Annotated in this window: 64 protein-coding genes, 1 tRNA gene and 2 pseudogenes (2 of these 67 only partly in view); 27 read left to right on the top strand and 40 right to left on the bottom strand. The window is 60.3% G+C overall.

Annotation, left to right across the window (positions count from 1 at the left end; genetic code table 11):
* Together ACZ3GY_RS12455 and moaB are read right to left on the bottom strand one after the other, a co-directional pair.
* Positions 1-1,138: the 5' portion of a molybdopterin molybdotransferase MoeA gene (locus ACZ3GY_RS12455; RefSeq protein WP_465910240.1), read on the bottom strand. The gene continues 74 nt to the left of window position 1, outside the view; the window shows 1,138 of its 1,212 coding nt (coding positions 1-1,138); its start codon is at positions 1,136-1,138; its stop codon lies off the left edge, out of view.
* Positions 1,135-1,674 (bottom strand): molybdenum cofactor biosynthesis protein B, encoded by a 540-nt coding sequence (gene moaB, locus ACZ3GY_RS12460; RefSeq protein WP_465910242.1) that lies wholly within the window; start codon positions 1,672-1,674, stop codon positions 1,135-1,137. The genes ACZ3GY_RS12455 and moaB overlap by 4 nt, the downstream gene beginning before the upstream one ends.
* Positions 1,675-1,742: 68 nt before the next feature.
* Between moaB and mobA the strand changes: the two genes are divergently transcribed.
* From mobA to ACZ3GY_RS12485, 5 genes are all read left to right on the top strand, one after another.
* Positions 1,743-2,315, top strand: coding sequence for a molybdenum cofactor guanylyltransferase MobA (gene mobA / locus ACZ3GY_RS12465; RefSeq protein WP_465910243.1), 573 nt, complete (start codon positions 1,743-1,745; stop codon positions 2,313-2,315).
* Between the two features lie 110 nt (positions 2,316-2,425).
* A complete protein-coding gene (locus tag ACZ3GY_RS12470) occupies positions 2,426-2,647 on the top strand; it encodes a YgdI/YgdR family lipoprotein (RefSeq protein ID WP_225833652.1) in 222 nt (73 codons plus the stop codon).
* 106 nt (positions 2,648-2,753) lie between these two features.
* Positions 2,754-2,830 (top strand) — tRNA-Pro (locus ACZ3GY_RS12475).
* Positions 2,831-3,010: 180 nt separating this feature from the next.
* Positions 3,011-4,240, top strand: coding sequence for a tyrosine-type recombinase/integrase (locus ACZ3GY_RS12480; RefSeq protein ID WP_465910244.1), 1,230 nt, complete (start codon positions 3,011-3,013; stop codon positions 4,238-4,240).
* Between the two features lie 64 nt (positions 4,241-4,304).
* Positions 4,305-4,520, top strand: a complete 216-nt coding sequence (locus ACZ3GY_RS12485) for a hypothetical protein (protein WP_465910245.1) — start codon at positions 4,305-4,307, stop codon at positions 4,518-4,520.
* Here the strand turns inward: ACZ3GY_RS12485 and ACZ3GY_RS12490 are convergent.
* Complete coding sequence (locus ACZ3GY_RS12490) at positions 4,517-11,971, bottom strand: LPD38 domain-containing protein (RefSeq protein ID WP_465910246.1); 7,455 nt, start codon at positions 11,969-11,971, stop codon at positions 4,517-4,519. The two genes, ACZ3GY_RS12485 and ACZ3GY_RS12490, sit on opposite strands and share 4 nt — an antisense overlap.
* Positions 11,972-12,242: 271 nt before the next feature.
* Between ACZ3GY_RS12490 and ACZ3GY_RS12495 the strand changes: the two genes are divergently transcribed.
* Positions 12,243-12,563, top strand: coding sequence for a hypothetical protein (locus tag ACZ3GY_RS12495; RefSeq protein ID WP_465910247.1), 321 nt, complete (start codon positions 12,243-12,245; stop codon positions 12,561-12,563).
* A 9-nt stretch (positions 12,564-12,572) separates the two neighbouring features.
* Positions 12,573-12,938, top strand: a complete 366-nt coding sequence (locus ACZ3GY_RS12500; protein ID WP_465910248.1) for a hypothetical protein — start codon at positions 12,573-12,575, stop codon at positions 12,936-12,938.
* Here the strand turns inward: ACZ3GY_RS12500 and ACZ3GY_RS12505 are convergent.
* The 16 genes from ACZ3GY_RS12505 to ACZ3GY_RS12580 form a co-directional block, all read right to left on the bottom strand.
* Positions 12,935-14,290, bottom strand: coding sequence for a hypothetical protein (locus ACZ3GY_RS12505; protein ID WP_465910249.1), 1,356 nt, complete (start codon positions 14,288-14,290; stop codon positions 12,935-12,937). The genes ACZ3GY_RS12500 and ACZ3GY_RS12505 overlap by 4 nt on opposite strands.
* Before the next feature lie 78 nt (positions 14,291-14,368).
* The gene (locus tag ACZ3GY_RS12510; protein WP_465910250.1) at positions 14,369-15,316 is read right to left on the bottom strand and encodes a hypothetical protein; all 948 of its coding nucleotides are present in this window, start codon (positions 15,314-15,316) and stop codon (positions 14,369-14,371) included.
* Between the two features lie 7 nt (positions 15,317-15,323).
* Complete coding sequence (locus tag ACZ3GY_RS12515; RefSeq protein ID WP_465910251.1) at positions 15,324-16,367, bottom strand: hypothetical protein; 1,044 nt, start codon at positions 16,365-16,367, stop codon at positions 15,324-15,326.
* Between the two features lie 2 nt (positions 16,368-16,369).
* Positions 16,370-18,475, bottom strand: coding sequence for a hypothetical protein (locus tag ACZ3GY_RS12520; RefSeq protein WP_465910252.1), 2,106 nt, complete (start codon positions 18,473-18,475; stop codon positions 16,370-16,372).
* Positions 18,472-20,322, bottom strand: coding sequence for a hypothetical protein (locus tag ACZ3GY_RS12525; RefSeq protein ID WP_465910253.1), 1,851 nt, complete (start codon positions 20,320-20,322; stop codon positions 18,472-18,474). The genes ACZ3GY_RS12520 and ACZ3GY_RS12525 overlap by 4 nt, the downstream gene beginning before the upstream one ends.
* A gap of 5 nt (positions 20,323-20,327) precedes the next feature.
* Positions 20,328-20,774, bottom strand: coding sequence for a hypothetical protein (locus tag ACZ3GY_RS12530; protein ID WP_465910255.1), 447 nt, complete (start codon positions 20,772-20,774; stop codon positions 20,328-20,330).
* Positions 20,775-20,783: 9 nt separating this feature from the next.
* Positions 20,784-21,296, bottom strand: coding sequence for a hypothetical protein (locus ACZ3GY_RS12535; protein WP_465910256.1), 513 nt, complete (start codon positions 21,294-21,296; stop codon positions 20,784-20,786).
* Entirely contained in the window at positions 21,281-22,384 is a 1,104-nt protein-coding gene (locus ACZ3GY_RS12540; protein ID WP_465910257.1) for a hypothetical protein, read from the bottom strand. Before ACZ3GY_RS12540 ends, ACZ3GY_RS12535 begins: the two co-directional genes overlap by 16 nt.
* 99 nt (positions 22,385-22,483) lie before the next feature.
* On the bottom strand, positions 22,484-23,125 hold the full coding sequence (locus ACZ3GY_RS12545; protein WP_465910259.1) for a phage adaptor protein: 642 nt from the start codon (positions 23,123-23,125) through the stop codon (positions 22,484-22,486).
* Positions 23,126-23,127: 2 nt separating this feature from the next.
* The gene (locus ACZ3GY_RS12550) at positions 23,128-23,553 is read right to left on the bottom strand and encodes a hypothetical protein (protein ID WP_465910260.1); all 426 of its coding nucleotides are present in this window, start codon (positions 23,551-23,553) and stop codon (positions 23,128-23,130) included.
* A 54-nt stretch (positions 23,554-23,607) separates the two neighbouring features.
* The gene (locus tag ACZ3GY_RS12555) at positions 23,608-24,006 is read right to left on the bottom strand and encodes a hypothetical protein (protein WP_465910261.1); all 399 of its coding nucleotides are present in this window, start codon (positions 24,004-24,006) and stop codon (positions 23,608-23,610) included.
* A 58-nt stretch (positions 24,007-24,064) separates the two neighbouring features.
* On the bottom strand, positions 24,065-25,168 hold the full coding sequence (locus ACZ3GY_RS12560) for a N4-gp56 family major capsid protein (RefSeq protein ID WP_465910263.1): 1,104 nt from the start codon (positions 25,166-25,168) through the stop codon (positions 24,065-24,067).
* Between the two features lie 250 nt (positions 25,169-25,418).
* Positions 25,419-26,540, bottom strand: a complete 1,122-nt coding sequence (locus ACZ3GY_RS12565) for a hypothetical protein (RefSeq protein WP_465910265.1) — start codon at positions 26,538-26,540, stop codon at positions 25,419-25,421.
* A gap of 24 nt (positions 26,541-26,564) precedes the next feature.
* Complete coding sequence (locus ACZ3GY_RS12570; RefSeq protein WP_465910266.1) at positions 26,565-26,729, bottom strand: hypothetical protein; 165 nt, start codon at positions 26,727-26,729, stop codon at positions 26,565-26,567.
* Positions 26,726-28,804 (bottom strand): portal protein, encoded by a 2,079-nt coding sequence (locus ACZ3GY_RS12575; RefSeq protein ID WP_465910268.1) that lies wholly within the window; start codon positions 28,802-28,804, stop codon positions 26,726-26,728. Before ACZ3GY_RS12575 ends, ACZ3GY_RS12570 begins: the two co-directional genes overlap by 4 nt.
* A 3-nt stretch (positions 28,805-28,807) precedes the next feature.
* Positions 28,808-30,172 (bottom strand): terminase large subunit, encoded by a 1,365-nt coding sequence (locus tag ACZ3GY_RS12580; RefSeq protein WP_465910271.1) that lies wholly within the window; start codon positions 30,170-30,172, stop codon positions 28,808-28,810.
* A gap of 301 nt (positions 30,173-30,473) precedes the next feature.
* Between ACZ3GY_RS12580 and ACZ3GY_RS12585 the strand changes: the two genes are divergently transcribed.
* Positions 30,474-30,932, top strand: coding sequence for a hypothetical protein (locus ACZ3GY_RS12585; protein WP_465910272.1), 459 nt, complete (start codon positions 30,474-30,476; stop codon positions 30,930-30,932).
* 115 nt (positions 30,933-31,047) lie between these two features.
* On the opposite strand, the gene umuC is transcribed toward ACZ3GY_RS12585, so the two are convergent.
* On the bottom strand, positions 31,048-32,319 hold the full coding sequence (umuC, locus tag ACZ3GY_RS12590; RefSeq protein WP_465910273.1) for a translesion error-prone DNA polymerase V subunit UmuC: 1,272 nt from the start codon (positions 32,317-32,319) through the stop codon (positions 31,048-31,050).
* Positions 32,316-32,771 (bottom strand): LexA family protein, encoded by a 456-nt coding sequence (locus ACZ3GY_RS12595; RefSeq protein WP_465910274.1) that lies wholly within the window; start codon positions 32,769-32,771, stop codon positions 32,316-32,318. The genes umuC and ACZ3GY_RS12595 overlap by 4 nt, the downstream gene beginning before the upstream one ends.
* Before the next feature lie 272 nt (positions 32,772-33,043).
* Here ACZ3GY_RS12595 and ACZ3GY_RS12600 point away from each other — a divergent pair, with 272 nt between their 5' ends.
* Entirely contained in the window at positions 33,044-33,604 is a 561-nt protein-coding gene (locus ACZ3GY_RS12600) for a DUF8453 domain-containing protein (protein ID WP_465910276.1), read from the top strand.
* A 468-nt stretch (positions 33,605-34,072) separates the two neighbouring features.
* On the opposite strand, the gene ACZ3GY_RS12605 is transcribed toward ACZ3GY_RS12600, so the two are convergent.
* The 5 genes from ACZ3GY_RS12605 to ACZ3GY_RS12625 are packed head-to-tail and all read right to left on the bottom strand — an operon-like array spanning position 34,073 to position 37,508.
* Positions 34,073-34,552 (bottom strand): hypothetical protein, encoded by a 480-nt coding sequence (locus ACZ3GY_RS12605; RefSeq protein ID WP_465910277.1) that lies wholly within the window; start codon positions 34,550-34,552, stop codon positions 34,073-34,075.
* Between the two features lie 15 nt (positions 34,553-34,567).
* Positions 34,568-35,866 (bottom strand): hypothetical protein, encoded by a 1,299-nt coding sequence (locus tag ACZ3GY_RS12610; RefSeq protein ID WP_465910278.1) that lies wholly within the window; start codon positions 35,864-35,866, stop codon positions 34,568-34,570.
* Positions 35,866-36,393 (bottom strand): hypothetical protein, encoded by a 528-nt coding sequence (locus tag ACZ3GY_RS12615; RefSeq protein ID WP_465910280.1) that lies wholly within the window; start codon positions 36,391-36,393, stop codon positions 35,866-35,868. The genes ACZ3GY_RS12610 and ACZ3GY_RS12615 overlap by 1 nt, the downstream gene beginning before the upstream one ends.
* 3 nt (positions 36,394-36,396) lie before the next feature.
* On the bottom strand, positions 36,397-36,909 hold the full coding sequence (locus tag ACZ3GY_RS12620) for a hypothetical protein (RefSeq protein ID WP_465910281.1): 513 nt from the start codon (positions 36,907-36,909) through the stop codon (positions 36,397-36,399).
* Positions 36,906-37,508 (bottom strand): hypothetical protein, encoded by a 603-nt coding sequence (locus ACZ3GY_RS12625; RefSeq protein ID WP_465910284.1) that lies wholly within the window; start codon positions 37,506-37,508, stop codon positions 36,906-36,908. Before ACZ3GY_RS12625 ends, ACZ3GY_RS12620 begins: the two co-directional genes overlap by 4 nt.
* A gap of 115 nt (positions 37,509-37,623) precedes the next feature.
* On the opposite strand from ACZ3GY_RS12625, the gene ACZ3GY_RS12630 reads away from it, so the two are divergent.
* Positions 37,624-38,373 carry a hypothetical protein gene (locus ACZ3GY_RS12630; protein WP_465910285.1) on the top strand — a complete coding sequence of 250 codons (750 nt, stop codon included), beginning with the start codon at positions 37,624-37,626 and terminating at the stop codon, positions 38,371-38,373.
* A gap of 46 nt (positions 38,374-38,419) precedes the next feature.
* Positions 38,420-38,950 carry a hypothetical protein gene (locus tag ACZ3GY_RS12635; RefSeq protein ID WP_465910286.1) on the top strand — a complete coding sequence of 177 codons (531 nt, stop codon included), beginning with the start codon at positions 38,420-38,422 and terminating at the stop codon, positions 38,948-38,950.
* Here the strand turns inward: ACZ3GY_RS12635 and ACZ3GY_RS12640 are convergent.
* Genes ACZ3GY_RS12640 through ACZ3GY_RS12670 form a run of 7 tightly spaced genes read right to left on the bottom strand, consistent with a single transcriptional unit; the run spans position 38,947 to position 41,600 of the window.
* A complete protein-coding gene (locus ACZ3GY_RS12640; RefSeq protein ID WP_465910288.1) occupies positions 38,947-39,573 on the bottom strand; it encodes a hypothetical protein in 627 nt (208 codons plus the stop codon). The genes ACZ3GY_RS12635 and ACZ3GY_RS12640 overlap by 4 nt on opposite strands.
* The gene (locus tag ACZ3GY_RS12645) at positions 39,560-40,018 is read right to left on the bottom strand and encodes a hypothetical protein (RefSeq protein ID WP_465910289.1); all 459 of its coding nucleotides are present in this window, start codon (positions 40,016-40,018) and stop codon (positions 39,560-39,562) included. The genes ACZ3GY_RS12640 and ACZ3GY_RS12645 overlap by 14 nt, the downstream gene beginning before the upstream one ends.
* Positions 40,018-40,317, bottom strand: coding sequence for a hypothetical protein (locus tag ACZ3GY_RS12650; RefSeq protein WP_465910291.1), 300 nt, complete (start codon positions 40,315-40,317; stop codon positions 40,018-40,020). Before ACZ3GY_RS12650 ends, ACZ3GY_RS12645 begins: the two co-directional genes overlap by 1 nt.
* Positions 40,318-40,353: 36 nt before the next feature.
* Positions 40,354-40,515, bottom strand: coding sequence for a hypothetical protein (locus ACZ3GY_RS12655; RefSeq protein ID WP_465910292.1), 162 nt, complete (start codon positions 40,513-40,515; stop codon positions 40,354-40,356).
* The gene (locus ACZ3GY_RS12660) at positions 40,472-40,834 is read right to left on the bottom strand and encodes a hypothetical protein (RefSeq protein ID WP_465910294.1); all 363 of its coding nucleotides are present in this window, start codon (positions 40,832-40,834) and stop codon (positions 40,472-40,474) included. The genes ACZ3GY_RS12655 and ACZ3GY_RS12660 overlap by 44 nt, the downstream gene beginning before the upstream one ends.
* Positions 40,831-41,349 carry a glycoside hydrolase family protein gene (locus ACZ3GY_RS12665; protein WP_465910296.1) on the bottom strand — a complete coding sequence of 173 codons (519 nt, stop codon included), beginning with the start codon at positions 41,347-41,349 and terminating at the stop codon, positions 40,831-40,833. Before ACZ3GY_RS12665 ends, ACZ3GY_RS12660 begins: the two co-directional genes overlap by 4 nt.
* A complete protein-coding gene (locus tag ACZ3GY_RS12670) occupies positions 41,346-41,600 on the bottom strand; it encodes an HP1 family phage holin (protein WP_465910297.1) in 255 nt (84 codons plus the stop codon). The genes ACZ3GY_RS12665 and ACZ3GY_RS12670 overlap by 4 nt, the downstream gene beginning before the upstream one ends.
* A gap of 127 nt (positions 41,601-41,727) precedes the next feature.
* Here ACZ3GY_RS12670 and ACZ3GY_RS12675 point away from each other — a divergent pair, with 127 nt between their 5' ends.
* A complete protein-coding gene (locus ACZ3GY_RS12675) occupies positions 41,728-42,012 on the top strand; it encodes a hypothetical protein (protein WP_465910299.1) in 285 nt (94 codons plus the stop codon).
* On the opposite strand, the gene ACZ3GY_RS12680 is transcribed toward ACZ3GY_RS12675, so the two are convergent.
* From ACZ3GY_RS12680 to ACZ3GY_RS12710, 7 genes are all read right to left on the bottom strand, one after another.
* Entirely contained in the window at positions 42,009-42,476 is a 468-nt protein-coding gene (locus tag ACZ3GY_RS12680) for a hypothetical protein (protein WP_465910300.1), read from the bottom strand. The two genes, ACZ3GY_RS12675 and ACZ3GY_RS12680, sit on opposite strands and share 4 nt — an antisense overlap.
* A gap of 83 nt (positions 42,477-42,559) precedes the next feature.
* On the bottom strand, positions 42,560-43,204 hold the full coding sequence (locus ACZ3GY_RS12685) for a recombination protein NinG (RefSeq protein WP_465910301.1): 645 nt from the start codon (positions 43,202-43,204) through the stop codon (positions 42,560-42,562).
* A complete protein-coding gene (locus tag ACZ3GY_RS12690) occupies positions 43,201-43,746 on the bottom strand; it encodes a hypothetical protein (protein WP_465910302.1) in 546 nt (181 codons plus the stop codon). The genes ACZ3GY_RS12685 and ACZ3GY_RS12690 overlap by 4 nt, the downstream gene beginning before the upstream one ends.
* Positions 43,746-44,480: a replication protein P gene (locus ACZ3GY_RS12695; protein ID WP_465910303.1), complete on the bottom strand. Its 735-nt coding sequence runs from the start codon at positions 44,478-44,480 to the stop codon at positions 43,746-43,748. Before ACZ3GY_RS12695 ends, ACZ3GY_RS12690 begins: the two co-directional genes overlap by 1 nt.
* A complete protein-coding gene (locus ACZ3GY_RS12700; RefSeq protein WP_465910304.1) occupies positions 44,477-45,289 on the bottom strand; it encodes a YdaU family protein in 813 nt (270 codons plus the stop codon). Before ACZ3GY_RS12700 ends, ACZ3GY_RS12695 begins: the two co-directional genes overlap by 4 nt.
* A 189-nt stretch (positions 45,290-45,478) precedes the next feature.
* Positions 45,479-45,652, bottom strand: coding sequence for a hypothetical protein (locus ACZ3GY_RS12705; protein ID WP_465910305.1), 174 nt, complete (start codon positions 45,650-45,652; stop codon positions 45,479-45,481).
* Between the two features lie 10 nt (positions 45,653-45,662).
* Positions 45,663-45,905 (bottom strand): helix-turn-helix domain-containing protein, encoded by a 243-nt coding sequence (locus ACZ3GY_RS12710; RefSeq protein ID WP_465910306.1) that lies wholly within the window; start codon positions 45,903-45,905, stop codon positions 45,663-45,665.
* Between the two features lie 114 nt (positions 45,906-46,019).
* Here ACZ3GY_RS12710 and ACZ3GY_RS12715 point away from each other — a divergent pair, with 114 nt between their 5' ends.
* From ACZ3GY_RS12715 to ACZ3GY_RS12785, 15 genes and pseudogenes are all read left to right on the top strand, one after another.
* Complete coding sequence (locus tag ACZ3GY_RS12715; RefSeq protein WP_465910308.1) at positions 46,020-46,661, top strand: helix-turn-helix domain-containing protein; 642 nt, start codon at positions 46,020-46,022, stop codon at positions 46,659-46,661.
* A gap of 123 nt (positions 46,662-46,784) precedes the next feature.
* On the top strand, positions 46,785-47,144 hold the full coding sequence (locus ACZ3GY_RS12720) for a hypothetical protein (protein ID WP_465910310.1): 360 nt from the start codon (positions 46,785-46,787) through the stop codon (positions 47,142-47,144).
* Complete coding sequence (locus tag ACZ3GY_RS12725; protein ID WP_465910312.1) at positions 47,141-47,299, top strand: hypothetical protein; 159 nt, start codon at positions 47,141-47,143, stop codon at positions 47,297-47,299. The genes ACZ3GY_RS12720 and ACZ3GY_RS12725 overlap by 4 nt, the downstream gene beginning before the upstream one ends.
* Positions 47,292-47,504, top strand: coding sequence for a hypothetical protein (locus ACZ3GY_RS12730; RefSeq protein ID WP_084305471.1), 213 nt, complete (start codon positions 47,292-47,294; stop codon positions 47,502-47,504). Before ACZ3GY_RS12725 ends, ACZ3GY_RS12730 begins: the two co-directional genes overlap by 8 nt.
* A complete protein-coding gene (locus ACZ3GY_RS12735) occupies positions 47,497-47,637 on the top strand; it encodes a hypothetical protein (protein ID WP_167359693.1) in 141 nt (46 codons plus the stop codon). The genes ACZ3GY_RS12730 and ACZ3GY_RS12735 overlap by 8 nt, the downstream gene beginning before the upstream one ends.
* A gap of 121 nt (positions 47,638-47,758) precedes the next feature.
* Entirely contained in the window at positions 47,759-47,992 is a 234-nt protein-coding gene (locus tag ACZ3GY_RS12740) for a helix-turn-helix transcriptional regulator (protein WP_465910315.1), read from the top strand.
* A 10-nt stretch (positions 47,993-48,002) separates the two neighbouring features.
* Positions 48,003-48,779, top strand: coding sequence for a hypothetical protein (locus ACZ3GY_RS12745; protein ID WP_465910316.1), 777 nt, complete (start codon positions 48,003-48,005; stop codon positions 48,777-48,779).
* 5 nt (positions 48,780-48,784) lie between these two features.
* Positions 48,785-49,861: a hypothetical protein gene (locus ACZ3GY_RS12750; protein WP_465910318.1), complete on the top strand. Its 1,077-nt coding sequence runs from the start codon at positions 48,785-48,787 to the stop codon at positions 49,859-49,861.
* Between the two features lie 71 nt (positions 49,862-49,932).
* Positions 49,933-50,511 (top strand): 3'-5' exonuclease, encoded by a 579-nt coding sequence (locus ACZ3GY_RS12755; RefSeq protein WP_465910319.1) that lies wholly within the window; start codon positions 49,933-49,935, stop codon positions 50,509-50,511.
* A gap of 12 nt (positions 50,512-50,523) precedes the next feature.
* Entirely contained in the window at positions 50,524-51,012 is a 489-nt protein-coding gene (locus ACZ3GY_RS12760; RefSeq protein WP_465910320.1) for a zinc-finger-containing protein, read from the top strand.
* 12 nt (positions 51,013-51,024) lie between these two features.
* Entirely contained in the window at positions 51,025-51,429 is a 405-nt protein-coding gene (locus tag ACZ3GY_RS12765) for a hypothetical protein (protein WP_465910322.1), read from the top strand.
* Positions 51,430-51,440: 11 nt separating this feature from the next.
* A complete protein-coding gene (rdgC, locus tag ACZ3GY_RS12770) occupies positions 51,441-52,361 on the top strand; it encodes a recombination-associated protein RdgC (protein WP_465910324.1) in 921 nt (306 codons plus the stop codon).
* 10 nt (positions 52,362-52,371) lie between these two features.
* Positions 52,372-53,376: pseudogene (gene yejK, locus ACZ3GY_RS12775) on the top strand (nucleoid-associated protein YejK); the annotation flags it as partial.
* 45 nt (positions 53,377-53,421) lie between these two features.
* Positions 53,422-53,616 (top strand): annotated as a pseudogene (locus tag ACZ3GY_RS12780) (DNA translocase FtsK); the annotation flags it as partial.
* Positions 53,609-53,918, top strand: partial view of an Arc family DNA-binding protein gene (locus ACZ3GY_RS12785; protein ID WP_465910325.1) — the 5' portion only. It continues 62 nt past the right edge of the window; the window shows 310 of its 372 coding nt (coding positions 1-310); its start codon is at positions 53,609-53,611; its stop codon lies beyond the right edge, outside the window. The pseudogene ACZ3GY_RS12780 and the gene ACZ3GY_RS12785, both read left to right, overlap by 8 nt.

Genomic DNA, 53,918 nt, shown 5'->3' on the forward strand with positions numbered 1-53,918 from the left:
GCGCCAGCCCTTCGGCCCAGGCGGCACTGCGAAGCACGCCGGAACTCTGATTGGAGTAAGGCACGACTCGCCCGTTTTCAAGCCGCGCCCGCAGGAACTCGCGGCGCTTGCCGGGTTTTGCCCAGACGAAGCCCGCCGGCACCGCGAAGCCCAGGGGCTCGACCTTCTGTACGCCCAGGCGGCGCAGCAGATAAGGCCGTGCCAGCAGGCCGAAGGTCACCAAGGTGGACGCCGGATTACCGGGCAAGCCAATCACCGGGCGCCCCCGGAACTCGCCGACGGTGAGCGGCTTGCCGGGCTTGATCGCCAGCTTCCACAGAGCCAACTCGCCGGCCTCGCGCAAGGCAATGCCGAGAAAGTCCGCCTCGCCCACCGACACGCCGCCAGTGGAAAGAATCAGGTCGACATCCTGCAGGGCGCCGAGGGCCTCGCGGGTACGCTCGAGATCATCGACCAGAATGCCGGCATCGATAACCTCGCACCCCAAGCGCTGCAGCCAGGCGACCAGCAGGTAGCGGTTGCTGTTGTAGATCTGCCCGGCGCCCAGCGGCTGACCCGGCTCGACCAGTTCATCGCCAGTGGACAACACCGCCACCCGGGGTTTGCGACGCACCGACAACTGCGCCAGACCAATCGAAGCTGCCAGCCCCAGCTCTACCGGCCCCAGCCGCGTACCAGCGCTGAGCAGGGTTTCACCCTTGCGGTTCTCCTGCCCTTGGGGGCGGATGTTCTGGGCGACTTTCATGGCCTGATCGAAATGCACGCGACCGTCATCGCCGAGGCTGACGTTTTCCTGCATCTCCACCGTATCGGCGCCAAGCGGAACCGGCGCGCCAGTGAAGATCCGTGCACAAGTACCAGGCTCCAGCGCCTCGGGCGCGGTGCCAGCAAAGATGCGCTGGCTGACCGGCAGCGGCTCGCCCTGCCAGTCGGCCAGGCGCAGCGCGTAGCCGTCCATGGCACTGTTCGGCCATGGTGGCAGATCCAGGCCGGCGATCAGCGGCTCGGCCAGCACGCGGCCATCGGCCTGAGCCAAGTCGACCAACTCATGGCCTTCGATAGGGGTAGCGTCAGCCAGCGCCAGCAAGCGCTCCAGCGCCTGCTCCACCGGCATCAGCGGCGAATGCTGCTCGCTCATCCGCGGCTCTCGCAGGGAGCGGCGAGCTTGAGGTGCGGCACGAAATTGCAGGGGCGATGACGGGCGTCGAGCTGCTCGGCCAGGATGCCGTCCCAGCCGGTGCGGCAGGCATTGGTCGAACCAGGTAGGCAGCAGACCAGCGTACCGTTGGCGAGGCCGGCCAGCGCCCGGGACTGAATGGTCGAAGTACCGATATCGGTGGTGGATATCTGCCGGAACAGCTCGCCGAAACCATCGACCTGCTTGTCCAGCAGGCAGGCCACTGCTTCCGGTGTACTGTCACGTCCGGTGAAGCCGGTGCCGCCGGTGATCAGCACCACCTGCACCACGTCTTCGGCGATCCAGGTGGCGACCTGAGCGCGAATTTTGTAGAGATCGTCTTTCAGCAACACGCGCTCGGCGAGGCGATGGCCGGCCGCTTTCAAGCGGTCAACGAACAGTTGTCCGGAGGTGTCGGTTTCCAGCGTGCGGGTATCGCTGACGGTCAGAACGGCGATATTCAAGGGCACGAATGGCGCATCGGCCTTGTGGCTCATGGCAGGCTTCCAGTTGTCGTGAACAATGGCCGGTGTTATACCACAGCGCCACCGCCGGAGACCCTGCCATGCCTACTTCAGCCCCGCCCCAAAGCCTCTCGGTGGTACTGCTCGCAGGCGGGCGCGGCCAGCGTATGGGCGGCCGCGACAAGGGCCTGGTGCACTGGCAGGAGCGGCCAATGATCGCATGGCTGCACGACCAGGTTCGGCCACTGACCGACGACCTGATCATCTCCTGCAACCGTAATCACGAAGCCTACGCGCCCTACGCCGACCACCTCGTCGGCGATGACAGCGCGGACTATCCGGGTCCGCTGGCCGGTATTCGTGCAGCCCTGCAGATCGCCCGCCACCCTCTCCTGCTGGTGCTGCCCTGTGACGCACCCAGAGTCGACCGCACGCTGCTCGACGAACTCCTCGCGCTGGCCGGCGACCGACCGGTCATGGCCAAGCGCGACGGCCATTGGGAACCGCTGTTCGCGGTCATCCCCCGCAGCCTGCTGCCCTCCCTGGAGCAGGCCTGGCAGGCCGGTCAGCGCAGCACCCAGCGCTGGCTGAGGGATCATCACCCGGTGGCGCTAACCTGCGTGCCAGACGATCCGCGCCTGAGCAACGTCAATTCACCGCAGCTCATTGAGTAGAACGGACTTGCAGTGCAGGCCAGCCAAGCAGTAAATACAGTGGAACTTGGGCTCGAAGCGCCCGTCTTAGCCCAAGTAATCATTCAGCTTCGATTTTAAGGAGACATGTCATGAAGCAACGGACTACCGCTGCATTTCTACTCGCGTTCGGCCTGGTTACCCTGGTCGGTTGTTCCACGCCTTCGGTCATCACCCTGAACGATGGCAGGGAAATCCAGACCGTAGATCGCCCTGATTTCGACGACGACACTGGCTTCTACGAGTTCGAACAACTGGATGGCAAGCGCACCAAGGTCAACAAAGACCAAGTTCGTACCGTCAAAGAGCTGTAAGCACCTTTGACCCATCGTGGGCGTAAGCACCAAGCGCTGCGCCCCGATTTAAAATTTTTGCTAAGCCCTTGTGCTGTAAAACTTTTTCAGTACAATTCGGCGCATTCGGAGTGTAGCGCAGCTTGGTAGCGCGTCTCGTTCGGGACGAGAAGGTCGCAGGTTCGAATCCTGCCTCTCCGACCACTTCCCTGTTTCAGCTTGCATCAGCATGTCTCGAAACCTCAGCAAAGCCGGCCCCTGTGGCCGGCTTTGTTGTTTCAGCCCTACTCATCTTGTATCAGGCTATACCGCTCGAATTGGTATGCCGATTGGTATGCCGTTATCATGGCGCCCTAACTTCGAACATGGGCATACCAAAACACCATGAAACGCGCTGATATCAAGCGTCGGCCGATGGCTGACTCTACCCTCGCCGGCCTAGATCCAGAGGACAAAACTTACCGCGAACATGACGGCCAGAGCCTGTACTTCCGGGTGAAACCTTCCGGCCAGAAATTCTGGGAGCTCCGGTACAGTAAGCCAGGCAGCAAAGCGCGCTCGTGGCTTGGCCTCGGATCTTACCCCATCGTGTCTGGCTCAAAAGCCCGCGAAAAGGCCCAGGAAGCACGCACACTACTTGCCCAGGGCATTGACCCATCGACGCAGCGCAAAGCCGAAGCTGCGGTAGAGAAAGCCAAATCCGAAAATACGCTCGAGCAACTGGCCCGTGAGTGGTATGCCGTTCGCGTACACGCCTGGGGCAACGGCTACGCCAAGCGAGTGATGGGCGCCCTTGAACTGCATGTGTTTCCCAAAATGGGGAAGCGCTCCTACCTCGATATCACGTCCATGGAATGGATGGAGCTTTTCCGCGGGATGGAGAAGAAAGGCATCATCGAACAGATGGGCAACGTCCGGCGCTACTGCAAAGAAATCTATGACTTGGCCAGGGTGACAGGGCGCGCTGTGAATAACCCGGTCGACGGGCTCGAAAAGTTTCTGCAGAAGAAGAAGTCCGAAAACTACGCGCACGTTGATCAGGTCGAACTTCCAAAGCTGCTGCAGGCAGTAAGCAGTTACAACAATCGAGTCGTTCGCATTGGCCTACGTCTGCTCATCATCAACGGCCTGCGCCCCAGTGAGGTGCGAGAGGCGATGTGGTCTGAGTTCGACATGGACAAGGCGACCTGGGAGATCCCGGCCGAGCGGATGAAGAAAAGGCGGGAGCACATCGTGCCGCTCTCGACTCAATCCCTCAACCTGCTAAAGGAGCTGCAGCTCTATTCTGGCGGGTACGATCGTCTGTTCCCTGGGCGGAATGATCGAACCAAACCGTTGAGCGACATGGTATTCAACATGGCGCTTCGCCGGATGGGGTACCAGGGCGAGCAGACCGGCCACGGCTTTCGCCATATCGCCAGTACCCTCCTCAACGAGAACGGCTTCGACGAGAACCACATCGAAGCGCAGCTATCCCACGCCAAGGCAGGCGTCGCCGGCGTCTACAACAAGGCGAAGTACCTGGAACAGCGCCGCACGATGATGCAATGGTATGCCGACCACCTCGACGCGCTAGAGCGTGGCAACGTCGTCAGCATTCCCAAGAGGGCCTGAAAAGGCCCTTCCCCGAAAACCACCCGTGCTCGAAACTGACCAGACATTATCGGGAGACATCCCCATGCTTCAAGTCTGGATCGGCGGCATCCTTCTCGTGCTCGGCATGGTCTCCTTGCTGGCGAACCCCATTGTCGGCGGGATCCTGATCGCCATCGGCTACACGCTTTACAAAAACACCGACCGCGCCACACGCGCTGCAGCGGAATCCACGTTCTGGGGATTCGCGCTGCTTTGCGGCGTCGTCGTTGGTATCGCCGCCATACTCGGCGCCTTCTAGAAGTCACCTCCCGCCAGATTCACGATCCGTTCAGCCACGCCATTGGCCCGCACCTGTAAGGTGTCCAGCCGCTGCCGCTTCTGATCTGGCGTCATGGCGGTGTCCCGGTACACGGCATCCATCTGGTTTCGGATATTCCCCAGTTGCTTACGTGCCAGCCCCAGCGCAGGACGGTGACGCAGCTTCTCGCGGCTCTTGGCCATCAACTGCTCTGCAGCGTCCAGCCGCCCTTCCTCACGGTATGACTTGATGGTTCGGTTGAGCTGATCAGTCTCACGCATCATGTCGTAGAACTCGGACTGATACTTTGTCGAGCGCGGAGCATCCCCCTGGTAGATGACTTTCAGGATCGGGATGTCTCCAGCACGGCTGGCAGGCCGATCAGCATCGTCGAACACGCTCGTCACGAGGCTTGATGCATCCAGCACGTACTGGCCCAAAGTGCCGGTGTAGGCGGCGATAAGATGGTCGACCTGCTTTGGCGATAGCCCCGCAATTGGCCCAGTCACCTGCCCAACCAGTCGGCCGATCGTACTGGTGCGCTCGTCATAGCGCGCCTCGGGCAGCTTGCCTTCGTCGCTCATATCCTCGATTGGCGAATCACGGAAGAAGTTGCGGTTGGCCTGCAGCTCGCGGATCGGCTGGTAGAACTGCGGTACCGGGTTGAAAGCCAGCGTCTCGAACACCCCACGCGAAACCGCCTTAGCCAAGTCGCCGCCATCCTGGCTGCCGGTCATTGCGTGCAAGATGCGTTCGGGCACGGTACCGAACACCAGGCCCAGCTCGAACGGTTTCGGGATGCGGAAATGCTCATCGCCCAGGAAGATGTGCCAGTGCATGTCCTTGTCCCAGTCCATCAGGGCTTTATAGCGCTCGTCATCGTCGTTCAGCCCCGCCAGCATCAGCGAGAACAGAGCGATGTAACCTCCCTTCATGGCCACCTCTTTGGCCAACAGGGTCTTGTCACCCTTCACGGCACGCCCCAGCTTGTACAAGCCCTGCAGGCGGGCATTGAGGAACGGCACCACATCGGTGAACCACTGCGCCGCCGCAAAGTTGCCGCGCAGGCTGTAATCCATCAGATCCTTGGCCTCATAGGAAGCTTGGCGACGCGATTTGCCCGCGTCGATCGCGGCCTTGTATGTGCTCAGTCGGTTGGCGTTCTCCACCTTGTCGCCGAGTTCGCGATACTTCTGCCAGCCCTGGCCAAGCATCGCGGCCGCTTTCGCGGGCGTATTCACCAGGCTGCCCATGTAGGCATCCTGCTGCGGGCGAGTGAATCCCTTCTTCTCCAATGCCCTGCGGATGATCTGGGCCGAAGCCTCTGGGTCGGTACCGTGCACATACCCACCCTGGAAACTGCCGCCGGCGAACATCAGGTCGCGGTAGTCCTGATCCTCACGCAACGCGTCGCGCATGCCCTTGATCGAGTCCTTGCCCAGCGTGAAGCCATCCTTGTTGATGACCCAGGCATGAGCCGCGTCGCGAATGAAGTTGCGCAGGATGAAGTCTGGCGACGCTGTAACACCGGTCGTGAGAATCCGCTTGAAGGCTCGGCCGATCTTGGTGATCGGGTCATTGAAGACGCTGCCTTCCATGAACTTCAGGCCGCGCAGCAGGCTTTCGTCATTGACCCGGTAATACTCGCTCTTGCCGGCGCGCTGCACCCGGATGATGTCCGGATCGGTTGGCGCCACCCGCGTCCACAGCTTCTCGAAGCCTTCGTTCTCAGGCTTCATCAACTGATTCACCACCTTGATGGGGTTGGAACCGGCCGGCAGGTCTAGCAGGTCGGCGGCCAGCGCCAAGGCTTTACGATCCTTCCGGATCTGCTGGGCAATCTGATCACGGGAAATCAGCACCTCCTGCCAGCGCGGGCTCTCATCAGTCAGAAACTCGCTGCCCTGCAGGTTACCCACCACCTCGAGCAAAGCCTTGTTCTTCATCGACGCATCGATACGCTTCGTCCAGCCCGACAACATGTTGGCCAGCAGGTCGTTGGTCGGCAGGTCGCCGCCCTTCAGCGCCTTGATTGCAGCCGTCTGATGCGACAGCCCTCGTTTGCTGCGCGGTGCGGTAAAGATGCCCTCGCTTTCATCCTGGCGGTAAAACGGCACGTAATAGTCGGTGAGCCACTTCGCGCGGGCGTCTTGATCGATCAACCCGGCTTCCTGCGCCAGATCCAGAACAGCCTCGTTCACCTGGGCATACTCGCGGTAGGTCTTTTCGAACAACGCCTCCTTGCCCTGCCCCATGGCCACCAGCTCGGCAATTTCTGCATCGGTCAGGTTGTTTTCGCGCCCCTGTGCTTTCAGCAACTGGGCACGCTTACCGCCCAGCCACGCCAGCCATGGGGTCAGATTGTCCGGGCCGAGGTCACCCAGGATATCCAGCACGCCGCGGGTGTCCGCTTTACCCGACACGATCCCGTCGCGCCATTCAGGCGCAGCATAGTGCAGCACCCCATGCATCACGTCGGCGATGCCGCTGGCCATACGCGCAGAAACGTACCCCTGCTGGTTTACATCGTTGACGCCCACAGCCTCTTCCGCACGACGTATGCCGGCCAGACCGTCGAACACGCCCTCCTCCGAGCGCACCGACCATTCACGCATCCTGGTCTGCAGGCCGCCGAGCGTCATGTTGCGCACCTGGTCGAGCAGGCTATGCGCATCGACCTTGGCCAAGCCCAGCTTGCGCAGTGCTTCGGTATCGCGCTGGCTGGCCCGCGAGTAACGGATATCCGAATCGCTCGGATCGAAACTGCCAACGTTGGCGGTGGCGCTCTTCACCTGCTCGGAACGGAACGCAACGTAGGAATCGCCCGATCCTTCATCGACCCCATTATTCGGATATACCAAACCATCATACCCCTTCGCCTCCAGCGCAATAACCAGCTCGGCATGGGTCGCATCACTGCGCAGCGGGATGCCAGCAGCCCGAAGCACATTGGTAAAGGCCTCATCTATTCCACCGAAATAGCCCGTATCAGTAATGCGCAGCGGGTTCTTTATCGAAAGGTATACAGGCAACACAGAGCCGCCCTCGGCATTCTTGTTCCTTATTCTCCCCTCCGCCTGCGCCTTGCTGCCGAAGTGAAACCCAAACTCGCTGAATCGCTGCTGTTTGAATTCGTTAAAATCCATGCTTGTCCCGTGATACACAACCAGCGGCTCACCATTACCGTCCGTCACCTTGGACACAGTATCCGGGTTGACTCTTTCGAGCGCCCGGCGTGAGAATGACGACGTCTCGGCAGAATCTGTTGAGGCCGAAACCTCAGTACTGGCCGATGTGGCGCGTTCCCCAGCAATGGGGGTATCCCTCGGAGATCCTACTGGGGTTTCTTTTTGCCCGGAGTTTTGTTGATCCTCAGCAAACACGGCATTGTAGAAGTGCAGCTTCCCGTCCTTCATCCGCTGGACGGTGAACACCGCAACCAGCTCGCTGCCATCGAGACTGACCTTAGCAAGCAGCCGCTCGTAGGACTGAACGTTTGGTTCTGCAGCAGGTTCGCGAGGCGCCCTTGACGAGGCATGCACCGCGCTCTGAAACGCAGTGCGGATATCGGCAGCCATCAGCAGCTTGGCTGGGTCAGCGCTTTCGCTGATGAACTTGTTCACCCCCTTGTTCCTGCTCAGCAGCACCTCGCCCAGGTCGTTGTTGACCAGCGGCTGTCCGCTCTTGACGATATCGCTGAGCGCTTCCCGGGCGCGCTTACGCAGCTCGCTGATACTCAAATTGCGCCAGCTCGCAGGAATCTGCAGCTTGATTGCCGCCATCGAACCCAGCCGCTCACCGACGGCCAGCCCTTGCCAGTTGCCGAACCAGTTCTTGAAGTTACTGCCACGCGCCTGGTGCCACTGCCGCTGGTTGAGCTGCGAAGGCTTGCCGTTCTGCGCCAACAGCCGGCCCTGTTGGTCGGTAATCTCCAGGCCCTGTGCCGATCGCCCATCACGCGAGAACGCAACCCGGGCACCAGGTCGACGGCGGCCGTTCTCGATGTACGCTCGAGCATTGCCCAGCAACCCCTGAATGTCGCCCTCCGTCCAGTTGAGCCCCATGCCGATAGAGCGGAGCGTATTGCGCATCGCGGTGACCAGGCGAGACCAGAACGGCTGCTGCTGGATAGTGCCAGCGCCGGCCATGTCGGCCAGCACCTCCTCCGTTGCGACCGCAGGCGTATAGCCGAAGCGCTGCACCAGGGCATCGGCCTGGCTTTTGATATCGGCATTACTGCCATAGATGCTCATCAACAACGGGCTCAGCCGATGGCCATAAGCACCCTGCAGGCCGGCGTGACCCAGAACCTCATGCTGCAACACGAACGCGGCATGTCGGGCGCCGGTGAGGTTGTCCGCCACCAGGTACACCTTCCCGTTGGCAAATATGCCCTCGACATCGAACGCACCGTCGCGCTCTACGCGCTGACGTTGCCTGGTTGGCAGATCCTTGATCGACTGCACCACCGCCACTTCGGGCGCATTCCGCCAGTCGCGGGACATCTGCTTGATCGCCATACGCAGTTGGCCGGCGCGTGAGCCTTTTGCCTTCGTCGGCGCCATCCGGTAGCTGCTGCGGGAATAGCTCTGGCCGAACTCCTGCCGAAGCGCTTCCCAAGCCTGGCGGTTCAGACTTTCCGGGCTATCGCTGTTCAGGGCGTTGAACTGTTCGAAGGTGATGCTGGCTGATGCGCGATCGACATCGGCCTCATATTGATCCTGCAGGCGCTGTAATGCCTGGTCGTAGCCTGGCGATCCTTTCTTGAGCCCCACCGCCTTTGCCCGCTGGTCGATGTAACGCCGCCGCGGCGTGGACAGAATTGCCGGCAACTGTCCTGCGTCACTCGCGGCCGATGTCGCACCATCCGCCTGTGTGGCACTGGGGAACTCGGCGATAGCGGTCAGCAGATCCTGAATCGTTGAATCGAGGCGTATTACCTTCACGTCCTCCCCGGCCTCGCGCTTGGCCAGCCACTGGTGGTGACCATCAAGCACATGCCCGTCACGGGAAACCAGAATGGAGCGATCGCCGCCGGCGAACTTCTTCGCAGCAGCAACCTTCTTCGGCGAGAACTCAGCCTGAGTAGGCTTCAAATCAGCAGCAGCGATAGTTTCCTCTGCATGGCTGATGCCCCTGGCGTTCAGGAAGTTGACCATGGCCCCGCGGTGTTCAGCCTTGATCTGCGGCATATCTGCCCGAGGCACGCCACGGCTGCCAGAATCGTCGCTAAACGCCGTCCAGTCCTTGCCGATCTTCTTGCCGGTGATACTCTTCGGCGCACTCAGTGCACGCTGTCCGTCGGCCCCCTCAGCTGTAGCAGAAACATCAGCTCGATCTTGTCCTGCTGCCGGCCTGGCAGGCGCTGGCCGCTCAGCCACCACTGGCACTCGCGCCACGTTATCAGCCGGAGCTGGTGCAGCAGGTGGATTGCTTGCCACTCGCTCATCAGCAGCCCTTGGCCCACGATCAACATTCTTCACCTCTTGCTTGCGCTGCACGCGCCATTCACGGTTACCGCTTTTCACCACTTCAAAAGCGCCTGGTACCGGCAAACCAAGCAGCGCCTTATTGGCACCTGGAACGCTTTTGAAAACCTGGCCGATGGCCGCCCTTTCCGCCAGTGCACCACGAAGTGCACGACCAGCCTGAATTCGCGTTGAGCCAGTTACTTGAGCAAGATCAGCCGCTTCTGCGTTGGGATTGGCACGAGCACGCTCGATCAATTGGTCGAAGCTCGGCCGCTGTCTGTTGCTGGCTTGCTGATCCATTCCCGGGCCGCCCGGCGCCGGCCGCTCCGAGGCTGGTGCCACAAATGGCGCGGTAGCCCCACGTTGGGCGTTGCCATCGCTATCCACCACCATGGAGCTGGGCGCTGGCAGGCCAAGCGGCTCAGCACGCGGCGTGACCTGCACCTGCTCCAAGCCTTGCGGGCCGGTATCCATCTCGACAGTTGGTAGCGGTGGGCGCTGCTCAACCTCTTCTAACTGCCGAGGCCCGGTGTCGAACTCAACATCGGCGACAGGCAGCCGATCAGCAGCGCTGAACTCTTCCACCTGTGGCATCAGTTGGTTCAGGCCACGCGAATCTAGCGGATCAAAGCCCTCAGCCTCGGCCCTGGCAACATGCTGCTTGGCCGCCGCCAGCGCTTCGGCCTCTGGCACCTCTGCCGTAGTCTGCAGGTCTTGGTCGTAGCGGAAATAGCGCAGCTTCCCAGCCTCATCCACCTCAGTGTTGAACAACTGCTGCGCGACGGAGGTATTCAGATCGGCCAGGTCTCGCTCCCTGATCCGACCACCAGGTGCAGGAGCTGGAGCACCGGCACGCAACGTGGCGCGGGTTGCATCCGCAATTGGGCTTTGCGTACCTGACGGGGAACCATCTACCGCAGCGGCAGCCACTGCCGATATCGGCCCAGCAGCGGGGTCGATCCCCATCTGCTCTGATGGCTTGCGCGTTCGCGCCATGTTCCAGCCGGTTTCTGCCGTGCTCTGCCCAAGCGACAGCAGGCTCTCCAGCACAGCATCAGGAATACTGCCTTCGCCGGTAGCTGCCAATTCACCCAAGTACTCGCCAACGCCTTCGCCGACTGTTTCCATTCCCAGCAGTGCGCCACCAGTTGCCATGCGGCGACCCAGGCTTTCTGTGGCCTTTCGTGCGTTGCCCTGAGCCACCTGCACCGCTGCGGCAATCTGCGGATTGGCGCGCGCCGCCAGCACTGCAGTCTCATTGGCTACATCGACGCCGTTATCCACCAGCACCTTACGCGTCGCCGCTTCCAGGGCGGTGCTGCTGGTGCGCTGCAGTGTGCTCGCCACCTTGCCACCGACGCCGAGAGTAAGAGCATCGACACCGGTGATAACGCCACCTTTGATAGCGCCCTCTCGTCGAGCCTGAGCAAGCTCGTCCTGGGTCACCACGCCATCGTCCGCGGCCGCCATGGCCTTCTGGCCAGTTTCGAGCGCGGCGTTGCCGAGGAACATACCTGCCAGACCGCCCAACACGCCGCCGGCCGCAGCACCAGCAGCAGTACCCACGACAGGAACAGCGGAACCGATACCGGCGCCGATCGCCGCGCCGCCTTTAAGGCCCGCGTAACCACCACCAAGCGCAACCGCAGCGTTCGGCAACTGCTCGAGCACGGCAAGCCCGGCCCCAGCAGGGTTATCGACGATCGCGCCAATACCCTGGCCAATTGTTGGTAGCAGATCTGGGTCATCACCAAGAGCGGCGGTGCGCTCGGCATAGTCGGAGTGGAATTTCTCAAGACGGGGATCACGCGGGGCCTGTTGTTGAACTGTGGCTCGATCTGCAACACCTTGCGTGTCCCCCGTATAGGCGTCGACGGTGGAGGCGATAGCACGGCCGGTGGATTTGGCGCCCTCGGTGACAGTATCGATTATGCCGCTGGCCTTGGGCTTGGCTGGCTGCAAGCTGAATTCGTCAAGCAAATCACTGCCACCTGACGCGCCTCGCGCACCACCTATACCGAATTCGTCAAGTAAATCAGCCATGCATCCCCCAAACGGCCGCACCCCGCGGCATCACTCAGGTGACGCTATGTCACTGACCTGTATCGGCAAGACGAGAATCTCAGCTCAAATCAAAGAGTCAGCATTATTCAAATACCATCCTAGTCATACCATCCGGCCATCATGTTAAATTTACAGAAGCTGCTAAAGCTGGCCCTCGAACACGCCATTTACGAACTAAGGACGATGTATGACTACAGCTAAAACTGAGAATGAAAACCTGGAACTTGGGCGTGGCTTAGTCAGGCATTTCTTGTGGATTGCAGCCTTCGCCTGCCTGCTTGTAGTGGGGTTTGTTCTGAAATTCGGGTACATATCAGCGATCGGCGCCGGCTTGACGTTTGCTGGCCTGTTGCTGCCGGCATGGCAGCTCTCTACGAAAGCCAGCGTGCATGGTGGCAAATATAGAGAGCTCGACGCTGCCACCAGGCAAAGCCTTTGGGTTAGCGCCCTGGGCATAGTCTTCACCGCAGCCGGATATGCACTGACCCTGAAAAGCGCATTTCAATAAGGGGCACATATGTCTAACTCGGCTAAGCGCAGCCTGCTTCTGCTAAGCCTTCTTGCCTTATCCAATGGAGCACTGGCGGCGAATTACGCCACATGCCTGCTGGATGAGCTGCCCGGCATCCAGAATGACAGCGCAGCGGCGGCAGCCGTGCGCCACTGCACCGATCAGTACCCCGCAAGATGGAGTACTGTCAGTAAAGGTGAGGGCCGTGGCTTCTGGGGATACGACTCTGGCGCCGAGTGCGCTGTCCGGGAAGCTAGTGACACGCGGAGCCGTGAGGCTGCAGCGATCATTCGCAATGCATGTAACCATCTGTACGACAAGCCGAAAGACCTCATCGACGAATTCGGCCTCTCAGTCCCAGAAAGCCATTAACCGCTGACTGTGACGCCGGCGCCTTGCAAGAGTTGAATTAGCTGCTCCCTGCTCATACCTCGAGCCTTTGCAGTCGAATCGACTTCTGCGCTTGTTACTGTCCGCCTGGCAACTGGCGGCTGGGTCGTGGACACTGGCTGACCAGTTGTCACATCGATTACTTGGCGTCCAAGGATCGGCTTATTGGTGTCATCCATGCCCATGATGATGTCCTGAGCCACATACCGATCTTTCGCCGGCGTTGACAGCGCTGCATAGGACTGACGCGCAGTCTCCCGCTCACCGGCTGCCAGGCGAGGGTCGGCGATCTGACTCCGCAGCCCCTGCAAGCGCTGCTGATCCTGAGCCGCCACGTCGCCCTGCTCGATCTCTTGCCCCAGGCGCACACGCTGCAACTGACTGGTCATCCGCTCATCAAGACCAGAAAGAATGCCTTGCTGGGCCTGCGCTCTGCGCTGCTCGGTTTCGGCCTGGCGCGAATCACGGCGATCATTGAGCATGTCGGTCAGGCTTGGAGCCCGGGAACTGTCACGCACGACAGTCACACGCCCACCGCCTTCGCCAATTTGCCCGCGACGATTCTCGCGGATCATTTCCCTGCGGATCTGGTTTGCCTGATCAAAGCTCTGAATTGCCCTGGCTGCGTCACCTGGCTCACCAACGGAAAGGCCACCGCCAATCCCATCACCGATACGCCCCATTCCGCCAGCGGGCATTGCTCGAGCACCAGAAACAGCGCTGGCCTCGTTGGTGAACTCAGAAACGCCATTTGCTCCCGCGCGCATTGCGATGCCATTGCCAGCCTGGGTGTACCCATTACCAGCGTCGATATCGCCAATGGCAGGCACTTGCTGGCTCGTCGCTGGACGGCTCGCAGCGTCGCGCGCCATGCTCTGGATTCGCTGGGGGGTAATGCTGCCCGCAGCGCCTGGCGCTTGCGCAGATGCCAGAGCCGGCATGCCCTGACCAATGGATGGGCTTTCCAAAGTCGATGGAGCTGCAGCACGAGTGCCTGTCGCATCACGCAGAGCAGTCTTCGTACTGTCGAGCAGGCTTCGGTTGGCCCCAGCAAACGCTGCCGCACCATCTGCCGTTTGCTGGGCGAGCGCAGCGGTACGCCCGTAACCTGGCCGCGGTACCGGCTCACCACCAATGGCCATGCGGCCAATGTTGGCGATGTCCGTCCCAATATTACCAAGGCCATCACGCACTGCCGCCACTGGCAACGAGAGCGCGCCAGTGGTCATCCGGCCAATGCCGGCGCTGTCTTGCTGAAGAGCAGGTTTGCGGCGTTGCTGCTGCTCATCCTGATCAATCTGGCCGATCAGCGGGGTTTGATTAGTGGTAGCCATGCTGCGTCCTCTTTCGAATACTCACGACCCTATGTCACTGCCGAGGGTTAGCAAACCCGCGGCAGTGCGACTGCCTGGCTAGGCCGTTCCGCTGTAAATATCAGCTTGCAGACTGGACTGAGCGTTTGCCGCTGCGCCAGAGATGTCACCGATAGCTCGGGCAGCCTGCGCAAGTGAGCTGTTCTGTGCTGCGCGCACTTCGCCCTCTTGTTGGCCTGCCCTGCTACGCTGAACATCTGCCTCCAATCGGCCCTGTGCCGCACGCAGGCGAAGCTCCTCGAAACCAAGCTCAACGTTGTAGTAGGACGACAGGGCTGAGCTCAACGATGCATAGGCCTGAGCCTTGGTTCTGGCCACCTCGACATCACGGTTCATCAGCTCAATCCATCGGCCGTAAAAGGTCGAGATTTCCCCCATGATTCCTCGCTTGAGTACGATGGCCTGTTCCTCAGCGAACTTGAGCAGATCCAGTTTGATCTCAGCGTTACGCACGTTCTGCTGACGATTGACGTCGGCGATCGCGTCAGTGGCGCGAATCTCGCTCGCATTCAGCGATGCGATGAGCGCACCAGGTGGCAAATCAAAACCACGCTCCGAGTACTCCGCGCGCAGTGTGGCCTGTTCGGTGCCAGCAGCCCTGTATGCGCGATCCCTGCCTTCGTGCCATACAGAATCGAAGTGTTCCTTACTGAGCCCCAACGGTGACGCGCCGGAGATAATGCCTGCCAGCCACTCTTCCGGCGTGGACTGCAAGCTGGCGGACAGTTCGGGGAAGAATTTGGCCAGCCACTTATCAACCTCGGCATCGAGAAACCGGATCGACGCAGGCGAGGTGTCGCTGGGCAGAAGTTCGCCAAACGATGGCGGCGGCTGCAGGTTCGGTTTGCTCGGCGAGTATGCAAACGAAATGGCTGTCGACCCTGCCGAGTACGAGCCAATACGATTCGCCAATCCGACTGCTGTTTTGAGTGCAGACGTGGCGTGGCTCTGCAGGAATTCGATCGACTTATCTATGTCGGATGCCATGGTTACCTCACGGAATTTCGGCGGCGAGCTTCAGGCCGGCCCAGAACGCTGACGCAGGGGTAACCTGCAAGGTGCCCTCACGGAAGAGTTCGGTTGACCAGTTTCCTTCGCCGTCCAGGGTGACGGGATAGTTGGATAAAACGCGGGGCGCACCGAATACAGCCGTGTATTGACCTGTAGCGGCGGACGTAACCTCGATGCGTTGCACCGAGTAGGTGATGGTCGGCCCGTCTGCATCCTGCAGCAGCGCCTCCATAACAGCCCGGCCTCCACCGATCGCGACGGTCGATTTGCGCACGCCGCTCTGGGAGTCCAGCCAGCTTTCAAAGTGGCCCTCGAACACCCCTGAAAACGCGATGAGGTCGCCACACTTCACCACCTCGCCGAACTCCTCGCACTGGCGGGCAATCTCCAGCGCGTAGTACATCCCGAGCGCGTAGGTACCTGGCCCGTCCATAATCTCTTCGGGGAAAGGCGCCAGGCTCAGTTCCTTCGCGGACGTGGCACCGACACTCAGCGGCGTTGTGACGTACAGTCGAAGAACGTCATACGCGTCGAAGTCGAAAAACAGCGCCCGCTCGTGGCCATCAGCGAACCGCAGCGTGGTTTGAAAGGACGGATTAAGCCCCCAGAATGCGCAGTCCCTTAAAGCCTCAGTTGGTTCGCTGCCGGAAGTGTCCACGAGCAACGCGTTCTGCTCGCCCGAGATACCAACGAGGAGCCCAGACCCCCAGACAAGCTCATCGACGGTGGGGTTTATCCCGTCACGCACAGTGCCGAGGATAGTCGCCGGCGCCGGCGCTTCGCTGTAGTTGGCGGACACCGAGCAGCGACTGTACCGACCAACCACCGCAGCTCCCACCTCTGGTGTCCAGGCTTCACGACGCAGCACCGAGCGACTACCGGCGTAAAAAACAGGCCCCCAGCCTGGAGCCGTAGTCACCTTTCGGTAGTTGCCAGAGTCGACGACAGCATCCACATCGGTGTTGTACCGCGCCCATTTACAAACATCGTCCTCGCCGGACGGCTCGTAGGTGAAGTCGATGATCATACTCAGTTCCCTAGGCTCAGTGGCCTCTCGGTGCTATGCCAACGCAGCTTGTTGCCGATGTAGAAGGCACCAGCCTGCGCGCCGCTGTCGGTGATGTACTCGTCCCAGGTCTCGCCACTATCTCGTGAGATGTACACCCGGCCGTTGGCACCAGCGTTGTTCGTGACGTGATCCACCACCGTGGCCAGCAGCACTGCGCTGCGGTTACCCATGGGCGCCTGCACAACGCTGATCATGCATTTTGTGTATGCCCTCACTCGGTTGGCGATCACGCCCAGGAGTTCTGCCTGGCCCGTGGCCAGGTCGATGCGCAGGCAGTGGATCGCATGCGAGGCCTGGCTGACTCGGTCAGAACCTGTAACCGGATACGGCGTCGCGATAGCGGCCGTCACAGCAAAGCCGTCGCCCAGGATCTGCAGTTCGCTGAATGGCTCGATTTTCGCTGAGCCTGCGGTTCGCCCAGGGAAGACTGCTGTGCCGCTGTCGATAACGAAGGGGTCGCCTGGCTGCAGATCCATGCTTGGCGCGAACAGAGGTGCCGCGGCTACGGACAAAGGCATGCGCACCGGAGCACCACCGCTGGTGACGTACAACACGAATCGCCCGCCAATACCCCGGTTTTGCCCTGGTGTGCTGGCTGCGCGTCGACGGTATTCATGCTCCCATACCAAGCACACTGCGGTGAACGATTCGCCTTGCCCCAAATCTCGGCGCAGATGGCAGGCGCCGACGATCCAGGGCTGGATGAAGCTGGCTGGCGTCGAGGTCGGAATTGGAGAGCCACCATCGCCGTAGTCCCAGTCGGCCAACAGCGTAGCGCTGCTGCCGCCGACGATGGTGGTCACCAGCGAATAGGCAGGGCCGATCAGATCGGTATCCGGCGAACTCTCGTCACGCGGGTTCTCGTCGCGCCGAGTGCGGTACACGCTGAACACTGCGAAACCATTGCCCGCCCTGGCCGGATGCGGCACAAGAAACTCACCATAGTTCGGCAGATCTGGCTTGTCGTAGCCGTCCCATGTCGGGAGCAGCTCCGGCAGCGGCCGAAGTTCGGCGATTGGCAGATCAGCCGGCAGCACGACCTGGAGCGATTGGATGGCCGCACGCGCCGGCGGGTTCTCTGGGTTGTAATCCGCCCTGTCGTATCGACCAACCGCCACCACCAGCCCTTGCTCACCGTTGCGGTCGTAGTAGCGCGGCCGATAGGTCGTGCCCGGTTCACTCGCGTACCAAGTACCCTGGTACTGCCGGAACACTCGAGCCGCCACACAGAACAGATCAACGCCCTCTGCAGCGCCGCTCTGAGCCACAGCATGCGAGAAACCGGGCTGCGTTATACCTGGGCCTACGCGATTCCGGTAGGCATCACCGGTGCTGTACTCGGTGTATTGCACCAGTCGGCGAGTGTGCAGGCGCCAGCCGCCAGGCAGCATGCTCTCCGTTACCCAGAAACCATTTTGCGCCAAGTAGTCGCGCGGGATATCGCCGATCACCACCTCGGTGTCAGTAAACGACACTCCAACGGCCGAGACTGCCGGCGCGATCGCGCCACCCCCCACCGCTGCCGGCGTTACTTCCGTGAAGTACGTTCGATCATCCAGAGGATCGAAATTCGTTGCCGAGGCCAGCGCCAGCGTCGAACACTGAAGGTAAGCACCTGAAAGCAGCGCCCGGTCTTGCAGAGTCGGTGCCAGGTTGATGAGCGAGTAGAGAAACCCATCTTCCGGCGGCCCGCTGAAAGGCAGCAGCATATAGGCCGGCACGCGGTCGCCATCCATCTTGGCCTGATGCCGCTGGCCACCCTCCTCGATCAGATCCTTCGGCGCGAGCTCAACCCGTGCGCCGACGCCAACGGCTTGTTGGTTGTTTCCCCCGATCGGCGTGCCAAGGTTGTTCACACCAGCCAGATAGATGAATCCAGGCGGGTCTATCACTTGTGCGCTGTAAAGCCGCTTATAGCGCTTGGCCTGGAGCACGAACCCGTCGACGACCTGGTACTTACTCGCCGCAGCACCGATGGTCGATAGCTTGGTCGCCAATGTCCGCGCCAGCTTGGTCGCCCATACGCCAAGCGGCGAGGCGCAACGCACCGTTACGCGCGGATTCATCGTTTTGTTGACCTCAGTCGGCGCTGGCTCGCACCGACCTCTACCTCGATATTGTCCAGATCGGCGTAGGTGGCATCGGTAATTTCCAGTCGCAGTCGCCAATGCCGTGCGGTCACGCCCTTGGCAACTGGTGCACGCAGTTCATCACCAGCGCCAACAGCCCGGTACCGACGTTCAATCCCATCAGCACCGGTCAGGCGAACGTACACCTCCCCATCGGTGGTAACACCGGTATACACACTGCCGATCCGCTTCGCCTGGGCGGTACCGTAGTCACTTGCTCCGAAGTCGATAGCTGCGTGCAGCGTCTCCCCGTCGTCGGTGTCACCGCGCAAGCAGTACAGCCCGTCAGGCCGAATGGCGTAGGTCTCACCACCAGCGGTTGCGAACTGGGTAAAGCCGAAGTTCTGGTACGTGCTCAGTGCGCCGGTAACAACGTTGACGGCGTACTGCAGTGCCTCGCGCTTCGCCGTGCTTGCAGAGCTATTGATAGCGACCCGCTCCATGGCCAGCAGACGTATCACACCACCAAGCGTCGACTGATCACCAATGCCGATGTAGTCATACGCCTCCATGCTGACCAGCAAAACCAGGTCGACGGTGTCGGTCAGGTTGATATGGTCGTAGGCGAGGAACAGCACCACGTCGTCTAGGCGGCCAAAGTCGGCAGCGAAGATCTTGTCACCCCCATCCACCACTCCAGGCGGAAGGTAGGAAACCCATACGGTCATTCGTGCCTGAGCCTGCCAGCCACTGTCGATCCCGCAGAAGGCGACATTCGAAACGTAGCCTGCCGGCGCAGGCGCATCCCCAGTAATCCCCCCCACCACACCGACCATGCTTCGAATGGCCATCTGTGGCGCTGCTGCATAGCCCAGGATGCCGTTCTCTTTAGCCTCCGGCGAACCGGATCGGGCACTGAACAACGGAACAGGCCCTTTCGCGCTGATACCGCAGAACCTGCGTGCCCCAACGAAGCCAACCAACGCAGGTGCATTGCGTGCGATGCCGGTGCGCATCCTGCTGGTGATCTCGATCAGTGGTACGGGAGCGCGCCCTTCCATGTAGCAGTATGGGGCGGTGGAGACATTGCCGACCCAGCCCGGGGCTCTGCCCTCGATGCCCGTCGGGAACTGGCCTATCTCTGGCTCGTCGACATAGTCGGCCATGCCATACAACGTCACATCAGCGAATACGGTACCGAACAGAGGTGTTGCGAAGGTGTGGAACGGCTCGCCATCAATGAAAGTCCTGATCACCCCATTGCTGCGCTCGAAGCGCACCAGCGCACCCGGCACCAGGTCAACAGCCTCTGCAAGGTTGACTCCATGGCGGATCGGCGCCATGCCTGCCTTCCTGAACACAATCCCATGCGACACCTGGCCATAGGTGTGCTCATAGGAACCATCTGAAAGCCCGATGACAATGCCGGCCGGCGACTGCGGAATGCGGCACTGAAAGAAGCCTTCCTGTGGCAACGGCCTGGAACTACGCCCGCCTGCATTCCAGCCGATGCTTGCATACGCATCAGTACGCGCCGGTACAGCAGCGCGCCCCGGTACGGCGTCGTAACAGGTGATCTGGTTCTGGTAGATAGGGAGCGAACCCGATCCCCCGCCGACAGAGCCGCCTGAGCCTGAACCTATGTAACTGACGTTGCCATTGGCATCGAGGTATGGAACCCCGGAGCGCCGCCTGCTCGATGAAGCCAAACCGCCCGCACCAGAGCCAGCGACTGGCTTCATGCCCACCAGCACGGTTTCCGTGACGCAATATGCCGGTACAGCCGGGATAGCCGGCACTTCCGGTATAGAAACGAGCACGGGCTCCTTCTGCAGGCGGTTCATACTGCTTAGAACTCCGGCAGCGTGATGTTGCAGTAGTCGATCAGGTGCGGCGCACCAGCGACGAGCGAAGTGCTGCTCATCGGCATGTCAGCGCCAGCCAGACCGCAGGTGCCCTGGATGCGCACGTCAGTAGTGGACTGGCTACCACCGTCCGACGATTTGACGAAGCGGAAGAACGTGGCGTCGCCCGAGCTTGCGATGTTGCTTTCCCAGACTTCGCTCAGCGACTTCACGAGCACCGCATTCGGCGCAGCGCCTTCAAAGGTCAGCCCGGCGCCGCTGGTTTGCACCTTCACGTCGACGAGCAACACGTTGGAGCCAGATAGGGCGGCGTCGACAGATGCAGGTACCGGGCCGCTATAGATGCGGATCGAACCACCATCAAGCAAGGATTTGAGCGAACCGGTGACGGCCATGCCAGTGCGCAGGCCGGTAGAGAACTTGAGAGCCATGATGATTCCTCAGATGACGTTGGTAGGCACGTAGGTAATGCCCGCGATCAGTTGGCCCTTCTGGCCAGCGGTAACCTGCCGCGGAGAGGGGAAACGGACGCAGGACAGCAGCAGCCCTGAATTTCCGCCCTTGGTCGGATCGGAAACCATCAGAGAGCCGTACAGGGTCGCGTCACTTGTGAAGTTGAACTCGGCCATGTTGGTGGCGTTGTCCTGGGTTCCCACGCCATCGAACTCGCGCCGCCACTCTGGGCGGGTGGCTTCCGAATAGCCGACGAACTCCTGCAGGTTCGACGGAATGTCGGTTGCCTTCAGTCCCGAGCTGGGAATGACGTTGCCGCGCCAGAGCGCGCAGTAGAACGCGGAGATGGGCGCAGCATCGCCGAATGGCGACTGCAACAGAAACGCCAGGCCATCAACCGGAATCAAGTTGTCCGCCTCGAAATCGTCCGCGACGCTTCCATCAGCATTGAGCAGGCGGAATCGGTAGCGGAAACCACCGACGTTCATGTATTCGGACATTCGATGATCTCCAGGTCTGCAAAGTCGCGCGCTTGCAGGCGGTTGCCTTGCACTTCTCCGCGCATGCTGGTGACAACCAATTGGTTGCCGTTGTGGTCGAGCACGCCGGCAGCGCCGACAGTGCCGGTATCAGGGGCGTAGTTGGGGCGATTGGGGAGCGAGACAGATCCGTCGCTCCCGCCTATGGCTTGGCCATATTTGGTGAACCAGGCGATTCGGCCGTCAGGAAGGTCTACGGCACTACCGGGTGCGGCGCCTATGTCGAGCACCCGCCGCTGCAACATGCCGGCTGTACCCAGACCGGTAATGAAGAACGTTGCATCCGCTGTGGCGACATACAGCCCGGTACCGACCGAGGCATGCATGGCCACCTCTGAGCCGAACTGAAGAAAACCCTTCGACGGGTTGTGCAGGTGAGGCCACATCGGCTCGGTGTGGAACAGGTAGCGGCCTCGCGAACCGACGATGACGGCGTTATGCGCAGCCAGCCGATCGCAATACGGCAGCGGCTCGAGCTCGGAAGTCATGAGACGCTGCGTGTCATCAGCGATGTAGGTCATTCTCAGCGCGCCGGCCAGCGGCTCACCTTGGTAATACAGGGTCTGACCATCGGCCACGCTGCAGTAGACACGGCATGAGCGGGCATCCCCGCACACGACGCGTAGCTCTTGGCTACCGTCCAAGCGCACCACGTACGGTAGAACGCCAGATTCCACGCCTCCCTCTATTGCAGTGGCAGCCACCTTGTAAAGGCCGGCTGGCAGTTGCCCGGGAACCAGCTGAAGATCGAACGCCGGCGCCGGAACGGCCCAAGGGCTCACAGCGTTGCCGTCGAACCGCAAACTGTTATGCAGGCTGTTCAGGTAGAGCGTGTCGCCCAGGTAGGCAGCAGCAATCGGCCCGTTAGGCTCGATCGTGGCCAGCAGCTCAGCGCTGTCAGTCGCCGGGTCATATGCCAGTACCTGGGCACCATCAACCAGAACCAGCAGGTCGCCAGCGGCAAACAACCCACGCATATTGGCAACGGCCTCAACCGCCCGCTCGAACCCAACGCGAAGCTCCAGCTTCCCGCCGACGGTGGCGTCCATGTTCACCGCCTCAACGACGGCGCCATCTGGTAGACGCTCTGGCTTGGCGACGTTGTTCGCGCCACTGGCCCAGCTATCAGTACGGAGCATGTCCATGCGTCACCCTCCGTACCTGATCTTCCGAGCACCACCGCGACGAAGCAGGGCTTCCTCGTAGATCCGCTGGCACTCGTAGTTAAATTCGGCCAGGTAACGGTCGGCCTTAGCGCCATCAAAGGTCTCAGCGTCCTGGACGTTGTAAGCGCGATGTTTGATGAACAACAGGAGATACTCGCGATGCGTTGGCGCAACATCAGGGACACGCGAGTCCTTCTGCACGTCCTTGATGGGGCGCCGTACAACCTGTAGCACCACCTTGCCGCCTTCACGGGGAGCCGGCACCAGCGTCATTTTCCCGGCAGCCGAGTTGGCCAGAATCACGGCTGGCCTCCCGGTTTTTGGGAGGCTGGAGCGGCGAATCTCGGCAGGAGAACGCACGTCGATTGGCCAACAGCGTTCACCCAGAACCAACTCGGAGTCGACGATATCGATCACATACTGCGGGTAATCGACAACGTCTTCCCCGGCGCCGAAGAGGATCTCGACGCCATCGTCGAAGATGCTCTTGGTCTTCTCGGCAAAAGCCGCCAGCGCCCCATTCGTGAAGCGCAGCAGTTGGCTGTCGCTCCAGAAATAGGGATCAACCATGTCCTTCTCGTCTTCACGAAAGGCCTTGATCAAGTCGCTGACGGCTTCGTACACGATCAGACCTCTTCTTCTTCTTCGGTCTCTTCTTCTTCAGCGCTCAGGCTGTCCACGTACTTCGCCCAAGCGCCTTCGAGTTGCACTTTGGTGACGTTGAATCCAGTCTGTTTCTTGACGGCTGCGAGCTTGGCCACGCCCTGAGCATCAAGCTCCTCGGCGACCTGACGCTCCATAATCGCGGCAATGGCCGCGACGATCAGTGCATCCTTGCTCTGGTCGCTGCTGGCATCACCACCGATATCGTCGATGCCAACAACACCACAGCCCTCGCCAATAGCCACCTTGCGGAATCGCTCAGGGATCACGGTTCCCTTCTTGCCGTCGGCAGGATCTACGCCATAGACAACGCAGGAATGGCCGCCAGCGGTGAGAGCCATGTGCAGCTCGGTCTTGCCTTTCGGCGGCAGAAAACGTGGTTCAGTCATGATTTGCCCCTCGTGAGGTACGGAATAGAGGCCGGGTCTCCCCGGCCTGATGAATCAGCCTTGGGTGGACTCGGTACGCTTCTGGACGATGTACTCGACCAGCAGCCGGCACTTACCTGCAGTGGCGGCAGCACCGGCCGACGCGTAGGTCACAGTCAGGTTGCCCTGCACTGGCATTGCGTAGCCGGTCAGATCGAGCGGAACCAAGTCCAGCGCTTTCACATCAGCAGGCGCCACGGTGTAACGATCGTCGTCTGCAGCATCACCAACTTTCAGGGTTGCGGTGGTGGCCGCATTGAAGCCGGTGAGTGGCTGAATAAAGCCACCGGTAACGATCGCGCCACCTGGCAGCTCGATCGCTGCCTGTACTGCGCCGTTGCTGAAGTCGCTGAAGTTGATGTCGACAAAGGCCACCAGCGGCGCCTGGCGCGACGCGTTCTTCGTGATACTCATGATTACTTCCTCTGTTGCTGGCCGAGATCCCCGGCCAGCTCTGCCAGAAACCCCGGGATCAACCCAGGAAGTGATCGATCGCGAGCACGCCGAAGTCTTCGACCGACTCGTCGTAGATCGAATAGAACTTCGGCTTCAGCAGACCGAACATCTTGTCGACGCTGATGCCCACCTTGGAGTCGTAGTCGAACTTCTTCTCGACCCACTCCGGCACGCCCAGGTCGGCCATGCCCAGCGCTTGCGCACCGCAAAGCAGCGAACGGGTACCGTCGATGTTGCCGCCGGCGCCCCACTTGCTACCGGCCGCAGCGCCAGTGGTGCTGTAAACCAGGCGATGCTCGTGGATCACCGCGCCGTCAATAGTCACAGTGCCACCAGTGAACCATGGCGAGTTTTTGCCATCCTTCTGCGCCAGAGCCACCACAGCACGCTGGTAGTCCGCATCCTTCTTCAACTGAGCCAGGGTGCCCGGCTTGACCAGGAGCACGTAGTACTCCTTGCCGGAAGCCATCAGCGGCTTGACGTAGTGATCCTTCGCGTAGGCGATCGCATCCACGATCATCTTGTAGCTGGCAGTGAAGCCGCTTGCGATCGACGCGGTGTTGCTGGTGACGAGGTTGGTGCCGTTCCACATCAGGTGACGCTTGGACGAGGGGGCAGACACGTCGGCGGCAAATGACAACGATGGGAACGGCGACCCAACACGGGGCTTCCCGTTGTTGTGGAAGGCATAGGAAATGCCCGACAACGTCAGGAAGACGAGCTGGTCGATACGGTTCGCCAGCCAGTAGGCCAAGCGGTCGCGAGCCTGCTCACGGAAGTTGATGACGGTCTTCTGATCCGCCATCTTGCCCTTGTTGCGCACCTGGTGAGAGATCAGGTCAATCGAGAGCTCGACTTCGAAGTTTTGCATCTCCTCTTCGTTGCCTTCGCGCTCGTTGTCACCGATCACACCGTCCTCGATCAGGTCAGCGACAAGCTGCATCAGCACCTTCTCGCCCTTCTCGGTCTTGGTCAGTTCGGTGATGCGCTGAATCATTGCACCCGGGCCGGTGCCCAGGAATTTCTTGCAGAACATCTGATCGCGGGCGGCGCTCCATACATCGCGCGACCAGACGATCTTCTGCTTGCTGTTCAAGCGAGCAAAGTTGGTAACAGCCATAGCTGCTCTCCTCATCGATTACTGTCGTCGTGTTTGGGTTGTGTCGCCTACCCGAGCGAAGACAGGCTTTTGGGGAGAGCCAGGAACTCTGGTGTGCAGCTTTACGCCCTGCAGGCGATGACACCGTGTCTCGGTGAGCGAGCAGCCATGCTGCGGGAGAATTGCCCCTGGCCTTGCAGCTCAGGGGCACCCTTCCACTCCTTGAACCATCCCTGGCCCTGTTGCCTGTTTATGTCACTGGAAAGGCGAGTCAATCCTTCTCGCTGACAAAATCGCCGCGCGCCTTGCGCTTCTCTGCCTCGGGGAGCGCCTCAAACTCATCCTCGCTGAGCCTGGCGTAATCGATATCCTTGCCACGCTCACCGACGCCTGGCATCACCGGCGGAATCTGACGCTCGCGCTTGAGGTTGCGCTCCACCTGCCCAGGCTTGAGGTTCGCCTTGTCTTTGGGCTTCTCCGGATCTGCCGCTTCCTCTTTCGGCGCATAGCGCGGTGCTACCTTCTCGACCGCCATGGCCACGGCCTTCGATGGGGAGTGACCCTGCTTGAGGTAAAAGTCTCGACGAGCAATGACGTCCTCGATCGCGTCCTGGTTTGCATCCTCGGCCGCGTTGTTCAAGAACGGATACTTTGCCAGAGCGTCACCCAGCACCTTGCCCAGACGCTCCTGCTCGGCCTCAGCATCGCGACGCTGCAACTGCTGCTCAGCAGCCTTCACGGCACCATCTGTCGAACTGGTTTCGTACTGCTTGCGTTCTTCGCCGCGGATTTCGCCCCGGATCTGGCGAGCCTTGTCCTTGTCGCCCTCCAACACGGCGTCCATGTAACGATCTTCCGCCGCATCGAAATCGTAGGGCTTGGCCTCTTCCTTCGCAGGTGGCGCGGCATCATCGGCACCTTTACCGCCCTTGGCCCGCGCCAGCTCTTCCTCCAGACGCAAGCGCTCGGCGCGCTGAGTCTTCAGCTCCTCGTTCACCTCATGAAAGCGAGCATGCGGCACCATCCTGGCCTTACCGCCTTCGCCGGCCAGTTCCGCCAACGCATCTGGATCTAGATCATCCTCAGGATCTGCTGGGTCTGCTGGGTCTGCCGGATCCGAGGGCTCATCGTCGCCATCATCGGGATCGTCCTCAGCTTCACGCAATGTAGGGTCGACGTCATCGCCACGATCACTACCATCGTCAGGATCGTCAGGATCGCCTTGCGGCTCGTCGTCAGGATCGTCCTCCTCCTCTTCTTCCTCTTCCTCAACACCTGGGTACAGCAGTTCGGGATCAGAGTCTTCTGAGCAGTCGACCATGGCATTTACACCGCGCGAATGGCGGATGGCCAAGGCAAGGTCGGACGATACAAATTTGTGATTCAGGTTCATGGGTGCCCCCTTTGGTGCTTGTGATTACTTAGCTGCGATCTGCTTGATGTCGGCCATCTTCTGCTTGGCCATTTCCCGCACCGCCGCCATGCGCTTCGGGTCTTTCTCGATTTCCTTGGCGCGCAGCAGAGTTCTCATGTCGTCCTCTGCCTGCCACTTCTTGTCTTCGCTAATTGCGGCGCCTTTCATGCTGGTGCTCCCTCGATGCGACTGGTCTCGATGCCCGCCATCAGCCCCACGCCTGGATTGGCAGGAGTCAGCGGATTGGTGTTGGTAGGAATGTCGGCTGCTATCCCGCCCACCTGGTCAGGTGATGGCACGATCGGCGGAAGATCCTGATCCTGTTGGCCAGCAGATCGCAGCAGAGCGTCTGCAAGGCCTGCAGTGATTGGATTGGTGGCGATGGTGGCTGCCGTCTGGATTGCGCTGTACTGCGCCTCGACTGCACGATTGACGGTTTCCTGCTCAGCCTTCTTGGTCTGAGCGTCAGCCAGCCTGGCTCTTGCTTCGTTGAGCGGGTCAGGCGGCGCTGCAGCCTGCTGCTCCATCGACTCGATGATGTCCTGCTTATCCGTGACGTTGCTGTGCTTGAGCACATAGTGATCAGGGATGTTCACGCCCTTCTCGCGCATCTCCATGAGCTGCATGAACTGGCTGTTTTCGAATGTCACCTGCATCGGCTGCTCGGAAACCACCACATCGTATTCACCGATGGTCAAGTCATTGAGCACGCCACCGCCATCGGACGGGTAGTTGACGTACAGATCCTCGGTAACTGGCCGACCCCGACTGTCCTGCTCGGTGATCTTCATGATCCGCGGCTCGTCGTAGAACGTCTGGATAAGCTCCAGAATCCGGGTTGCCACCATGTTTCGCGTCTTGGCCAGGTTGTCCAAGGGAACAGCGAGCCCCTGCTGAGCAGCGAACTGGCGAGACTGGATAGCGATACCGCTGATCTCTTTCCCCATATTCCCGGTCATCGCGTCATTGATGCCGGTGGTTTCGTCGATCAACTGCCCTGATCGCTCGATGATCCGGTCAATACCAGTCGGTATTGAGTTCGGCGTGATCTTCTGCGGACGCTTGTCGAGAGCCGTATCGCCCTTCAGCACGACAGAGAGACCGGTTTCAGCGCCACGACTGGCCATTTCGTCATCGCTCATATTGGCGATGGTGTTGGCCCACCACATCCATCCGCTGTTTGCGGTGGTGTTGATGGTGTGCAGGAACTGGCTCATCGACTTATTCATGAGCTGCTGAGGGCCGATGGCGTCATCGACCAGGCCGGTGGTCTTGCCGCGGCGGAAGAACGGGAAGAACGGCACCACGGTGAAGTGCTTGAACGGGCTCCACTCGTCATGCAGCGTAGTGTTATAGGTGGTGATGACCCAGCGCACACGCTTCACCCGGCGAGTGGCGGGAAAAGCGCCCACGACTTCAGCGATCTGCTCGTCGGTCATGCCTTCTGTGGTGCGAATATCACCGGTGAGAGTGATGAGCACCTTGGCTTTTTCCGTCTTCCAGAACTGACGCTCAATCACTCGGACGCGCTTGCTGCCATCCTGCAGGGTCGCTGACCCCAAGTATCCCGTGACCCCGGTGTCTTCATTGCCAAACTTGTTGCGCTCTTCATCAGCCTCATCGTCGCCGAAGTCCTGATCGTCTTCGTGCTCATTTTCGACCTTGGAGCGCGCCTCCTCCCCATACAGATCCTCGATCTCATCCAGGGTCAGCCAACGGGTGATGATCACGTCGCCCCATTTGTCCGGGTCGTAACTCTTGGCATCTGGGTCAGGGATAACATCCAGGGGATCAAGGTCGGTGACAGTAATCTCGCCCAGAATCGAATCCTGATAGCTGATGCGGATATCGAAATAGCCCCGCTGCTGGATCATCCCATCGCCGAACACCTGGGTTTCAATCCAGTGCAGGCCGGTGTTGTCGCTGACCTGCTTGGCGACCTTGCTCAGCACCTTGGCCAAGTCCTCGTCGGCGCCGTTGCCGCGGGGCTGAAACGCAATGTCCATGCGGTTCTGGATCTGGTACCCGATCGCAGTGTTCAGCTTCGGCTTGATCTGGTTGAACTCCAGAGCTGGCCGACCTTCTGCCTCAAGCGCCTCGCGGTCGTCAGGGTTCCACTGCCGGCCACCGCCCAGGTAGAAGTTCTCGCACTCGCGCGCCTTCCTGCAGTAGCTCTGGTGGCCACGCATGCGGCCGTACTCATAGCGCTGCCAGTTGCTGTTCGCCTGTTCTTCTCGGGCCATTCGTTAAGCACTCATCGCTGATTTGCGGCCTTTGCCAGCGATAAGCCGGCGTTTCCATTCCGGCATCTCTATGTCACTGGAGGCGATTGGCAATGCAAACGTGAGCGCAAGGGCGTCGCCAGCATCGGGCGATTTGCCAAGTTCCTTTTTGATGTTTTCTTTCGAGTCGAGCTTGATCTGACCGTTTGAGCTGTGTCGGTACCCTGGAGCAGTAAGGTCAGCATGCAGACTGTCATCGTCTGGCAAGCATGGAGTGATCATGTCGGCGATCCACTCAGCCATCTCGCCCCACATCTCACTGCGCTTGTTGAAATACTTGCGCTCGTCGGTGGCCTTGCTGCCGAAGTTCACTGCGGTCACCCGGTCGCCATACCCCAGCTCTACCAGGCGATCGTAGATGCCGGCCCCCAGCCCGCCGATGTCGATGAACACCATTCGAATGGTCTTGTCATCCTCGAGCATCCGCACGATCTTGCCGACCACCGCCATGGTGTCGAGACCGTTGACCTTATCCAGCCCCCAGGACTTGCGGCCTTGGCGATGAATGATGGCAGTGTCATCGTCACCAAACCGCGCAGGATCGACGCCAACGACATGGGCGCCGATCGCCTTGATGTGATTAGGGTTGATCTTCCTGGCCCTTGATACCGCCATGGTGTTGACCAGCGCCTTATGGCCTACGCGCTGGAACGCCATATCCGGCGTGGCCGGGTATTCCTGGTCGAACCAGGCGAAGTCGCCGTCGAAGTCGGTATTCGTCTTCGCCTGCCGCCAGGCCATCTGCCCTTCGTCGAGATCGAACGTCTCCTGATATTCCACTTCCTCGCTGGATAGCTCGAAATCGTCAGGCACATCACGCCGATATTCGCTCTGGATGAACCATGGAATGAAAACGGCCAGATAGTCGCTCTTTCCCGCAACGGCTTTCGTCCACATGCCGTGGAACAGGTTGGCCAGGCCGTTTGCAGTGGACTCGAGAATGGCTTCGCTGCCCTCCATCAGGGGCACCGTCTGCCCCAGGCCCGCCATGATGTGCTGGGCGTTCGGCCAGAACGCCACCTCGGATCCATGCAGAAACTGGATGGTGTCGGAGCGCCCGGCGTTTTTGCTGCCTGCAGTGGCTACCTTGTAGCCGCTGCGCAGCTTGGCGAAGCTCAGTTCGGTGCCGCTGTTGCTCTTCGCCGCGGGCCGCAGCGTGTCGTCACTCAGCTCAAAGTATGTCTTTGCAATGCCGAACAGGTTCTGCGTTGCAGCATCAAGGTGAGTGATGATCATGGTGCGCTTGCCGAAGCGCATGCTGGTTCGCTTGTAGAACCGCGCAGCCACATAGGTGCTGACACCCTGCTGCCGGCCCTTGAGCACGATCACCCGCACCCAGCCTTTCGCAGCCAGTTGCTCCTCAACCCGCTTGTGCAGAAGGCGCTGAGCGTCATTCCACTCGAATGGCAGAATGTTCCCGCGCTTGTCGCGGATCTTTAGGTTCTTGGCGCAGTAGAGCTCATCGTCCTGATAGAGCCTGGCCAGCAATTGGTCTGCGGATGACATGAGAGCCCTCGGTCATGAGAGCTGCAGGCAATGTCACTGGGAGTAGGCAGGCAAGCTGGTTTGCCACAGACCGACGGCTTAAATTACAGTCACCCCTCCTCCATATCTTCAGGGAATAGATGAAATGCCGGATCTATCGTCGTTTAACCTCGCTGTAAGTCAACGCCAGGATCGCCTTCTCGAAAGAACCCAGTCCCGTAGGGCCAAGGCCGGAAAATTCCAAAGGGATATTGCCAACCTTTACGGACTAATAAACAGCAGCATCGGTAATGCATATGACGTTTCGTTGGATAAAGTCGAGTCAGCGTTTATTTATGACAACCTAACTGTTAGTACTCATGATCTACACGTAAAGATCTATGACGTCACCATCAAATTCGAACCTTACGTAACAAACGAAACTCTTGAAGTCAAAGCAACCAACTTCTCGCACATTCACTCAGAGCTGACCCTTCGCCAAGATCAAGGTGAATGGCAGATATTCATAGGCGCACGCTTAGACGTGCAACTTACACCCGACCAAATCCGGTCGAACATTATTTACGTTCTTACTAATACCGACATCACTCTCAGTCCAGAGTGATGAAGCCGGGCTACATCCGCTGTTGCAGACAATCTACACATCACCTCTGCAAAGGTTCAATTTCATAACCCCCAGCAGGCTTCGTTGGCCTGCTGCTCTTTGAATATATAGCTACCTAACCACGAACGGTAATAACCTCTTCCCATCTTGTCGTGTAACACAGGCTCTTCATCTCCCGCTTCATACCCCACCAGGGGTCGACCGGCACCCGGCCCATCCGCACGGTGCCGCGCCCTTCCCGCTTATTGATCGCGTCCACCGCCGCCATCAGCTTGTCACTGCCCGCCCGAGCCGCCGGCGCAAACAGATCCGCCGTCACCTCGCCGCGCTGGCTCAGGTCAGTCAGCAGGATCGAGCACTTGGAGTACTTGAAGCCCGGTCGGTAGATCGCGTTCAGGGCGCGCAGCGCAGGCGCCAGGATGTCCCGCGTGTCATCGGTGGGCATAGGTAGCGCAACGCTCTGCGCGTTCGAATAGCGCGGCTGGTGGGGGTTGTGCACCTGCGTCTGCAGGCCCACCTGAATCGCGCCGCACAGGCTCTGCTGGGTGCGCAGCTTCTCGGCAGCCCGCGTCACGTAAGTGGCCAGCGCTTCGCGTATCGGCGCCAGGTGTTCCAGTTTCTCGCCAAACATCTTGCTCGAGCATATGGCCTGTTTCGGCGGTGGGCCGTCGTTGAAGTCAAGGCAACTCACCCCGCGCAGCTCGCGCGCGGTGCGCTCCAGTGTCACCCCGAACGTTTTGCGCAGCGTGCCGATATCGAACTGCGCCAAATCCCAGGCGGTTTTGATGCCCAGCACCATGAGCTGTGGCGCAATGCGCCGGCCAATGCCCCACACCTCGTCCACCGGCGCAATGCGCAACAGCTTTTCCTGCCGCGCCGGGTCGGTCAGGTCGACTACCCCGCCAGTGCCTGGCCACTTCTTCGCCGCCCAGTTGGCCAGCTTGGCCAACGTCTTCGTAGTGCTGATGCCCACCCCCACCGGCATGCCGATATCGGCCAGCAACCGCGCCCGCACCTGGCGACCGAGGCCGTCCACGTCGGCCACGCCGGTCATGTCCGCGAAGCACTCGTCCACGCTGTACACCTCGATGCCCGGCACCATGTCGCGGATGGTGCGCATCACCCGGTTACTGATGTCCGCGTACAGCGTGTAATTGCTCGATCGCACCGCAACGCCGGCGGCGCGCAGCTCTTTGCGCACCTGGTAGTAAGGCACGCCCATGGCAAAGCCCAACGCCTTCACCTCGCTGGTGCGCGCGATGATGCAGCCGTCGTTATTCGAGAGCACCACCACCGGTACCCGCTTCAGCTCAGGCTGGCAGATCCGCTCGCAGCTGCAGTAAAAGCTGTTGCAGTCGATCAGGGCGAAAACCAGCTGCGGTTTCATCCCACGTTCCCGTTGATCCACGTCACGATGCCGAACAGCTCAACAGCCTCATCACACTCAATGTCGATATCTGGCGTAAGGCAGTCGGGCGCGCGCAGCACAAGCCGGTCATCGTCGTTACGCATGATCAACCGCATGCGGTACCCAGCCCCGTCGCCGAGATCCACCACAGCCAACCGCGCCCGAAATTTCGGGTCGGTACCAAGAGTCAGCGGGTAGCCGCGGTGAACCACCACCAGATCGCCCGGGTACAGACCAAACCCGATCAAGCTGTCATCCCGCACCTTCATCGGCCAAATGTGCGGCGCCCCAATGCCCATCAGGGCATCCAGCGAGAGGGCTTCTTCCTTCTCATCCTCGGCGGGTGACTGAAAGCCCGTAATGCGCAGCTCCTGCACTTCGGGCAGCACATGGGCAAGCCGGTTGAGCCGGCCAAGAATGGAGAGTGACATGGTACAAATCTCGAATTACTGTATACACATACAGTAATCGAGGTGTCACACCATGGCAAAAGGCAACTCACGAACGGCATATGTTGCCAGGGCCCTCCCCAGCCCTGCATGCCCATGATCCGCGGCCTTCCACCATGAATGGTCTCGGCATTTCCCGATCAGTGGTAGTGAATGGAGCGATAGGCGACCCCGTAGCCTTTGGCACATTGCCATCTACGCGAGGCTAGTCTAAATTTGCCGCCATCAAACACCATCAGGGACGAGATGCCTCAATGCAGCCTATTGTAGATACTGTAGTCTATGTTATCCCTCCAACTGGGAACTGGCTTACAGATGCCGCCGGCATTTTCTCAGCGATCACCGCAGCAGTCGCAGTTATCTACACTCATATTCAAGTAAAGAAGCAGAACAAACTCAACTCCTTGCTGGTCACACCTCATCTTACAATTGCCTTCACAACAGATACTGATGACGACACATTTGCTGTCGAGATAGTTAACAACGGCATTGGCCCTGCTGTAGTTAAGAAGATTGAGTTCTACGCTGATAACGAGCTTATACAAAAGCCTGTAAAAGATGCTCTGGTAATAGCCACTGATAGGGTATTACCTTGGGCAGATGGCAAGCGCTACTACGGAATGTTTTCAGTCGGCACATTTCTACCAGTGGGCAACATAACCCGGGTATTAAAATGCATATCGAATGATCATGATGTTGTACAAAGTCGCAATTCTTTCGCCAGACGAATAAATATCCAAATTGAATATGAGGATATTTTTGGCACGCCATTCATCTTTGTCTCCCAAGAAAAAATGAGGGAAAGCGAGACCTAATGAACTCGGACACCGGCTGTGCAGGTCACGATATGGCGATATAGTTCGTGCTATCGGCAATTAGCAAACTAGAGACGCCCTGCCATACCAGGCTGGTTCTCCCGGCACTCGTACTGAACTGTGCGGCAGCCTTCGTCAGCGTCCCTGAAGTCGTATTGCCAGAGGTATCGTGTGTTTCGACGAACAGACTCGTGAACGGTATAGCCGCCTTAGAAGCATAAACCCCCGTCAACTCAAGACGAATGGCCCGCTGCCCACTCGCTTCATCGGTGAAAGCTGTTAGAACATAGAACATCCCGAGCGCATTGAGCACGTTCGATAAGGCGTCGATGTTTGCGTTAGGCGGGCTAATGCTGCCGTAAGGCCCCAGCCCAGCGCCGGCCGCAGACGGGTGTCCGAACCTACTGCCCTCCATCTTGAGCGTTATCTTGTATTTCCCGGAAGAAAAGCCAGCAACCACACCAGGTATCACAACGGCAGAACCGGAGCAGCGGCTGATCCAGAAGGCGCAACTGCCTGTGCGACTACTGCAAGCTTGCCCTCTGCGGTTTCAGTGCGCTGCTGCAACTCCAGGATCTGCGCTTCGGCTTCTGCCAGCTTCTGTTCGGCCTCGATCGCGCGCTGGGTTTGTTCGCCGGCCAAGCGCTCGCCTTCGTCAGCGCGGGCGCGTTGGTCAGCGAATTCCTGCAGCCGAGCCTCATGATCGGTCGCAGCTTGATGTGAGCCGGCGATGATGTCGGCTGCCACTGGCCCGAACAGATCGGCCAGCGCTGATGGAATGGGCTCGCCAACGCCTACCACCGGCATCGGCTCGCTGATGCGCAGCTCTTGGTAAAACTCGCCATCACTCATCAGGTCGACGGCCTCACGGTAGCGCAGCGTGTAGCCGGCAGCAGTTTGGAAGTCGAGGATGATCTGGCGCACGCGCCGTTCTTCGGTCAAAGCCATGATGTTCTCCAAAGGTTAGGCGGCCACGGTCTGGCCGATCAGATCCCACTCGTTCGTGGCGACCTTCTTGAGGGTGGCGGTCATGTTCTGCGTCATCACCAGAGTCCCGCCGGCTGGCGGGTTGATCACCACCCCTGATGCGGCGACGATGGTGAGGTTTGCATTGGCGGCGCGACGCACGGTGAGTTCAGCACCAACAGGGATTGCTTGAGCGCTATTAGCCGGGACAGTGAGAGTCAGTGCAGACGCCCCCGTAAAGCGCATGTAGAGGGCGCCATTAGAAAACCAACTCGTCAGGATGGTCTGCGACGAACCGGCAGCGGACAGTCCCGTACCGATGGCAGACGCGAAAATCGCCGCCTGCATCTGCGCAGTGGTTGAATAATCAGCAGGGTTGAAGTTGCCCGTGTGAAGCAGCTCGACCGGAGCCAATGGCGCGCCGCCGAGCGCGGCCCGGGCAAACACGCTGACACTCGTCACACCTACAGTCTTAAAGAAAATCTGAGCCCATCGACTTGCGGCCGGATAAGTTACGTGGATGCCGGCGCCGGGATTGCCGAAAGGGTTTTCCGAGGTGGATAGGTTGTTATCGAAGAACTCGTTGCCCCGATCGAGGTTAATCTGGGCCAGCGATCGCCGAGGTATTGGGTAGCCGCCGACTCCATACGGGCCGATGTTCCCGAGCTGAGTAAGTACGGAATTGACGGATGTATCCGTTGTGGTTGCCTGTAGCTTGAGGTTCTGGTCAGTCCAATGTACGGAGTGCGCGCCGGCGATCGCACCAGAAGAAACGATGCCTGTTCGCGTCGCCATCGCTAACGTGCCGTTGGTGCTATAAAACGTCTGAGCGATGTAGTTAGCTCGCTCCACCACCTGCACCAACACGCGACTGGTGAAGCCTGCTGGAAAGTTCGTCAGTCCAGAAGCCGGCGAAAGATATAGCCCCTCGGTGACATAGAGGTTTGCGTTCGTCTCCGTCGAGATAATCGGCAGGCCGTACCCCAAGTTGCCGATCGTCTGCGCCCGCCCTAGCGTTCTGTCTGTAGTGCCGATAGCAGCAGCCAGCGCAGCAGCCGTACCAGCATCCGAAATCGTCGCCAGGGGCTGCGTGCCAGTGTGGTTCGCCCGGTTGAGCAGCGTGGCGTCCGGGCTGTTCGCCGTGGCGCCGCTTTGCACACCGTTGAGCTTGGTCTTGTCGCCAGCAGGCATCAGCCCTGGTTCAGTGGTGGTGGCAACCGGCAGGTCGAGCGTGTCACCTGCAGGTAGCTGTAAGTCGCGCCCGCCGACGCGGACAAGTGGACGGCGGGCAGCCATCAGAGGATTACCGGGTCGTTATCGTTTGTGATCAGCTCAGTTGCAGACTTGGAGGTGCCAAGCAACTGACTGATCTTGGTGCCGGTCTGATTCGCCGGCAGCGTCTCGTCGAGTGGAACATTGATCACGCCGCCTGCAGTACCGAGCCAGTAGTCGACACCTGGGGTAAGCCCGGTCAACGCTGAGTTGACCGAATCCATAGGGTAGACAGTGGCCTGTGCGGCGCTCGCAACTGCGACGAGCACGAAGCCATCGGCGCGCCGGTTGTTACTGTTGTCGGCCTTGCGCACGTTCAGAGCGCCACCCACGGCGTGGAAGTTGACGAAGTTGCCTGCGGCCAGGGCCTCGCTCGACGTGATGACCTGAGTGTTTGCGCCGATGCCTACAGGCATCACCGTCTGGTCAAGGCGTCCGCTGTCATCCAGCGCGACAATCCGGCCAGCCATGGCCGCGCCAGTACTGGTGACTGCAGCAGCAACCATCTTGGGGAAGCCAGCGACGAGCTTGTAAAAACGTTCTGCAGCCATTTGCTACTCCTCTGCCAGTTGTACCGGCTGATGCATGTTGATGATGATGCGATGGGATGAAACAGCGCTGCCGACGTAGACGAGAAAGCCGTCCTCTGGGGCTGCCTGAGTGAGGGTGCCCGCCGGGCCAAGCCAGACAGGCCCTGGTTGCCAGCTCCAAGAAAGATCATCCATCGGCCCAGAGAGCCGTAGATCGACCACTTCGCCGGCCTCGCCTGCAGTCGAGGTGATGCCCACAGCTTGCTGAATGTGTTCGGCATCGTCCGGGTCGAGGTAGCGCACAACGCCGCCCCACTCGTAAACCACTCGCAGGGCGCTTAGCTGCTCGCCAGCGACACGCTGTACCGCTGAACCTCCTGCAGGCCCTGGCTCACCCTGGGCGCCTCGCGTGCCACGCAGACCGGCAGAGACAACCGCAGGGGTGCGGCCAGCCCTGACTGCTGCCACGCTCTGCTGCCGCTGCTGCACAGCAACGGCAGATCTACCGGCCTGATTACGAACAGCGATGACTGTCACACCGTCACCTCGCCGGTTACTTCCACAGTGCTGATGGATGCGACCTTGTACACGCGGCCATCCGGGGCGATCGCTTCCGCATCGTAGAAGCCGCGGTTCCACTCAAGAGCGCCCGCCTTGGCCGCATCGATGGTGAGCACGAACTGGCTCAGCACCTGGTCGACGATCACCAGCCCGTCAGGATCCTCGGTCGGGTCGCTGTGCCAACTGAACAGCAGGTTGCCGCCCACGCGATCGCGCACCTGGGCACGGAAGTGCCACCCAGCCAGATCCATCGGCGCACGCAGGATCAGCAAACCGGTACCCGAGAACGGCCGCCAGCAATGCGCATTCACGTCGTTCAGCTCGATCGTGTCAGCATCGACCACTCGGGCGAACTGGGTATTGTCTTCTGGCGTGTTGAGCTCGACAGGCTGCTTCACGCACTCAATGCGCACCGGCCAGCCTTCTGGCACCTGGTGGCCAACCACCGTCAGCCGCGCCGGCGCCGTGCTCGGCATGCCCGTAATAGGCAGGTACCGCAGATCCTCGTCGGCATACATGATGCCGAACTCGAAGGTCTCGCCTCGGACGATGGTCAGGGGGATTTCAGGCGCCATTCCGTTCTCCACAGCATCTGCCAAAGGCAGTGAATGACGGCTACGCTATGTCACTGGAGCGGCCACGCAATAACGCAGTACCGCCTGCTGGCTACCTGGTAAAACAGAGGGACTGATGCGAAAGGACTTGGTCGAGCGCGCTGCAGCGCGCATGCAAAGCATGGTAGAGGGTGCCGTCTACCCTGTAATCCTGCACAACGACTGCGAAAGCATTCCGTACTACGGTGTTGGAACAGCCTTCCTAATTGAGCATGACGGCCATCTGTACGCTATCTCCGCGCAGCACGTATTGGATAACCAGAACGCGAGCTGCTCAGATCTGCGCCTGCTGCTCAAGGACAATGAGCACTTCATGCTATTCGACATGGAGGCTGTGTTTAATCCCGAATACGAACCGCATTTCGATCTGCTGATTAGGAGGGTCACTAACCTGCAGCATAAGCTCCTGACAGCAACAGGCGCTTACTGGGTTCACACGTCTTCCACAATCGTAGAGGACGGTTTCCACGAGGTCAGTGCGTTCTGGATATTCGGATATCCGGAGCACGGCCGCGGCTATGACTATGATCGGAAGGCCTTTGCGGCGTCGCTTGAAGTGTTCGGCGGAAGCTACGCCCCGCCAGAGGTAGTTGGACTGGGAACCATGAGGCTTTTCACGGATGGGCCAGACTCCTTTCGAGGAATGAGCGGTTCACTAGTACTGGCCGATCTGGACGACATGATGCGCTTCGCCGGTATGGTCACCATGGCGTCAGAGAGGTCAGGCATCGTGAACTTCATCCCCGCATCAGTGATAGTCCATTACCTGAACCGCCTCAACGAGATGGCTGAAAACGGTCAGTACGTCAAGCCCAGAACGGGATGATCATCCGCTACTATTGCTGATCCCCCTTGCCAAAAGGACTTGTGATATGAAGACCACTGTTAAGTCGGGCGACCTACCCCGGTATCTGCGCGAACTTGGACGGGCGACGCTGCTCGCCGTTGCCATATCGATGTCTGCTGGCGAGGTGACCACGAACATCACATCGAGCTACCGGCTCGCCGAGGCTGTCCAGCAGCACCCCGAGTTCTTCGGCGACGGCCCCTACGTCGTGGAGTACACAGCCAGCGACGATGATGCAGAGCAGCCTGAGGTGGAAAATCAGCAGTTTGTTTACGCCATGACGCTCCAGGCCACCCTTGCACGTAGTGGCCGGCTAATCGGCGGCCTGGACAGCTTGAAGGCTTCACTCAGCGAGTATGAGCATATCGTCAAGGTCACCGACCATCCGGACTACTCTGTCGGCTTCATCCTGATTTCGCTGCCAACGGATCCACTCGAGGTTGCCGACCTTCAAAACCTTCTGGCTGAGAACTCCGTCATCTACTTCTTCCCTGATGGTTCGAACACGTTCAACACCACCAACTTCCGCACTGGCAACGGAATTTATAAGGCCTAGCCATCCCCCATCAAACGCCGCAGCCGCTCCTCGTACGGCTCCTCGTGCTCCTGCTCGTCCAGGTTGAATGCCTGACGCTCGAGCGGGATGAAGTTCTTCAGCGCAGTCGACAGGTCACGAATCACGCCAGCATGCGTGGGTAGGCTGATCGCTTTCATCAGCCTGTTCCGACGCTGGCCGTTGTCGTCTTCCTTGGTCTCCTCCTCGATGAACTCTTCCAGATCATCCCTGGCGCGCGCCGCCTGTTCCAACTGAGCGAACAGCATCGACACCAGGCCATGCCCTTTGGCGATGTCCCGACGGTGCCGATTGATCACCTGCAGGTTCGTCTGCACGGCAACCTCGATGTCTTCCTGCGTAGGAGTGTTTCCACCGGAGGAAACCGTGTTTCCATTTAGTGTTTCCTTCTTGGCCTTCTCCCTGCGCGGCTCAGTCAGCAATGCAGCTCTGGTGCGCTCCCTCACCTCCTGGCTTGAGTCCTGTACCCACTCCCTGGACTTGGCCTTCTTGGAGATAGCACCCGGCGTGGTGCCATGCTTGGTCGCCAGCGCACGCAACGACAGCTGACCCAGCCTGTAGTCACGCTCGATGGCTTCCCAGTCGATTGCCTTACGCTCGGACATCGTCACCACCCGTCACAGTGACAGCAGCGTGACGCGTCACACCGTCACCTACCTTCACTGCATCAGGCTGCACGGCCTTCAGTGCTGCACGGCGCAACTGCTGCACGGTCTGGCTGTTCGCCTTGATGTGCTCGGCCATCTGCTCGGCAGCACCAGTGATCACATCCCCCAGCGCTTCGAATGGCACGGTGATGTGCCCGTCGTTCACACTGACCTGCTCTTCCCGCCCCTCGAACTGGACAGTGATCTGGATACGCCAGCGCTGGCCACCAGGCTTGCGCACACCGAATGGGCGAGCGATGTACAGGCGATACGTGCCATGACGCGGCACCTCGTGCTCCACGAACAGCCGCCGCGGCCCCTCGTTGAACACCTCGGCCACACTCAGCCCCTGGATCTGATCAGCGGCCTCTTGGGCAGCTTCTAGCAGTGGTTTGGCGTCCATTACGCGCTCCTACGTGAAATGTGAGTGACCGAGTCGGCCTGACGCCTTGCCGCTTCACGCAGCGCCGCGCGCCGTGAGCGCCACACATCCGTTACGGTACTGGCGTAGCGGGCGATCTTCGGGTGCATGCGGTACGGGTGCGCCTCGTTTGGCTGGGGCTGCGGCTCGCGCTTACTGGCGATCAAGTACTCGCTCACCTCGAACCGGCAGGCGCCGGCGTGATCGAGCAGGGTTCGAGTGACAATGAAAATGGTGCGGCCGGCGCGGAGTTCGTCGGCACGGTAGGTCTGGCGTCGCATGGTCTGCCCCCATGGATGATGTGGATGGTTCTGGGCTCAGTGGCCCGCTTTCTTGATTGCTTCGATCAGGCCCTTCTTGCCAGCCTGGCACTCCCGGTACATGCCGGCCGCGTCGATATCGGCCAACACCAGGTCACCCATTGGCGCCGTGCCGTCATCGGCCACCGGTACCGGCAGCAGATCCGGGCACTCCTGCATCAACCCCCGGTCGATATCCGCGCGCTTCGTTGATGAGCTGCATCCCAGCAGCAGGCACACGACACTCGCGATAAACAACATCGGTAAACGTTTCATGGACGGCCTTCTGGTAGATGGTCTTGTTCTCGATGCGGATTCCCGCGATCGCCTTACTGGTCGCGTCGGTCACCTCGGCGATCAGGCCGCGCCGGTCGTCGGCAAGCTTCATTTCGGCGACTGCCGCGCTATCGGCCTGCCAGTCGCGGATCTGCCAGCCACTGGCCGTACAGACGACAGCCAGGACGCCATAGGCAGCCAGGCGGAAACCATCAACGGTCATTGCGCCCCCACACACGCCGAATGGCGCTCAAGCTGGCGAGCCCACACACCCCAGCAGCGCGTGTTCGGCTTGCCGGCGATCATGGTGGAACAGTCGTAGCCTGCGGCTTTGCGCCAGGCCAGAAGGGCATCACACGCGGCCGCATAGTTTCCGGCCAGCAGGTGGCGCCGCATCGAGGACTTAAGCCAGTTGCCTATGCCGTACTGCCCAACGAAGTCGAGATACAGGTCGTACTCTTCCTGATAGAGCTTCACGCCTGGCAGCGAGGCCCGAAACCTTGCCTCGTCCTTGCTGAACAAGTTGCGAGCAAGCTGCTCAGCACGCTGCGGCGTGATCGTGTCACCCATGCGCACTGGCGTGCCGTCTTCATAGCGCGTCGAGCCATGGCCAATAGTCGGCACATCACCCTTCGTGGGGATCACCGCGGTATCGGTGAAGCCCTCGGAAATGACCCAGGTTCCGAAACCTGCGCTACTCAATACAAGCGCGGCGACTGTCGTACGGAAGCGCTTCACTGCTGCCCACCGTCGGCCTGCGCCGCCTCTTCCTGCAGCTCCTGCCTAGCCCGATAGATGAACTGGTTCTCCAGCTCGTGCCGGTGCTTCTCCAGCTCATAGCGCTTTCTGGTGTAGTAAGCGTTGGTTGCATAGGTGAGAACCGCCGTGACGATACCGACGATGATTCCCCACTCAGTCAAGGTCAGCCCCGTGAACACCGAGAGCATTGCCCCTGCATAGCTGAACCAGCTCATCAACTTGTCGCTCATGTCCCAGCCCATAGATGGCGTATCGAATGAGCGAGACGCTATGTCACTGAGAGCGCTCGGCAAGGGTTGCAGGTTGCTTCTGGTGACATACCGTCGGGGCCTACCACCAACCATTGAGGGCAGATCCATGGGGCAAATGAATTTCAACATCGACCACGTCAGCGACGATCAGTACTTCGCGGTAACTGAAGCGCTCGCGGTATCCGGTGCAGTGATGGAAGAGAAAGGCGCAGAGACGTTGCTGATCATCTCTATGAGCGCTGAAGGCGGGAACGACGCCATCCTGGCTGGCAGCCTGAACGAAGGCTCGCTGGAAAAACTGGAAGAGCTGCTGCAGCAACTGAAGGAACGCGCCCTGGAAGAAAAGCCCGAAGACGCGCTGGTACTGCACCTCGAAGAGCAGGCCAGCTAGGCCTCACTCAGCACCCACAGGGACTTCTTCACCTCATCCGGTGTTGCCGGTGCAACCGGCATCGCCGCTGTAGCTGATGCGCCAAACTCCTCTTCCAGCAAACGCTGGATCTTCTGCATTACCGCTGCCTTAACCCCATCTGACACGCCAGTGACAACCACATGCGCGATAGCCGGGATACTGATTTCCAGAGTTGCCATCTGAATTGCTCCGTTGATAGTGATTTTCTTCCGCTCCGGAATCGGCGCGGCATTTGGATTGTTGAAAGGCGTCCTGCGTAGGTAAGGCTGAAAAGCCTCGCTCCATGAATCTCCGCGGTACCGGCGCTGCCGAACCGTGTCCCACGCAATACCGAGGCGATCCGCCCAGTCACGCGCAGGCATCACCATCGAAACCTTCACCAGCCGCCCGCCAAGCTGCAGGCGCACTGGCAGATCAGCAGCACACAGAACCTCGTCGCGCATGGCAGCCCCCATTTAACGGATCAGCCCCTGCTCACGCAGGATCCGGTACTGCTCGGCCAACCAGGCCTGAAAGTGTGGGTCGGTCATGCTCGACCCTTCTGCAACTCACGCAGCAGCGCCCGGTAGTGGGTCTTGATCTGCTGCAGGTCGTCGATCGTGTAGCGCTTCGGCTCGTGCGGGCCTTCAAGCCATGCAACTGCCTCGGTGCCGATCTTCTTCACCAGTCGGATGCGGTACTCGACGATGTTCCCGGAGCGGCCCATGTTGCAGTTCCGGTTGCACTGCCTGTGCACGTTCAGGGGCTCGAAACGCAGCTCTGGGCACGCGCCGACCGTGCGGTAGTGCCCGGCGCAGTACTGGACATCGGTGGTCGTGTCGCAGGAGATGCACGGCTGCCCTGCGTCTCGCTCGCGGATCCATGCGTTGAAAGCGTCCTGCGCTTCCTGCATGTACTCGGCGCGGGGCTTCACCTTCAGCTTTTGGGCTTTGACCTCGCGCCGCTCAAGCTGAGCAATGGCCACGCGCGCCTTCTCCCGGTTCTCCGGTTGCTTGGCCACGGCCAGGCCGCACTGCCAGGTGCAGACCTTCTGCCCGATCGCCCCCGGCACCGGCGTGAACTTCTGGCCGCATGCCGGGTTGGCGCAGGTCTTCTGCCGCGGCGTGCGTTGGGCAATGCCGCTGGCCTTGGCCTTGATCGGCGCCTTGCGTTTCAGTTCGGTGCGTTTCACTGAGCCCGCTCCCCAGGCATCAAGCCGGTCATCTGCTCGATCGCTTCCTCGGTGAGGTTCGGCCAGTACTTCTCGATCAGGTGCTGGCAGATACCCCGCCAGAACTCCTTGAAGCGCTCTTCGGTCATGTAGTCGAAGGCGATCGACTCAGGGATCAGGCGCATTACCCGGCCCAGGTCGGGAATGTCGAACGCTTCGTACGTGCAGCACACGCTGGCGTCGAGCTGCAGCTTCTTGATGGTGGTGTGGGCGTCTAGGCCGTGGAATTTCTCCACTTGCTCGCTCACCATGCGGCCCAGGGCGTGCACCAGGCGGTGGAACTTCACATTACGGCTCTGCTTGATCTCGCAACGCACCTGGTCGCCAATGCGGTATTCCCGCTCGCGGCACAGGAACTGGTCGATGCTGCTGTCGGCGCACAGGCCCATGCGCACTTCGCCCGTCTGCTCGTCGATCACCTTCCGCCAGACCATGTAGATCGGTCGTACGGCGCGCTTCTTGGCCGCCGTCTTGGCTGTTGTAGCTGTCGCTGTGCTGGCCATCACTCCTCACCCCCACGACTACGTACTTTCTTCAAAAGCTGCAGGCGAGCTTCCTCGCCGGAGATTTTGTCCAGGCCCTGCGCCCGCATCAGGTGCTGCACGGCCTGCTCGCCACGGCGATCGGCCTGCTCTGGCGTCAGTTGCCCGCTCTGGTCTTCGATCCCCTGGCGTGGCTCCTCGAGCGGCAACCCCATCGAGAGCCGCCGGCGGATCTGGAAATACGCATGGTCGAAGCGCTTGCGCAGCGTCTCTTCGGGAATGGCGCTGCACCGCAGGTTGAACCACCCAACGGACGATCCAGCTAGCCGAACCGCCTCGTGACTCCACTGGTGACGGCCTGGGTTCGCGCAGTTGCGCTGTACCTCAAACCAAGCGGAATCGTCGTGAGGAAAGCCCAAATCCAAAGCAGTTGGCACGCACAACTTCACGAACTTGCCGATGCTGGGCGCAAAGTCGGTATCCAGTTGTCGGCAGGCCTCGATGCCGTAGCGCAGTTGCTCTACGGTGCTCACACCCGCCCGCATGAACCCCTTCACCCACGTGCGCTTGGCACGGTTCTCGGCTACGTCGTTCGGCCAGGCCTGCTTCCAGGCAGGGAAGATCGCCTTCAGCTCATCGAACAGCATGTTCACGATGCGGGCCGTCTCGTCCGTTGCCACCTTGGCGCGAGGATCATCCACCTGTTCGGCAGGCAGGTTCGGCAGCACCTTCAGCAACTCGGCAGCGCGCTTCATATCCCGTCCTCCACGTGAATCCAGCTCGTGTCGCTGCTGTCGCCTTTCGCCGCTTGCTTGGCCAGGCCCCGCCGCTCCAGATCGTCCTGCGCCTTCTGCATCCAGTTGCGCCAGGTAGCCGGCCAGTCAGCCTTCACGCCGCCCTGGCCAGTCCAGTAATCGATGAACCGCTCGGTTTCACGGTCGAGCGTCACTGCCGGCGCCTTGTTGGCAGCCCAGGCCAGCATCTCGGGAGACATCAGGAATGGCAGTGGCAGGGCACGCTTGGGCTTGGCCCGATCCGATTTCATGGCAGGCGCAACTGCCTTGGTCTTCGGCTGCGGCTTGCGCCTGGGCTTTGCGGGCGCCTCTCCCCCAGCAGGGGGGCTAGGGGGGTTATTACTATCTGTATCTGTATCTGTATTCGTTGGGATCTCGTTGGACGGCTTAGCATCGGTCGTTGAACGGTCGTTGCCCTTCCGTTGGCCGCCCGTTGCGTTTCTGTTCTTTCTGGCCTCTGCCGATGCCCTTCCAGCAGCACTACGCTGGTCTTGCGAAGCGCGCACACAAGCAAGATCGTCCTCGACCCGGTCATGCACCCACTCCGTCCCGTTGTCCTTGAAAAACTCGTTCAACGAACATTCAACGGCCGTCCAACGGTCGTTGCTCAGCCGTGCAATGCGAGACAGACGAGCCTTCGGAATTGGCTTGCCGGTCTGCCAGTAATTGAACAGCAGTAGCAGGTAGGCGCCATGCTCCTCAGTGGACAGGTGCATGGTGTCCGCCAAGTAATCTGCGATGTACAACTGCATGTACGGAAGCGCAGCCATCAGCGAACCTCAGCTGTCAGTGCTCTGCCCACTACCTGGACGAGCAACTGCTCAGGCGTCAGCCCAGCCGCGCGCGCAGCAGCTTCTAGCCGCGTTCGCTCGCCCGTTGTCATCTCGCCGATCGCCTGGGCTACCAGGTCACGACCAGCGTTTGGTGTTGTACTGCTCAACAGGGCCTCCCGCGGGCCTTCAGGCCGCATTGGTAATTGCCTTAAGCTCTTCTTCATCGAGCCAACGCTCGACAATCTCCCGGATCAGCACCGCGCGGCGTTTCCGCTTCTTGCGGCACTGCTCCAGGATCCGGTCGAGGGTTTCATCGTCGAATCGGGCTTTGATTTCGTTCTCTTTCACTGGGGGAAACATGCATCGCTCCTCATGCCACCGCTTTCGGGGCAGGTTCCATAAACCGTTCTGGGTAAAGGATCTGGAGTTCTGTCAGTTCACCGCCGAATGCCAGGCAGAGTTTTTCCGCAATGGAGGGCGACGCCTTCTGCTTATCCCGCTCAATGCGGGAGATGTTCGCGGCATCAAGCGAGCAGTCATGCTCGGCCAGACGGGTCGCCACATCGCTGAGGCGCCAGCCGCGGTTCAATCTGGCTTTTTTCAAGGGAGTCATAGCGAGTCTCGCTCAGTTGATCTCCCGATAAGTGTGCGTCGGACGCAATACCAATGCAAGAAAAATGGCGCTGCACGCTTTGCGTCCGCCGCAATCCACTGAAAAAATGCGCATATGAACTTCGGACAGACCATCAGAAATGCGCGGAAGGCCAAGGGCTGGACGCTTCAACAGCTCGTCGATGAACTCTCCCGCCGTGGAGTGGAATTCGATGCGAGCAATCTTTCACGCGTTGAACGCGGCACGCAGGCGATGAACTCCACCCCCCTGGCGGCCGCATTCGACGCATTGGGTATCAACATAAGCACCACTGAGCCTCCCAATGTTGAGGATGGCCCACGCATCAGGGGCATGGTTCCCCTGATCTCATGGGTGCAAGCAGGATGCTGGAATGAAGTGGTCGACGTTTATTCAGTAGGTGACGCCGAGGAATGGATACCCTGCCCTGTGGCCCACGGGCCAAGGACTTACGTTCTCAGGGTTCGCGGCGAATCTATGAACAACCCGCATGGGCGACCGTCCTTCCGTGATGGCGACTTCATCTTTGTAGATCCTGATCGGCCTGCGATTAACAAGTCGCTGATCATTGCAAAATTGGATGACGATCAAGAAGCCACCTTCAAGCAACTCGTCATCGAAGGCGCCAAGCAGTACTTAAAAGCGCTCAACCCCGCATGGCCTGAGCCCATCATCCAGATTCATGGAGACGCTTCGATTTCTGGCGTTGTTATCTCCAAACTGGAGAAGCTGGTGTAGATCCAAACCGATAAAACAAACCCGCCATTGGCGGGTTTTTTTTGGCCTGCGGAAAAATGCGCTTGACGCCATTGGCGTGGGACGTCTAATTTATGGCGTACCACGCAAACAGCGAGCGCAGTTATGTACCTCAGCCAAAGCATCATCGACTCAGCAAAGAAGCAACCCTCAGCCATCCTGAGCGAGCTGGATCGTCAACAGCAGCGCGTCCGTTCGCTGGATGCCTTGAAGCTGATTGTCGTGAACGAGCTCCAGCAAGGCGACCCAGCCCTGTGCAGCGCTTTCGCCGATTTCTGCTCCGCCAGCCTGGACAGTGACACCACTGTCGCTCTGTGCCTTTCCCGAATTCACCGCGACAACAGCCTGCAGGGTGAAGCCCTGAAGTGGCTGCGCCAGCACGTCGACAAGTGCCAAGAGCTGTTCGTGGCAGAAGAAGTCGAGCGCCGCATCGCTGCAGCCCTGTTGCAGGAGCTGCCCCAGTGAACACTCACAACGAATGGCGCACTCGCCTGGATCCTCGCGACCCGGACTACCTCGACCCGCTCAGCACTGAAGAGCAGGAAGAAGAAGCGGAAGCCGAGCTGTACGCCGGCGAAGGCGGCCAACTGTATCGCCAGTGGGATTTCGACCATGTCTGAGACTTCCCGCCGTCTCATCCGCCGCGCGATCGCCGACCTGGCGCGCAGCCAATGCGCCAGCGTCCAGCACCGCGCCATCAACTTCGCCTATGCCACCGGAATGATCGAGCTGGCGTATGCCGAAAACTTGATCACCGATGCCGAGCACGACGATTTTCGCCGTCAGGCAGACATCGCAGACAACCAGGAGGCTCGCCGTGCTTAAGCCATTCACCGGCCAGCAGTTCGCCCAGGCAATGGCCCTGGCGATCGCGGCAGGGCTCACCAGCCCTGCACAGATCAAACGCACCGTGCGCCGCCGTGGCACCTGGTTCATCACCTGCGAGGTGCCGGCATGACCCAGTACCAGCGCATCCGCCGCCTAGTGCTCTGGCGCAGCTTCGCCGCAGCACTCGCCCTTTTCATCGGTTTCATTATCGCGCTCGGCCTGGCCGATCGCATCGCCAATTGGTGACCCACATGTCCACAGCCACACCAGCCAACACGCTTATCCGCCTGCCGGAAGTGCTGGAAATGACCGGTCTCTCCCGCGCGACGATCTATCGCCGCATGGCCACCGGCAACTTCCCCAAGTCCGTCGATATCGGCGGCTCCGACGCGCGCAGCGCACCTGTTGCCTGGCCCCTCGATGAGGTGCAGGGCTGGATCGAACAACGCAAGAACGCCCGCACCAGCGCTACTGCTGCGGCATAGGAGAGCCACCATGGCACAGGAAAAATCAAACCCGCATATGCAGCTGTGGGACTCGGTGAAAACCACCGACAAGAAGTACACCAAGACCCTGCAGCTGGACGGCCGCCCCGTCACCAGCATCAACGGCATGTACATCGTGCAGCGTGCTACCGAGGCATTCGGCCCAGTCGGCAAAGGCTGGGGCTACGACATTCTGGTCGATCGCTTCGATCAGGGCGCCCCCATCACCGGCAAGGACGGCGTCCTGCTTGGTTACGAGCAGGTGCACACCATCCAGATCAAGCTCTGGTACGTCCGTGGTGGCAAACGCAACCACGTGACCCACTACGGTCACACCCCGTTCGTTCGCAAGAGCCAGTTCGGCCCATACACCGACTTCGACGCGCCGAAGAAAAGCCTCACTGACGCCATCAAGAAATCCCTGAGTCTCGTTGGCTTCAGCGCTGACGTGCACATGGGCATGTTCGAAGACGAGGTTTACCTGCAAGGCCTGGAGCTGAAACAGCGACTGGATGAAGCCGGCGAAAGCGGCGCGGCGGACGTCATGAACGAGGCCAAGGCTGAGTTTCGTAACTGGGTAGACAACCAGGTCGCCGTCTTGGCCAAGGCCAACAACCAGCGCGCACTGGATTCCCTGCGCAAACAAATCTGCGAGAAGGCCCGCGAAAAGGCTGCGGTCGTGAACTACGACCCAGTCGACGTCGAGCGCCGCATCAATGAAGCGGCAGAAGAACGCATGGAATTCCTCAACGAGAAGTACCCCACCGCACGTCTTAACCGGGAGTAACCGCAATGACCACCATGAACGATGTGAGCCTCGATAACGGCACCGTGAACATTGCCGTTTTCAACAAAACCGATGCGGCCCTGGCCGCATTGCGTGAAAAGTATCTGGTAGTTCCAGATGCCGACACTGACGAGGGCTATGCCTTCGTGAAGGATGGCCTCAAAGAACTCACCAGCCTGCGCACTGGCCTGGAAACCGTCCGCAAAGAGGTAAAGGCGCCCTATCTGCAAGCCGGAAAGATCATCGACTCCGAGGCGCAGCGCATCACTGCTGCTCTGGTTGCCCTCGAAGACCCGATGAAGGCGGCCAAAAAAGAGGTCGACGACCGCAAAGAGCGCGAGCGTCAGGAGCGTATTGCCCGTCTGCAGGTGAAGGTCGACGCCATCAAGGCCATGCCTGGCCAAGTGCGCGGCAAGTCGAGCCAGGAAATCGCCGACATGCTCGACCGTGTTGGTGAAATTGATGCGATGCACGACTTCTACGACCTCACCAGGGACGCAGTGGCAGCCAAAGACGTCGCAATGTCCGAGCTGACCCAAATGCTGGGCGAACGCCTCGAATTCGAAGTCGCCGAGGATGCACGCCTCAAGGCCGAAGCTGAGCGCGCTGAACTGCAACGCCAGCTTGCGGAACAGCAAGCAGAGAACGACCGCAAGCTGGCCGAACAGCAGGCGGAAATGCAACGCCAGCAGGAAGCGATGCAGCTTCAGCAGCAGGAAATGCAGCGCCAGCAAGATGAAGTGCGCCAGCAGCGTGAAGCCCTGGAACGTGATCGTGCCGCTCTGCTGCCTGCGCCTGCCGCTGAGCAAGCTCCGGTAGCACCGGCCGCCGAGACCGTCGCACCAGTTGCTGCCGAAGCGGCACCGACTACCACCAAAGCTCCGGCCAAAGACAACCGCCAGTGGCGCGCTGTGGTCACCGATAAATCCGCCCTGATCGCAGCGATCGCCGCCGGCTACGGCACCGAAGACCTGCTGATCATCGACCAGGCCGCACTCGACAGCCTGGCCAACGACAAGCGCACCGCCCTGGAACTGCCTGGCGTAACTGCCCAGCCGATCCCCGCCTCCCGCGCAGCCTAACCAACCCTGAATTACCCACCGCGCCGGCCTTCCGGCGTGGGTTGGGGTTCCTACACCCTGGAGTCACCGAAATGAGCAATCTGACCAACGTTTTCGACTTCGAAACCAATGGCATGCCTGACTGGAAACAGCCTAGCGAAGCCGGCCACCAGCCCCATATCGTCGAGGTCGCCGCCCTGCTGTGCGACGCGGCCGGCAACATCATCGACCGCTACCAGGCGATCGTCCGCCCGAACGGCTGGGAAATCGGCGCCGACATGGTTGCCATCCATGGCATCACCATGGAGCAGGCCATGGACGAAGGCATCCCGGAAGCCGAAGCCCTAGAAGGCTTCCTGGCCATCCACGCCCGCGCCAGCATTCGCGCCGCCCACAACGCCACTTTCGATGATCGCATCGCCCGCATTGCGATTTCCCGTTACCACAGCAAAGACCTGGCCGACTCCTTCAAGGATTCCACCGAGAAGTTCTGCACCTGCAACAACTCCCGCGCGCAAGTCGGCCTGGGCAAGCTGCCGACCCTGGCCGAGGCCTACAAATACTTCACCGGCCAAGACCTGGCGGAAGCCCACCGCGCAATGCCCGATGCCCTCGCCTGCGCCCGCATCTACTTCGCCCTGCAGGGCGTTTCGATGCCCGCTGCGGCCTAAGGGAGTTTCGCCATGATCGATGCGCGCGCATACAGCCGAGCCCCAATTGTCCCGCCGGCACCCCTGCCAGCCGTGAGCCGACGCCGGCTGCTCCGCATCCCGGACGCTTTTCCGATTCCGACCCGGTGCAACTGCTGCCAGAGCGCGCGCATTGATCTGGTCGAGAACTCCGAAATCTACAACGGCACCAGCTACGGCGAGTGGCCCTACGCCTACCTGTGCCGCAACTGCTTTGCCTACATCGGCCTGCATCAAGGTACCGACCTGCCGCTCGGCACCCTTGCGGACAAACCACTGCGCCAGGCGCGCACCCGCAGCAAACAGCCCTTCGAGCGCATCTGGCGCGACGGGCTGATGTCGCGCAAGGCCGCTTACGCCTGGCTCGCCTACCAGCTCGACCTGCAGCCCAGCGACTGCCACTTCGGCCTGTTCGACATACCGCGCTGCTTTGAAGCCAGGCGGATCTGCGAGCAGTACCTGAACACCACTTCCACTATTTGACGGATACCAGCCATGCACCACCTAACAACACTCAACCTGCCGACCCTGTCATCCAAGGAAGCCGATCGCCAACGGCTGGCAGTAATGCTGGCTGAAGCAAGGGCCGGGGCCGTGCAGGTCATCGAATCTCCTATCGAACAGCGCCCTGTCAGCAACCTCCAGTGGACGGCCTCAAGCATGACCGTCATCACCGCCGCGCGCCGTGAAGAGCAATCGCAAAAGGCTGCCCGCAAGGGTGGCCGCCCATTCGGCACCACTTCCGATGACACAGCGCTGATCGAGCGCGCGAAAGCCATGGCCTTCATTGGCCTGTCCCGCTACGCCGCGTCGCGCCAACTCAAGATCGGCTGCGACCGTCTCGACCGCATCTGCCGCAAGCACGACATCTCTTTTACCACCCGCCCTAACGCTGCCTGAGGATCATCACCATGTGGTTTCGCAATCTCCTGATTTACCGCCTCACCCAAGCCGTCGAATTTACAACGGAAGCCCTGGAGCAGGCACTGCGCCAGAAGCCCGCGCGCCCTTGCGGCAGCCAAGAACTCGCCACCTATGGTTTCGTCGCCCCGCTGGGCAAGGGCGAAGACGCGCCGCTGGTTCATCACAGTCAGGGCTTCTACCTGATCGCTGCCCGCAAGGAAGAACGCCTGCTGCCCGGCAGCGTGGTCACCGAAGCAGTGCGCGAGAAGGTCGAGGAAATCGAAGCCGACCAGAACCGCAAGGTCTTCAAAAAGGAACGCGACCAGGTTAAGGACGAGATCGTCCAGGCCTTCCTTCCCCGCGCTTTCACCCGCAAGAAGGCAACCTTCGCTGCGATCCTGCCGGCCGAAGGCCTGGTGCTGGTTAACTCCAGCAGCCCCAAGGCAGCCGAGGATCTGCTATCGACTCTGCGTGAAACGATCGGCAGCCTGCCGGTGCGCCCCATCACCGTGAAGATCGCGCCGACAGCCACCCTCACCGACTGGCTGAAGACACAGCAGGCAGCGCCCGACTTCCACCTGCTCGACCAAGCCTTCCTGCGCGATACCCACGAAGACGGCGGCTCAATCGCAGCCAAGCACCAGGATCTGACCAGCGAAGAGATCCAGGTGCACCTCAACGCCGGTAAGCAGGTCACCCAGCTATCGCTGGCCTGGCAGGACAAGTTGTCCTTCGTCATCGATGACGGCATGGCCATCAGCCGCCTGCGCTTTGAAGACCTGTTGCAGGAGCAAGCCAGCCAGGACGGTGGCGACGATTCCGCCAGCCAGTTCGACGCCTCCTTCGTCCTGATGATGCTCACCTTCCGCGAATTCCTGCCGGCGCTGCTCGAAGCGCTGGGCGGCGAAGACATCCCTACCGGTATCTGAGGAGACAGCCATGCCTATTCGTCACGCAATCATCCACTGCATCGACAAGAAACCTGACGGCAGCCCTTCCGTGCTGCACACGGCTGATGCGGAGCTGCCAGCATCCGAGTCCGCAGAGAACCTGCTGGCCGACCTGAACGAAAGCTACAACGCCAAGCAGGGCAAGGCCTGGGGTTTCTTTCACGAGGAATCCGGCGCCTACCCGCTCAGCGGCTGGTTGACCAAGTATCTCGACAAGATCCAGGACTTCACCGGTTTCACCTGGCAAGCGGTCGAGCACCTGCAAAAGCTGATGGAGGAATCCAATCTCTCCACCGGCGGGCATGTTTTCTTCGCCCACTACCAACAGGGCATGACCGAATACCTGACCATCGCCCTGCTGCACCATAGCGAAGGCGTGGCGGTATCCGAAAGCTTGGATGTTGCGCCAGCCCAGCACCTCGACCTGAATCAATTGCACCTCGCTGCTCGCATCAACATCAGCGAGTGGCAGAACAACAAGGCGTCCCGCCAGTACATCTCGTTTATCAAGGGAAAGAACGGCCGCCGCATCAACGACTATTTCCGCGACTTCATCGGTTGCCAGGAAGGCATCGACGCACCGAGCGAAACCCGCACTCTGCTCAAAGCATTCAGTGACTTCGTGGAAAGCGAGGATCTGGCCGACGAGCAGGCTCAAGTCAAAACCGACACTCTGGTGGCCTACGCCAGCGCCCAGGCCAAGCTGGGTGAGCCGATCAGCTTGGAAGAGCTGGCCGCCCTGGTCGACGAGGATCGCCCGCAGGCCTTCTACGACTTCATCCGCAACAAGGATTACGGCATGTCCCCGGAATTCCCGGCGGACAAACGCACCATCAACCAATTCCGCCGCTTCACCGGCCGCGCCGAAGGCCTGTCGATAAGCTTCGACGCCAGCATGCTGGGCAGCAAGATCCAGTACGACACCGCCGCCGGCAGCCTGACCATCCGCCAGGTACCGCAGCAACTCGCTGACCAGCTCAAGCGCGCCGAACAGAAACAGGCCACTGAGCAAGGCCGTGCGGCCGGCGAAGCCGCCCCTGAAGGCGATGATCCCCTGTACACCGAAGCCGTCGCCTTCGTGCGCGAGACCCTGCGCTGCAGCATCTCTTCCGTTCAACGCAAACTCCAGATTGGCTACAACCGCGCAGCCCGCCTGGTCGAGACCATGGAAATTGCCGGTGTCGTCACCGCGATGAACACCAACGGCCAGCGCGAGGTTATCCGCCATGGGTAACGCTCGCACCGCTGACAAGTTCGTGATTCGCCTGCCTGACGGCATGCGCAGCAAAGTCGATGACGTGGCCGGCACCAACCACATCAGCATGAACACCTTCATCGTCCAGGCGATCGAGGAGAAGCTGGCCCGCGGCGCGCGCCAGGAGCTGCTGCTGGATGCGCTGGCGAGTGCAGTTAATGGCCCCGCATCGATCGCACATGCAGCTCCGCGCCTGATCGGCTGGCGTACCGCCAATTACCTGGAGGAGACGAACGACCCAGAGGTCGCACGTAACTGGGATGGCAACGTCGAGCTTCTGC

The organism is Pseudomonas sp. PME37.24/006 (assembly GCF_055556635.1).

Bases quoted from the DNA above. Each gene is read 5' to 3' on its own strand.
- ACZ3GY_RS12520 (WP_465910252.1), bottom strand. From the start codon at position 18,475: ATGAATCCGCGCGTAACGGTGCGTTGCGCCTCGCCGCTTGGCGTATGG.
- rdgC (WP_465910324.1), top strand. From the start codon at position 51,441: ATGTGGTTTCGCAATCTCCTGATTTACCGCCTCACCCAAGCCGTCGAA.
- ACZ3GY_RS12670 (WP_465910297.1), bottom strand. From the start codon at position 41,600: ATGAGCGACAAGTTGATGAGCTGGTTCAGCTATGCAGGGGCAATGCTC.
- ACZ3GY_RS12745 (WP_465910316.1), top strand. From the start codon at position 48,003: ATGGCACAGGAAAAATCAAACCCGCATATGCAGCTGTGGGACTCGGTG.
- ACZ3GY_RS12575 (WP_465910268.1), bottom strand. From the start codon at position 28,804: ATGGCCCGAGAAGAACAGGCGAACAGCAACTGGCAGCGCTATGAGTAC.
- mobA (WP_465910243.1), top strand. From the start codon at position 1,743: ATGCCTACTTCAGCCCCGCCCCAAAGCCTCTCGGTGGTACTGCTCGCA.
- ACZ3GY_RS12480 (WP_465910244.1), top strand. From the start codon at position 3,011: ATGAAACGCGCTGATATCAAGCGTCGGCCGATGGCTGACTCTACCCTC.
- ACZ3GY_RS12710 (WP_465910306.1), bottom strand. From the start codon at position 45,905: ATGACTCCCTTGAAAAAAGCCAGATTGAACCGCGGCTGGCGCCTCAGC.
- ACZ3GY_RS12550 (WP_465910260.1), bottom strand. From the start codon at position 23,553: ATGACTGAACCACGTTTTCTGCCGCCGAAAGGCAAGACCGAGCTGCAC.
- ACZ3GY_RS12630 (WP_465910285.1), top strand. From the start codon at position 37,624: ATGCGAAAGGACTTGGTCGAGCGCGCTGCAGCGCGCATGCAAAGCATG.
- ACZ3GY_RS12555 (WP_465910261.1), bottom strand. From the start codon at position 24,006: ATGAGTATCACGAAGAACGCGTCGCGCCAGGCGCCGCTGGTGGCCTTT.
- moaB (WP_465910242.1), bottom strand. From the start codon at position 1,674: ATGAGCCACAAGGCCGATGCGCCATTCGTGCCCTTGAATATCGCCGTT.
- ACZ3GY_RS12705 (WP_465910305.1), bottom strand. From the start codon at position 45,652: ATGTTTCCCCCAGTGAAAGAGAACGAAATCAAAGCCCGATTCGACGAT.
- ACZ3GY_RS12680 (WP_465910300.1), bottom strand. From the start codon at position 42,476: ATGCGCGACGAGGTTCTGTGTGCTGCTGATCTGCCAGTGCGCCTGCAG.
- ACZ3GY_RS12645 (WP_465910289.1), bottom strand. From the start codon at position 40,018: ATGGACGCCAAACCACTGCTAGAAGCTGCCCAAGAGGCCGCTGATCAG.
- ACZ3GY_RS12730 (WP_084305471.1), top strand. From the start codon at position 47,292: ATGTCTGAGACTTCCCGCCGTCTCATCCGCCGCGCGATCGCCGACCTG.
- ACZ3GY_RS12755 (WP_465910319.1), top strand. From the start codon at position 49,933: ATGAGCAATCTGACCAACGTTTTCGACTTCGAAACCAATGGCATGCCT.
- ACZ3GY_RS12530 (WP_465910255.1), bottom strand. From the start codon at position 20,774: ATGGCTCTCAAGTTCTCTACCGGCCTGCGCACTGGCATGGCCGTCACC.
- ACZ3GY_RS12585 (WP_465910272.1), top strand. From the start codon at position 30,474: ATGCCGGATCTATCGTCGTTTAACCTCGCTGTAAGTCAACGCCAGGAT.
- ACZ3GY_RS12660 (WP_465910294.1), bottom strand. From the start codon at position 40,834: ATGACCGTTGATGGTTTCCGCCTGGCTGCCTATGGCGTCCTGGCTGTC.
- ACZ3GY_RS12485 (WP_465910245.1), top strand. From the start codon at position 4,305: ATGCTTCAAGTCTGGATCGGCGGCATCCTTCTCGTGCTCGGCATGGTC.
- ACZ3GY_RS12505 (WP_465910249.1), bottom strand. From the start codon at position 14,290: ATGGCTACCACTAATCAAACCCCGCTGATCGGCCAGATTGATCAGGAT.
- ACZ3GY_RS12695 (WP_465910303.1), bottom strand. From the start codon at position 44,480: ATGAAGCGCGCTGCCGAGTTGCTGAAGGTGCTGCCGAACCTGCCTGCC.
- ACZ3GY_RS12500 (WP_465910248.1), top strand. From the start codon at position 12,573: ATGTCTAACTCGGCTAAGCGCAGCCTGCTTCTGCTAAGCCTTCTTGCC.
- ACZ3GY_RS12740 (WP_465910315.1), top strand. From the start codon at position 47,759: ATGTCCACAGCCACACCAGCCAACACGCTTATCCGCCTGCCGGAAGTG.
- ACZ3GY_RS12650 (WP_465910291.1), bottom strand. From the start codon at position 40,317: ATGCGACGCCAGACCTACCGTGCCGACGAACTCCGCGCCGGCCGCACC.
- ACZ3GY_RS12625 (WP_465910284.1), bottom strand. From the start codon at position 37,508: ATGGCGCCTGAAATCCCCCTGACCATCGTCCGAGGCGAGACCTTCGAG.
- ACZ3GY_RS12640 (WP_465910288.1), bottom strand. From the start codon at position 39,573: ATGTCCGAGCGTAAGGCAATCGACTGGGAAGCCATCGAGCGTGACTAC.
- ACZ3GY_RS12700 (WP_465910304.1), bottom strand. From the start codon at position 45,289: ATGGCTGCGCTTCCGTACATGCAGTTGTACATCGCAGATTACTTGGCG.
- ACZ3GY_RS12605 (WP_465910277.1), bottom strand. From the start codon at position 34,552: ATGGCTTTGACCGAAGAACGGCGCGTGCGCCAGATCATCCTCGACTTC.
- ACZ3GY_RS12535 (WP_465910256.1), bottom strand. From the start codon at position 21,296: ATGTCCGAATACATGAACGTCGGTGGTTTCCGCTACCGATTCCGCCTG.
- umuC (WP_465910273.1), bottom strand. From the start codon at position 32,319: ATGAAACCGCAGCTGGTTTTCGCCCTGATCGACTGCAACAGCTTTTAC.
- ACZ3GY_RS12570 (WP_465910266.1), bottom strand. From the start codon at position 26,729: ATGAAAGGCGCCGCAATTAGCGAAGACAAGAAGTGGCAGGCAGAGGAC.
- ACZ3GY_RS12655 (WP_465910292.1), bottom strand. From the start codon at position 40,515: ATGCAGGAGTGCCCGGATCTGCTGCCGGTACCGGTGGCCGATGACGGC.
- ACZ3GY_RS12635 (WP_465910286.1), top strand. From the start codon at position 38,420: ATGAAGACCACTGTTAAGTCGGGCGACCTACCCCGGTATCTGCGCGAA.
- ACZ3GY_RS12495 (WP_465910247.1), top strand. From the start codon at position 12,243: ATGACTACAGCTAAAACTGAGAATGAAAACCTGGAACTTGGGCGTGGC.
- ACZ3GY_RS12675 (WP_465910299.1), top strand. From the start codon at position 41,728: ATGGGGCAAATGAATTTCAACATCGACCACGTCAGCGACGATCAGTAC.
- ACZ3GY_RS12510 (WP_465910250.1), bottom strand. From the start codon at position 15,316: ATGGCATCCGACATAGATAAGTCGATCGAATTCCTGCAGAGCCACGCC.
- ACZ3GY_RS12715 (WP_465910308.1), top strand. From the start codon at position 46,020: ATGAACTTCGGACAGACCATCAGAAATGCGCGGAAGGCCAAGGGCTGG.
- ACZ3GY_RS12560 (WP_465910263.1), bottom strand. From the start codon at position 25,168: ATGGCTGTTACCAACTTTGCTCGCTTGAACAGCAAGCAGAAGATCGTC.
- ACZ3GY_RS12615 (WP_465910280.1), bottom strand. From the start codon at position 36,393: ATGGCTGCAGAACGTTTTTACAAGCTCGTCGCTGGCTTCCCCAAGATG.
- ACZ3GY_RS12720 (WP_465910310.1), top strand. From the start codon at position 46,785: ATGTACCTCAGCCAAAGCATCATCGACTCAGCAAAGAAGCAACCCTCA.
- ACZ3GY_RS12565 (WP_465910265.1), bottom strand. From the start codon at position 26,540: ATGAACCTGAATCACAAATTTGTATCGTCCGACCTTGCCTTGGCCATC.
- ACZ3GY_RS12595 (WP_465910274.1), bottom strand. From the start codon at position 32,771: ATGTCACTCTCCATTCTTGGCCGGCTCAACCGGCTTGCCCATGTGCTG.
- ACZ3GY_RS12760 (WP_465910320.1), top strand. From the start codon at position 50,524: ATGATCGATGCGCGCGCATACAGCCGAGCCCCAATTGTCCCGCCGGCA.
- ACZ3GY_RS12765 (WP_465910322.1), top strand. From the start codon at position 51,025: ATGCACCACCTAACAACACTCAACCTGCCGACCCTGTCATCCAAGGAA.
- ACZ3GY_RS12750 (WP_465910318.1), top strand. From the start codon at position 48,785: ATGACCACCATGAACGATGTGAGCCTCGATAACGGCACCGTGAACATT.
- ACZ3GY_RS12600 (WP_465910276.1), top strand. From the start codon at position 33,044: ATGCAGCCTATTGTAGATACTGTAGTCTATGTTATCCCTCCAACTGGG.
- ACZ3GY_RS12540 (WP_465910257.1), bottom strand. From the start codon at position 22,384: ATGGACGCCACCGTCGGCGGGAAGCTGGAGCTTCGCGTTGGGTTCGAG.
- ACZ3GY_RS12610 (WP_465910278.1), bottom strand. From the start codon at position 35,866: ATGGCTGCCCGCCGTCCACTTGTCCGCGTCGGCGGGCGCGACTTACAG.
- ACZ3GY_RS12525 (WP_465910253.1), bottom strand. From the start codon at position 20,322: ATGAACCGCCTGCAGAAGGAGCCCGTGCTCGTTTCTATACCGGAAGTG.
- ACZ3GY_RS12515 (WP_465910251.1), bottom strand. From the start codon at position 16,367: ATGATCATCGACTTCACCTACGAGCCGTCCGGCGAGGACGATGTTTGT.
- ACZ3GY_RS12470 (WP_225833652.1), top strand. From the start codon at position 2,426: ATGAAGCAACGGACTACCGCTGCATTTCTACTCGCGTTCGGCCTGGTT.
- ACZ3GY_RS12690 (WP_465910302.1), bottom strand. From the start codon at position 43,746: ATGGCCAGCACAGCGACAGCTACAACAGCCAAGACGGCGGCCAAGAAG.